We start from the raw sequence: 55,885 nt of genomic DNA on the forward strand, positions 1-55,885 counted from the left end.
GTTGCAAAGTACCGGTCGTCAGGCGGTGAAAAGCCGAAGGCAATCCTGTGCGCCTCGTCAGAGCAGATGTACGGCCGCATCAATCGGGCCCAAAAGCCGCACTCTCACGAATAGGACGGGCTAGATCAGATGGAAGGTGTGCATGCCCATCGCGGCAAAGATCGCCGAAACGTCATGTTCCACCTCAGGGCCGCCATGCGCCGTTTGAGAGATATCGGACGCAAGCGCTTATTCCCACAACCGTTATTTCAGGGATGAGATGACCGGACCCGCAATCGGATCGGTTAGGCCAAGACCGTTGCCGAGGTCCTCGAGCGTGTCGCGAAAAGAATTCAGCGTGGAAATCATGGCTGGCCGCGCCTCGATGCACGCGTCCATATCTTGCCACTCGGCGATCATGCAGTAGGAACGGTCACCGGTTTTAATAATGTTGGCGTGCAATAAACCCGGCCAGGTTGCTCCAATTGTCTTGTGAGCGTCCAAGAACTCTTGATCGCGCCCCGGCTTCACTCGAAAACGCACAGCATTGAAAGCGGTCACCGTCTTCTCCCAAAGCACTGAGACGCTCCCGTACAGGAAGCGCGCTTACGTGGGTCGCGCAGCTTGAAGGCGCATGCATTCACTTCCGCTTCGTGGCGGTCACGGACCGATTGGCCCGCCTACTGGGTCTTTATCATCTTCGCCAATTCATGGCGCAATTCTGGACTATCGTGATGGCCATGCACCGCGACAGCGTGTTGTACCGCCGCTTCCAGAAGTTCCTTTTGAGTATCAGCTGAAATCGCGATCGTGCAGTTCATCTCACTTGGGTAATCTCGGCAATCCAAAAACATTCTACCCAAATCTGCCTCCGTCAATACGAGTATACTATTCGCCGTGCTGAACTACTCCCACTCACGATAATGCCCGCGTCTGCTTACTATGCCTGACTTTTTCAAACGATAGCTCGTAGTCGGCCAGGTTACGCGCCGTCGATAACGAGCGTGCCAATCGTCTTCGATCGTGGCCGCTTCGGCCACATTGGCGCAGCCATTATCGGAGCAGCCATTATTGAACATATCACACATCGAAGGGAGCGCCACGTCAGTTCCTGGCCCAAGGCCGACATGCATGTCGGCTTCTGCGCCGGTTTCCGAAGATCAGCAGGCGTGGCGAACCGAAGGGGGCCCGACCTATCCCCGCCCGCGATAAGTCGCGACGCCCTGATCGGGAACCCAGAGGCCCTTCGGCAGCCGGCCTGTCTGGAAAAACACGTCGATCGGGATGCCGCCGCGCGGGTACCAGTAGCCGCCGATGCGCAGCCATTTCGGCTTGACCTCGTCTGATATCCGCCGACCGATCATGACCGTGCAATCCTCGTGGAATGCGCCGTGATTGCGGAAGCTCGCGGCGAACAGCTTCAGCGATTTGGATTCCAAGAGCCAGCGGCCCGGCACGTAGTCGATCACCAGATGCGCGAAATCCGGTTGGCCCGTCACCGGGCAGATCGAGGTGAATTCCGGCACCGTGAAGCGTACCAGATAATCGGTGCCAGCCTGCGGATTGGGCACGCGGTCGAGCCGCGCCTTTTCCGGCGCGTCGGGCCATTCCACCGCACGGCCGAGTTGCAGGCCGGGGGAGGTCGTTGATTTGCTGGATTTCTTCACCATTCGGGGTCTCCGTGGGGGTCTCCTAGCCCATGATCGGGCGTCCGTCACCCGGCCTTTTCCCCCTCGATGCATTGCGCTAGAAGCACCGCCATCCGACCCCCTCACTGCCACAAGAGGTACTCATGACTGACATCGTCGACATCATCGGCCGCGAAATCCTGGATAGCCGCGGCAACCCCACGGTCGAGGTCGATGTGGTGCTGGAGGATGGGTCAATCGGCCGTGCGGCGGTGCCGTCGGGCGCGTCCACCGGCGCCCATGAGGCGGTGGAACTGCGCGACGGCGACAAGTCGCGCTATCTCGGCAAGGGCGTGGAAAAGGCGGTTGCCGCCGTCAACGGCGAGATCTTCGAGGCGCTCAGCGACCAGGCCGTCGAGGAGCAGGTCGCGATCGACCAGATCATGATCGAGCTCGACGGCACACCGAACAAGAGCCGGCTTGGCGCCAACGCCATCCTCGGCGTGTCGCTGGCCTGCGCCAAGGCCGCCGCCGAATCCTTCGACATGCCGCTGTATCGGTATGTCGGGGGCACCTCGGCGCGGACGCTGCCGGTGCCGATGATGAACATCATCAATGGCGGCGTGCATGCCGACAACCCGATCGACTTCCAGGAATTCATGATCCTGCCGGTCGGCGCCACGTCGTTTGCCGAAGCGCTGCGTTGCGGTTCGGAAATCTTCCACACGCTGCGCGGCGAGTTGAAGAAGGCCGGCCACAACACCAATGTCGGCGACGAGGGCGGCTTCGCACCGAACCTGCCGTCGGCCGACGCCGCGCTCGAGTTCGTCATGAACGCAATCGGCAAGGCCGGCTACAAGGCGGGCGACGACGTCGTGCTCGGCCTCGACTGCGCCTCCACCGAATTCTTCAAGGAAGGCGCCTACGTCTATGGCGGCGAGAACAAGACCCGCTCGCGTTCGGAGCAGGTGAATTATCTCGCCGATCTGGTCGCCCGCTATCCGATCGTCACCATCGAGGACGGCATGTCGGAAGACGACATGGACGGCTGGAAGGAATTGACGGATGCGATCGGCAAGAAGTGCCAGCTGGTCGGCGACGATTTGTTCGTCACCAACGTCACGCGGCTTGCCGACGGCATCAAGAACGGCCGCGGCAATTCGATCCTGGTCAAGGTCAACCAGATCGGCACGCTGACCGAGACGCTTGCCGCGATCGAGATGGCCTACAAGGCCGGCTACACCGCCGTGATGTCGCATCGCTCCGGCGAGACCGAGGACGCCACGATCGCCGACCTCGCGGTCGCCACCAATTGCGGGCAGATCAAGACCGGCTCGCTGGCGCGCTCCGACCGCACCGCCAAGTACAACCAGTTGCTACGCATCGAGCAGCAGCTCGGCACCCAGGCGAAATACGCGGGCAGGGCGGCCTTGAAGGCGCTCGCCTAGCGCCCCAACTGATCGGGACTGAACAAGACGCAAAAAAGGGAGGTCGGGATGAGTGACGGCAAGAGCGGTCTGCAACTGCGTTCGCTGCTCAAGAAGGACGGCGAGCTGGAACTGTCGCTGGTCAATGTCCCGACCCCCGAGCCCGGTCCCGACGAGGTCGTGGTCCGGGTCGAGGCGACCCCGATCAACCCGTCCGACCTCGGGCTTCTGATCGGCCCGGCCAACATGGCGGCGGCAAAGGTCTCCGGCAGCAAGGAATTGCCTGTGGTGACCGCGCGCGTACCGGAAGCGGCGTTGCCTGGCCTCGCTGCACGGCTCGACGAGTCGATGCCGGTCGGCAATGAAGGTGCCGGTGTCGTGATCAGGACCGGCTCGTCGGACGCTGCGAAAGCGCTGATGGGCCGCACCGTCGCGATGATTGGCGGCGCGATGTATGCGCAATACCGCACGCTGCGCGTCAACGAATGCCTGCCGCTGCCCGACGGCACCACGCCGGCGGAAGGCGCGTCCTGCTTCGTCAATCCGCTGACCGCGCTCGGCATGACCGAGACGATGCGGCGCGAGGGACACAAGGCGCTGGTGCACACGGCGGCAGCGTCGAACCTCGGCCAGATGCTCAACAAGATCTGCCTCAAGGACGGCATCGGCCTCGTCAACATCGTGCGCAACAAGGAGCAGGCCGACATCCTGCACAAGATCGGCGCCAAACATGTCGTCGATTCCAGCGCGCCCGATTTCATGGACAAGGTCACCGGCGCGCTGGTCGAGACCGGCGCGACCATTGCGTTCGATGCGATCGGCGGCGGCAAGCTCGCGGGCCAGATCCTGGTCGCGATGGAGACCGCGATCAACAAGACCGCCAAGGTCTACAGCCGCTACGGCTCGAACGTGCACAAGCAGGTCTACGTCTATGGCGGCCTCGATACCCGCGACATCGAGCTGCCGCGCGGCTTCGGCATGGCCTGGGGCATCGGCGGCTGGCTGCTGTTCCCGTTCCTGATGAAGATCGGTCCGGAGGCCGGCAACAAGCTGCGCCAGCGCGTGGTGGCCGAGCTGAAGACGACTTTCGCCAGCCACTACACCAAGGTGGTGTCGCTGCAGGAGGCCCTGCAGCTCGACAACATCGCGGTCTACGGCAAGCGCGCCACCGGCGAGAAATTCCTGATCAACCCGAACAAGGGCGCGTAACGAACCGCGTCTGGAGCATTCGGTTCTGATTGAATCAGAACCGAAGCTCCTGCTTCTTGCATTGACGCGCTTTCTTCACGCGAACCGGCACCCACTTCGCTCGAAAACGCTCTAGTCGCGCTCGAATACCAGCTTCCTGGAGCGTTTGTGACGCTCCAGGGCGTGGCTAATCAGGACATCCATCAGCTCGGATTGCGGCAGGCCACTGGCCTCCCACAGCCGCGGATACATGCTGATGTTGGTGAAGCCCGGCAGGGTGTTCGCCTCGTTCACGAATGCCTGCTCGCCGTGGAGGAAGAAGTCGATCCGCGCCATGCCTTCGCAGCTGAGCACGCGGAATGTCTTGATGGCGAGCTCCCTGATGGTTTCGGCGACGGCAGCCGGCACATTGGCCGGCACCTGCAGCAGCGCGCCGTCCGCATCGAGATACTTCGCGTCGTAGGAGTAGAAGCCGTGCTTGTCGGACGGAACGATCTCGCCGAGCTGGGAGGCGCGGACGCGGCCCTCGGCATCCTCGAGCACGGAGCATTCGACCTCGCGGATCGGCGCGACACCGCGCTCGATCAGGATCTTGGTGTCGAAGCGGAACGCCAGTCTGCAGCCGGCCTCGAACTCCTCCGCGGTGCGCGCCCTCGACACACCGACCGATGATCCCATGTTGGCGGGCTTGACGAAGACCTCCTGCGACCCGACGGCGCTGACCGCGTCGTCATAGCTGATGGGGGTCACGGTCGACATCGCGACAAAGGGGACGATCGGCAAGCCCGCCTCGCGCATCAGGCGTTTGGCGACGTCCTTGTCCATGCCGGCCGCCGAGCCCATCACGCGCGAGCCGACATAGGCGACATCCGACAATTCCAGCGCGCCCTGCACCGTGCCATCCTCGCCGTTCGGTCCATGCAGGACCGGGAAGACGACGTCGAACGCCGGCAATTCCGTTGGTCCCGCCGCCGGTCCCTGCAGCACCACGACGCGGCCCTGTCCGCCCGGCAGCAAGGCGAGTTGCGGTCCCTGGTCCGGAATGGTCAGCGCGCCGCTCCCGGTGCGGGCGCCGTTTCCCGCGTCGGTGACGATCCAGCGGCCATCGCGGGTGATGCCGATCGCCGTGGCGTCATAGCGATCCGGGTCGAGCGAGCGAAGCACGTTTGCTGCCGACGCCCGCGAAACGTCGTGCTCGGCGGAACGGCCACCGAACAGGATTGCAACCCGGATCTTGCGCTCTCGCATTGTATTGTCTCTCGGCCTCGGCGGAGGAAGCGGGAATCCGCGGCAGTATGCTCGGACGAAGATGTCGGCAATTTGTTACACAGGTCTATGTCGGTGTTGCGGGGGCCGGCCGGACGGCCGAGGGCCCGCGTCCAGCCCAATTTTGAAAACGCTGCGTTTCCGGGATTAGACAATCCATGCACTTGCATCTTTCTTGGCGTGCCGGTAGGTGAAGTGCACCTGTCTTACGCGCAACCCGAGGGGAATTTTGTAATGGCCTATAACATCGTCACTATCGTCGGCAGCATCCGCAAGCAGAGCTTCTCGCTCAAGATCGCCAATGCGCTGGCCAAACTCGCGCCGGCCTCGCTGAAGCTCGATGTGACGACCCTCGAGGGCATTTCCTTCTTCAACCAGGACCTCGAGGCGGCGCCGCCGGCCGACTGGTTGGCCTTTCGCGAGAAGCTGCAGAAGTCGAACGGCGTGCTGTTCGTGACCCCCGAATACAACCGCTCGATCCCGGGAGTTTTGAAGAACGCGATCGACGTCGCCTCGCGGCCCTACGGCAAGAGTTCATTCATCGGCAAGCCGGTCGGAATCGTCTCCAACTCGCCGGGCCCGCTCGGCGGCGTCAGCGCGGCGAAGCACCTGCAGAACATCCTGCCGGGCATTTCCGGCCCGATCCTCGGTCAGCCGGAGACCTATCTGAACGGCGTCGGCGACGCCTTCGACGACAAGGGCGAACTGACCAAGGAAGCGCTCAAGGCGGTGTTGCAGCAGTACCTCGACGCCTTCGCTGCGTTCGTCGCGAAGCAGAACGGCTGACCCGGCGCCCCGTTCCGATTGAATCGGAGCGGGACTCCAGGCTTGTTGTTTTGACGGGTTTTCTGCGCGCGAACCGCTATCCATCCCGGATCAAGTCCGGGACAGGCTTCGCTCGAAAACGCTCTGGTTTAGCACTCCGTTAACCGCATGGCCGCATCTTCGCGGCCATGGTTTCCCGCACACGCCTCAAATCGATTCTGACCGGGCTCGCCCTCTACACGTTGGCGGCGCTGATGGTCGGCTATTTCGGCGTCAACGCCTATACTGGCAAATACGGCCTGAACGCGCGGCAGGAGCTCGACCAGGAAATCATCGCGCTGACCTCGGAGCTGGCGCGCTTGAAGAAGGAAAGGGCCGAGGGCGAGCAGCGGGTGTCGCTGCTGCGGTCGGACCGGGTCGATCCCGACATGCTGGACGAGCGTGCGCGCTTCCAGCTCGACTACGCCAATCCGCGCGATCTGGTTCGGATCAACAAGGCGAACTGACACCGGCAGTGATTTTTGGACAGCGCTTGTCCGAAATTAACTCGCGCCCGTTCTTCAAATTTCAAAATTGATCAATCAACATCACAAAAATGTCGCGCCGCGTTGCAGTGCGGCATAGCAAAATTCCATCCGGCGAATGCAATCCTTCCAAGGCGATTTGAGTTGGGTTAGAGAGGGTTCTTCGACTTCTCTCACCCGGAATTGCCATGGCCACACCCAAGAAAACCGTCGCAAAGGAATCAGGGCAGGAGAAGGCCGGCTCTCCGCCCGAATTCTCCCGGGAGCAGGAGCTGAAGGCTCTGCGGGACATGCTCCTGATCCGGCGCTTCGAGGAGAAGGCCGGACAGCTCTACGGCATGGGTGCGATCGGCGGCTTCTGCCATCTCTATATCGGCCAGGAAGCGGTCGTGGTCGGCATGCAGATGGCGCTGAAGCCGGGCGACGAGGTCATAACGGGCTACCGCGACCACGGCCACATGCTGGCTTGCGACATGGAAGCCAAGGGCGTGATGGCGGAATTGACCGGACGCCGCGGCGGCTATTCCCGCGGCAAGGGCGGCTCCATGCACATGTTCAGCAAGGAGAAGCATTTCTACGGCGGTCACGGAATCGTGGGCGCGCAGGTGTCTCTGGGCACCGGCCTTGCATTCGCCAACCTCTATCGCGGCAACGATAACGTCAGCGTGACCTATTTCGGCGACGGCGCGGCCAACCAGGGCCAAGTCTACGAAAGCTTCAACATGGCGGAGTTGTGGAAGCTGCCGGTGATCTACGTCATCGAGAACAATCGCTACGCGATGGGCACCGCGGTTTCGCGCGCCTCGGCGCAGCAGGACTTCTCCAAGCGCGGCGTCTCCTTCAACATTCCGGGCAGGCAGGTCGACGGCATGGACGTGCGCGCCGTGAAGGCCGCCGCCGATGAGGCCACGGCATGGTGCCGCGGCGGCAACGGTCCGATCATTCTCGAGATGCAGACCTACCGTTACCGCGGCCATTCGATGTCCGATCCGGCGAAGTACCGCACCCGTGAGGAGGTCGAGAAGGTTCGCCACGACCAGGACCCGATCGAGCAGGTGCGCAACCGCTTGCTGGCGGCAGGCGTGAGCGAGCAGGATTTGAAGGCGATCGACGCCGAGGTGCGCGAGATCGTCAACGCAGCCGCTGACTTCGCGCAGCACGATCCGGAGCCCGATCCGTCCGAGCTCTACACCGACATCTACCGCTGACCCCACCCGCGCAGAAGAATCTCAAGACCGATTTCGGGAGCTGATATGCCCATTCAAGTGCTGATGCCTGCGCTGTCGCCCACCATGGAGAAGGGCAACCTCGCCAAATGGCTGAAAAAGGAAGGCGAGACAATCAAGTCTGGTGACGTCATCGCCGAGATCGAGACCGACAAGGCGACGATGGAGGTCGAGGCGACCGACGAGGGCACGCTCGGCAAGATCCTGATTCCGGAAGGTACCGCCGACGTTGCGGTGAACACACCGATCGCTACCATCCTGGCCGACGGCGAAAGCGCCGCCGACCTCGCCAAGGCACCTGCCGCACCAGCGCCGCAGCCGAAGGCCGCCGAGGCTCCTGCCGCAGAAGCCAAGGCGGAAGCGCCGCAGCCCGCGCCGAAGGTGCCGGCCGCGCCGGTCAGCGAGGCATTGCCCGACCCGGAAATTCCGGCGGGGACCGAGATGGTCACCCAGACCATTCGCGAGGCGCTGCGCGATGCGATGGCCGAGGAGATGCGGCGCGACGGCGACGTCTTCATCATGGGTGAGGAGGTCGCCGAGTATCAGGGCGCCTACAAGGTGACGCAGGGCCTGTTGCAGGAGTTCGGCGCCCGGCGCGTGATCGACACGCCGATCACCGAACACGGCTTTGCCGGCGTCGGCGTCGGCGCTGCGATGGCCGGGCTAAAGCCGATCGTCGAGTTCATGACCTGGAATTTCGCGATGCAGGCGATCGACCAGATCATCAACTCCGCCGCCAAGACGCTGTATATGTCCGGCGGCCAGATGGGCTGCTCGATCGTGTTCCGCGGCCCGAACGGCGCCGCCGCGCGCGTTGCCGCCCAGCACAGCCAGGACTACGCCGCCTGGTACTCGCAGATCCCGGGCCTCAAGGTGATCGCGCCGTACTCGGCCGCCGACTACAAGGGCCTGCTCAAGGCCGCGATCCGCGATCCCAATCCGGTGGTCTTCCTCGAGAACGAGATGCTGTACGGCCACACCGGCGAGGTGCCGAAGCTGCCCGATTTCGTTGTGCCGATCGGCAAGGCGCGGATCGCGCGCGCCGGCAAGGACGTCACCATCGTCTCCTGGGCGATGGGCATGTCCCATGCGCTGAAGGCCGCCGATGAACTTGCCAAGGAAGGCATCGAGGCCGAGGTGATCGATCTCCGCACCATCCGTCCGATGGACACCGAGACGATCATCAATTCGGTGAAGAAGACCGGCCGTGCGGTGACGGTGGAGGAGGGCTGGCAGCAGAGCGGCGTCGGCTCCGAGGTCGCCTCGCGCATCATGGAGCATGCCTTCGACTATCTCGATGCGCCGGTCGCGCGCGTCTCCGGCAAGGACGTCCCGATGCCCTATGCCGCGAACCTCGAAAAGCTCGCTCTGCCCTCCGTCGCCGAGGTGGTCGCGGCCGCCAAGGCCGTGTCGTACCGGTAACGCCGATGGCCGGTCCCAAGGAGCAGCCGCTGCCGCCCGACGTGATGGGCCGCGACGACGCCGTGGAGGTGCTGCGCGCCTTCGTCGTCGACGGCGGTCTGTCGATCGCGTTTCAGCGCGCCTTCGAGGAGCCGGACATGTGGGGGCTGATGCTCGTCGACATCGCCCGCCACGCTGCACGCGCCTATTCGCGCGAGAGCGAATACACCGAAGACGAGGCGCTCGCGCGCATCGTCGAGATGTTCGAAGCCGAAATCGCCCGGCCGACCGACATGGGCCAAACCAAACCGCGGTCGCAACAAGGTCACTGACAATGCCGATCAATATTCTCATGCCCGCGCTGTCGCCGACGATGGAAAAGGGCAACCTCGCCAAGTGGCTCAAGAAAGAGGGCGACAAGGTCAAGTCCGGCGACGTGATCGCGGAAATCGAGACCGACAAGGCGACGATGGAAGTCGAGGCGGTCGACGAAGGCACGATCGCCAAGATCCTGGTGCCTGAGGGCACCCAGGACGTGCCGGTCAACGACGTCATCGCCGTGATGGCGGGTGACGGCGAGGACGTGAAGGCGGCTGCCAGCGCCGGAGCGGGCGCTGCACCGGCCGCCAAACCCGCCGAGGCCCCGAAGCCCGCCGCTCAGGCTGCACCTGCCGCGGCGCCTGCGCCGGCGTCGCAGCCGGCCGCAGCGCCCGCCGCTGCGCCGCAGGCTGCTGCACCGGCCGCGCAGGCCAATGGCCACGCTCGCGTGTTCTCCTCGCCGCTGGCGCGCCGGCTTGCGAAGGAAGCCGGCATCGATCTCGGCCGCATCACCGGCACCGGTCCGCACGGCCGCGTCATCGCGCGCGACGTCGACGACGCCAAGTCCGGCAAGGGCCTGAAGGCGCCGGCGGCTGCGCCGGCCGCCACGGGTCCCAGCATCGCGCCGTCAATGTCCGACAAGCAGATCCTGGCGCTGTTCGAGCCGGGCTCCTACGAGGTTGTGCCGCATGACGGCATGCGCCGCACCATCGCGCAGCGCCTCACCGCCTCGGTGCAGAACGTCCCGCACTTCTACCTCACCATCGACTGCGACATCGGCAAGCTGCTCGCCGCGCGCGAGGAGATCAACGCGGCTGCGCCGAAGGACAAGGAGAAGAAGCCGCTCTACAAGATCTCGGTCAACGACTTCGTCATCAAGGCGATGGCGGTCGCGCTGCAGAAGATCCCGAACTGCAACGTCAGCTGGACCGAGGGCGGCATGCTCAAGCACAAGCATTCCGACGTCGGCGTCGCGGTGGCGATGCCGGGCGGCCTGATCACGCCGATCATCCGCAAGGCCGAGACCAAGACGCTGTCGACCATCTCCAACGAGATGAAGGATTTTGCCGCGCGCGCCCGCGCCCGCAAGCTGAAACCGGAAGAATACCAGGGCGGCACCACCGCGGTGTCGAACCTCGGCATGTACGGCATCAACCACTTCACCGCCGTGATCAACCCGCCGCATGCCTCGATCCTTGCGGTCGGCACTTCGGAGGAACGTCCGGCGGTGCGTGGCGGCAAGATCGAGATCGCGCACATGATGAGCGTGACCCTCTCGTGCGATCACCGCGCGATCGACGGTGCGCTCGGCGCCGAGCTGATCGGCGCCTTCAAGCAGCTGATCGAGAGTCCCGTGATGATGATGGTGTGACGGGCATCCGCCATGTACGCGATCTACGGTCCGTACGTCCTGCTCGCCGCCATCGCCGTCGCGTTGCTCTTCGCTGTCAACCGCGACCTGATATCGACGATCCAGTTCAGGATCATGATGATCGGCGCCGCTGTGCTGGCGCTGGCGTGGACCGTGTTCCTCGGTGCGGTATGGCAGGAGTACGGATAAATGGCCGGCACGGCTCGCACGCGCTGGCCCTGGATCTCGCTATTGCTGTCGGCCGCACTGGTGCTCAATCCGGTCGGACTGGATTTTCTGCACTCCGCGTTCTTCGCCGGCGAACAGCTGGCGCGGAACATCGCCCAGCCGATCGTGCTGACCGCCCTGGCTATCATGGCAGTGGTGATCGGGCTCGAATGGCTGGTCAGGTCGTTGATCGCAAGAAGCCGCGCCCGCGGCGCCACAGATTGAGTTGAACGGGAGCCGCCATGGCCGATACATCCTTTGACGTCATCATCATCGGCTCCGGCCCCGGCGGCTACGTGACCGCGATCCGGGCCGCTCAGCTCGGCTTCAAGACCGCAATCGTGGAGAAATCCTATCTCGGCGGCATCTGCCTGAACTGGGGCTGCATCCCGACGAAGGCGCTGCTGCGTTCCGCCGAGATCTACCACTACATGCAGCACGCCAAGGATTACGGGCTGTCGGCCGACAACGTCTCGTTCGACCCGAAGGCGGTGGTGCAGCGCTCGCGCGGGGTCTCGAAGCGCCTCAACGACGGCGTCGGCTTCCTGATGAAGAAGAACAAGGTCACGGTGATCTGGGGCGATGCCACGATCGACGCGCCCGGCAAGATCACGGTGAAGAAGTCGGCGGTCGAGGCGCCGAAAGGTGCCAGCGGCGAGGGTACCTACCAGGCCAAGCACATCATCGTCGCAACCGGCGCGCGGCCGCGCGTGCTGCCCGGGCTCGAGCCCGACAAGAAGCTGATCTGGACCTATTTCGAGGCGATGGTGCCGGAGCGGATGCCGAAGTCGCTGCTGGTGGTCGGCTCCGGCGCGATCGGCATCGAGTTCGCCTCGTTCTTCCACACCATGGGTGCCGATGTCACCGTGGTCGAGGTGCTGCCGCAGATCCTGCCCGTCGAGGACGCCGAGATCGCGGGGCTGGCGCGCAAGCGGTTCGAGAAGATGGGCATCAAGATCATGTCCTCGACCAAGGTGACAAAGCTGGAGAAGAAGGCCGACAGCGTGGTCGCGACCATCGACGACGGCAAGGGCCAGCCCCAGACCAAGGAATTCGAGCGCGTGATCTCGGCGATCGGCGTGGTCGGCAATATCGAGAATCTCGGGCTGGAGAAGCTCGGCGTCAAAACCGACCGCGGCTGCATCGTGATCGACGGTCTCGGCAAGACCAACGTCCCCGGCATCTACGCGATCGGCGACGTCGCGGGACCGCCGATGCTCGCGCACAAGGCCGAGCATGAGGGTGTGATCTGCATCGAGGCGATCAAGGGCCTGCATCCGCATCCGATGGACAAGCTGCTGATCCCGGGCTGCACCTACTGCAACCCGCAGGTCGCCTCCGTCGGCCTCACCGAAGCTAAGGCCAAGGAAGGCGGCCGTGAGGTCCGCGTCGGCCGCTTCCCGTTCGTCGGTAACGGCAAGGCGATCGCGCTCGGCGAGGACCAGGGCCTCGTCAAGGTGGTGTTCGACAAGAAGACCGGCCAGCTGCTCGGCGCGCACATGATCGGCGCCGAGGTCACCGAGCTGATCCAGGGCTATGTGGTGGCGATGAATCTGGAGACCACGGAGGAGGAATTGATGCACACTGTGTTCCCGCATCCGACTTTGTCGGAAATGATGAAGGAAGCGGTGCTCGACGCCTACGGGCGCGTGCTGAATATCTAGTCTCGGCTCCGTCATCCCCGCGCAACGGCTTTGCCGTTGTCGCTGGTGGCGCTCGCGCAGCGAGCCTCGAAGGATGCACGGCCCGGATCGAGCAGCAGGGCTCGTCGCCCTTCGAGACGCGCTTCGCGCTCCTCAAGGGTGACAGGTCTGGCAAAACGAACTCGCAAAGAACAAGAAAGAGCGCATCTCGTGAAAGACAACGACAACCTCACCATCGAACGCCCGACTTTCGTGACCCATCTCGAATGCGCGATGGAGGGCGATCATTATGCGGCCGATCAGGTGCACAACCTCTCGAAGGCCGGTAAGCCGCTCTTGGTGCACTACGATCTCGCCGGGGTGAAGAAGGCGCTGACCAAGGACGCGCTGGCCGAGCGCCCCGCCGACCTGTGGCGCTACCGCGAGCTGTTGCCGGTGCGCAAATGCAAGGACATCGTCAGTCTCGGCGAAGTCACGACGCCGCTGATCCGGCTGCCGAAGCTTTCCGCGCGGCTTGGCGGCGGCGAGATCATCGTCAAGGACGAGGGGCGGCTGCCGACCGGCTCGTTCAAGGCGCGCGGCCTCGTCATGGCGGTGTCGATGGGCAAGGCACTCGGCATCAAGCACATGGCGATGCCGACCAACGGCAATGCCGGCGCGGCGCTCGCGGCTTACGCGACCTCCTGCGGGATCAAGACCACGATCTTCTGTCCGGCGGATACGCCGGAGGTGAATGTCAGCGAGATCGAGCTGCAGGGCGCCACTGTCTATCGCGTCAACGGCTACATCGACGATTGCGGCAAGATCGTCGGCGAGGGAAAAGCAAAAGTCGGCTGGTTCGATACCTCAACCCTGAAGGAGCCCTACCGGATCGAGGGCAAGAAGACGATGGGCCTCGAGCTCGCCGAGCAGCTCGGCTGGGACGTGCCCGACGTGATCTTCTATCCGACCGGCGGCGGCACCGGCTTGATCGGCATGTGGAAGGCGTTCGACGAGCTCGAGAAGATCGGTTTCATCGGTTCGAAGCGCCCGCGAATGGTCGCGGTGCAGGCCTCCGGCTGTGCGCCGATGGTGCGCGCCTATGAGGCCGGCACCGAACATGCGGCGCGCTGGGAGGACGCTCACACCATCGCCTCGGGCATCCGCGTGCCGCAGGCGATCGGCGACTTTCTCATCCTGCGGGCGGTGCGCGAGAGCAAGGGATTTGCGATCGCGGTCGACGACGACAAGATCACCGCCGCCCTCAACGAGGTCGCGCGCGAGGAGGGACTGCTGCTGTGCCCCGAGGGGGCTGCGACCTATGCCGCCTACAAGCAGAGCCTTGCCGACGGCCGCGTCACCAAGGCCGACCGCGTGATGCTGTTCAATTGCGCCAGCGGCCTGAAATACCCGCTGCCGCCGGTGACCCGCGCGCTCGACAGGCACAAGCCGATCGACTTCTCGCAGTTCTGACGCCTCGTCCGAAGGGCCATCTTGTCGAAAGGTGGCCCTTCGAAAATGATACGACAAGGAAGATTGAGGGGAGCGCGTGATGCGGAAGCTCGTTCTGGCCGTGCTGGCGATGTTGGCGTTCTCCGGGAGCGCTTCGGCGGAATCCTGGCCCGCGCACCCGATCACCATCGTCGTGCCGTTCGCCGCCGGCGGTCCGTCGGATGCGATGGCCCGCATCCTCGCCGAGCGCATGAAGCAGTCGCTCGGCGAAGTGGTTCTGATCGAGAACGTGACCGGAGCGGGCGGCTCGCTCGGCGTCGGCCGTGCGGTGCGCGCAGCGCCGGACGGCTACACCGTCTCGTTCGGCCATCTCGGCACCCATGTCGCGAACGGCGCGATCTACAAGCTCGGCTACGACCTCGTCGATGATCTCGAGCCGGTGGTGCTGCTGCCGAGCAATCCGATGATCATCGTCAGCAAGAATGCCGTACCGGCAAAGTCGCTGAAGGAGCTGTTGGAGTGGCTGAAGTCGCGACCGGCGCCGCCGACCGCGGGCACCGCCGGCGCCGGCAGCGGCAGCCACATCGCCGGGCTCTATTTCGAGAACGTCTCCGGCATCAAGCTGCAATACGTGCCGTATCGCGGCACCGGGCCGGCGCTGAACGACCTCGTCGCCGGCCAGATCGATATCATCGTCGACCAGACGTCGAACTCGATCAACCAGGTCCGCGCTGGCAACATCCGCGCCTATGCGGTCACCGATTCCAAGCGGGTCGCGAACGCGCCTGAGGTCCCGACGGTCGACGAGGCCGGCCTGCCGGGCTTCCACATGACGCTGTGGTCCGGCCTCTGGGTGCCGAAGGGCACGCCGAAGGAGATCGTGGACAAGCTCAACGTCGCGGTGATCCAGGCGCTGAACGATCCCGCGGTGAAGAAGCAGCTTGAAAATCTCGGCTTGCAGATGCCGCCAAAGGACCAGTTGAAACCGGAAGCACTCGGCGCCTGGCAGAAGGCGGAGATTGCAAAATGGTGGCCGATGATCAAGGCCGCCAATGTGAAGGTGGATTGAGGTTACAAGGGTGCCGTTGGATGGCTTGGCAGATGTTGCGCAACTACTTCCGAAGCGCTGTCCGGGCGGCCAATCTGATTGCCTACGGTCTCTCGATTCTTATTTTTCATAGTCTTCAGCCCGTCGCCGCAAAGGCCTACAACGACCTTTGCGCGAGCCAGGGAATGATGTTTGGCGAGGGACAATCCGTCAGAACGCTCGTCCTTGCAGTGATCGTCATTGCAATGCCGGTTCTTCTCGCCCGCAGCAAAACTCTTATCGTATCGAACTTGATTATGGGACTGATTACCGTCGCGGGGGCCTCCGGATTGCTCTCAACCGCGGGAGACACACCATACGAATGCTTCACGACGAGCGGCACCTATGAGGATCATACGTCCGGGTTAGACGGATTCGGCTTGTGGTTCATATTTGTCCTCGCCGTGTCGTACGTTCTCTTGCTTGTCGATTGGGGGATTTGGGCGTCGAGGATGGCTATCGCCAAGTGGTGGCCGATGATCAAGGAAGCCAATGTGAAGGTGGATTGAGGGTGGTCCCTCCGCGTCGTCCCGGCCTAGCTAGTGCGCAATTGCGCACGGAGGCCGAGATCCAAACGCCGCGGCCGACGTAAGGGGCAATTGGCTCAACAATTTGCGAACAACTTACAAGGGTGGTTATGCGCCCCGGCCTTCGCCGGGACGACGCTGCATTATTGCGACGGCATTGCCTCAGCCGGCGCCGCGTTGCTCTCCTGCGTCACGCGGTCGCCGCTCTTTGCCGCCAACGCCGTGCCTGCGTCCTCAAACCGCGCCTGATAGACCGCGAAATTCTCCATCACGCGCTGCACGTAGTTGCGCGTCTCCGAGATCGGAATCCGCTCCACCCAGTCGACCGGATCGACCTTGGGATCACGCGGGTCGCCATAGGCCTTGATCCAGTCGCGGACACGGCCGCGGCCGGCGTTGTAGCCGGCAAAGGTCATGATGTGGCAGCCGCGATATTCCGCCAGCAGCGCGCTCAATTCTGCGGCCCCCATCTGGGTGTTGTAGACCGGATCGGAAACCATCCTGCTCCAGTCGTAGCTGACGCCGAAACGCTTGGCGGTGTCGCGGCCGGCTTCGGGTGTCACCTGCATCAGGCCGACGGCGTTGGCCGCCGACTTGTCGCGCTGATCGAACGCGCTTTCGGTGCGCGCGATCGAGTAGGTCATGCTGCGCCCGATATCGGGGGCGATCGGGGTGTGCTTGGGAATGCCGATGACCGGGAAGGCGTAATGGTCGAAGGCAAAGCCTCGCGCCAGCGCAATCTTGCCGATCTGCAGCATGGCGCGGGCATCGTTGCGGCGGCCGGTGAGCTCGCCGAGCGCCTCGAGCATCCCGACATCTGCGCTCTCCTCGGCGAGGTCGGCAGCGAAATAGAGCACGATATCGGGCTCGCCGATCGCGTAGAGCATGTCGGCGGCACGCACGCGCTCGTCGGCTGCGATGCTGCCGGCGCTGGCCGCGGGCGAGGGCGCGCGCAGCTCGATGCCGTCACGGCCGAGCTTGGCCAGCGCGAGCTGACCGTAATAGGCGGTCGGGTAGCGCGCCGCGGCCTGGTAGTCGGCCCGCATCGCCACGCTGTTGCCGAGCGCCTCGGCGGCGCGACCGCGCCAATAGGCGGCGCGCGCCAGCACGGTCGGGTTGGTCTGGCCTTCGTCGATCCGTGCGAAATGCGCCGCCGCGGTCCTGGCATCGTCGAGATAGCGCAGCGCGATCCAGCCGCGCATGAAGTGCATGTCGGAGCGGTAATAGGGATTGTCCGGCGGCGCCGCGGCGCGGATGACGTCATAGGCCGCCTGGTACTCACCCTGGTCGAGCAGCTTGCGGGAGAGGATGCGGCGCTCGCGCCACCACTGGTCGGTGTCCTGCTGCGCCATCGTCTCGGGCGCCGCCGCAATCGTCACGCGCGCCGCATCGTCGATCCGGTTCTTCGCGAGCAGCCACTGGATGCGGCACAGCGTGTAGCCGAGGTCGCTGCGGGCGTCCGCCGGCACATCGTTGAGGGCGTCCTCTGCCTTGCTGGATTGCCCGCGGACCGCGCCGCAAGCCTTCACGATGGCCAGCTCGTCGCTGCCGAGGTGCTGTGCTGCGCGCCGCGCGCCGGCAAGATCCTTGGCGCCGATCCGCTTGTCCATGCGCGCGCGATGATCATCGCGCGTCAGCAGGTCCTTGAATGCGTCGTAGGCGTCGCTCTCGGTACGGTCCAACAATTCTTCCGAGCGCCAGGCCTCGCGCACCAGCCGCGCGGCGCCGTCGCGATCGCCTTCGGCGAGCAGCGTGCGGGCGAGCGCGAACTTGCCCTTGGCGCTGATCGGCTGATCGAGCGTGAAGCCGTGCACCGTGGCCGGATCGCTGCGCTCCTGCCACATCCGCGCTTCAGCCCGTTTGCGCAACAGCGTGACGCTTGGCCAGTCCGGGTTGGCCGTGACGAATGCCGCATAGCGGCTGAACAGCGCATTCGACTCCGAGTGGCGCAGCAGATACCACTCGACGAGCTTCCGCCCGACGGGATCGGTGATCTTTGCCTGGATATCGGTCGCGTCGCTGGTCTTGCCGCGGCGCGCCGCGACGATCGCGTCCCTGACCGCGGCGAGATCGCCCAACAATTGCGGCCCGTCGGGTCTTTCCGGCTCGGGCGCCTTGGTGGTCTCAGCCGATTTGGACGCGGATTTGGCCTTCGCTGATTTACGCTTGTCGGCGCCATGCCTGGCATGGCGCCGCTTGCCGGCAGCGCTCTCGCGCGTCGCCTTGGCGCCGTGCGCCTTCTTGTCCCCATGGCCGCTCTTGGCCTGGTGCTGATGATGCGGTTTGGCGCCTGCCTCAAGCGGAAGCAGCGCGAGCGCGGCCACCGTGGCGAGGCACGCCAGCGGACGTAGGCAACGGTTCATTCCCTGGCCCCCCTGAAACGATCAGGCACAAACGGAACGCGTCGTACGCGGCACATCCGCCGCAGATTACTACCACCCTCGATTCTCGAGTATTAACGCTGCCGCAACTCAACAGGGAAAACGCGGCAAAATATGGCATACAGCGTGTGGAACCCTGCGGGAACCGGGGTTTTGCGGGTCTTTTTAAGGGGCCGAGACGCCAGTTTGACCGGTCCCAGCAGGGATATATTCTCGCCAAACGTGCGGCGGGGCGCTTTCTCATGTCAGATCTGTTCTTTCAGGCCGGTGCGTCATGACGGCTCGGCTCAGAACCATCCTGGATGGCGGGCGCTATTTCGAAGGCCCGCGCTGGCATCGCGGGCGGCTCTGGTTCGTCGACTGCATGGCGCGGATGCTGCTCAGCATCAGCCCGTCAGGCGAACGCCAGGAGCATGCGGCGGTGACCGATGACACGCCGTGCGGTCTTGGCGTGCTGCCTGATGGCGACATCGTCGTGCTGACGATGTTCAGGAAGCGGCTGCTGCGGTTTTCCGGCGGCGCGCTGTCGCTGTATGCCGATCTTTCCGGGATCGCGACCGGTACGATCGATGACATGATCGTCGACGGGCAGGGCCGTGCCTATGTCGGCGATCTCGGCTTCAATCTACCGCCGCCGGAGGGCCGCGGCGCCGTCGGCCGCATCATCCTGGTGATGCCCGACGGCGGCGCCCGCGTCGTCGCCGACGGATTGCGTTTTCCGAACGGCATCGCCGTGTCTTCGGATCACCGACGGCTCGTCGTCGCGGAAATGGATGGCGCATGCCTTGCCGGCTACGACATCGCGCCGGACGGCGGCCTGAGCCTTCGCGGGCGGTTCGGTCGCGTCAATGATCCCGACGGCATCTGCCTCGACGGCGACGGAGCAGTCTGGGTCGCGTCCTTCACCGAAGACGCGTTTGTCCGGATCGATCGCAATGGTGTCGAGCGTGCGCGCATCGCGGTCCCCGGCCGCCGCGCGCTCGCCTGTGCATTCGGCGGCACGGATCGCAGGTCGCTGTTCTGCCTGAGCGCGGAGACGTCCTACGAGGAGCTGCGGAAGGGCAAATCGGTGTCGCGGATCGACGTGATCGAGGTCGATACACCGGGCGACGGCTATCCCTAGCCGGGGCGGGACTGTTTCTTCTTTTGCTTCTCTTTCTTCTTCAGGATCTCGGCCTGGCTCCTGAAGGCGCGGGCCAGGGAGCGCATCTGATCGGCGACGATTGCGTCCGCGGTCGCCGATGCGACCCGCTCCGCGGTCTGCGCTTGCTTGCGAATTGCCTTGGCCATTTTCATGAAGGAACCAATCGCGCTGCGTCGTCCTGGTTCCCGCGCCAGCGACGGCCTGTTGCGGCCTTGAGTTTTGTTCTTGTTTCGTTCATAGTAAGGCACTCCGGGAGAATGCCATGGACGCCGAGCGAGACCGCGAAATCATCAGGCTGTGGAATGAACTCCGCCGGCTGCAGCGCGAGGGACGTCCGACGGCGTTGCTGGTCCGCCGGATCGAGCAGGCTCTTGCGGCACGCGAGCAGGAGGCGGCCTGAAGCTCCCGTTTGACGCGATTGCTTCAGGCGACCGGTCTAGCGCCCGCCGTCCGGCCCCATCACCAGATTCGGCAGCCAGGTCGATATCTCCGGGAAGAAGCATAGCATCAGCACGGCGAACATCATCAGCAGCACGAAGGGCAGCGTGCCCCAGATCACCTCGCTCAGCGGGATGTCGGGCGCGACGTTGCGGATGACGAAGATGTTGAGGCCGACCGGCGGGTGGATCAGGCCCATCTCCATCACGATGGTCATGACAACACCGAACCAGATGATGTCGAACTCGGCGGCGCGGAGCGGCGGCAGGATGATCGGCGCGGTCATCAGGATGATCGAGACCGGCGGCAGGAAGAAGCCGAGCACGATCACCATCACGAGGATCGCAAACAAGAGCTCCCAGCGCGGCAGGTGCATCGCGACGATCGCCTCGGCTGCCGATTGCGAGATGTGCAAATAGCTCATCACATAGGAATAAAGCAGCGACATGCCGATGATCAGCATCAGCATGGTCGACTCGCGGATCGTCGATTTCAGGATCGGCGACAGGTCGCTCGGTTTCCACACGCTGTAGATCACGGCGATGAGCCCGAGCGCCAGAAGGCCGCCGAGGCCGGCGGTTTCCGACGGCGTCGCGTAGCCGCCATACAGCGCGATCATCACGCCGGTTAGCAGCAGCACAAACGGGATCACGCGCGGCAGCGCGCTGAAGCGCTCGGCCATGGTGAACTCGTCGCGTTGCAGGATCGCGGCATCCGTGCCGGTCGCGTCATAGACGGCGCGGGCCATGGCGTATTCCTTGCGGAAGCGGAACACGGCGTAGAGGCCGAACAACGACACCAGCAGCAGTCCGGGGCCGATGCCGGCGAGGAACAGCCGTCCCAGCGATTTCTCGGCCGCGACGGCGAACAGGATCATCGTGATCGAGGGCGGCAGCAGGATGCCGAGCGTGCCGCCGGCGGCGATGATCCCCGCTGCAAAGCCGCCGGAATAGCCGCGCTTGCGCATCTCGGGGATGCCGGCCGAACCGATCGCCGAGCAGGTCGCGGGCGAGGAACCGGCCATCGCCGCGAACAGGGCGCAGGCGAACACGTTGGCGACGCCGAGCCCGCCGGGCACGCGGTGCAGCCAGGCATGCAGCGCCGAGTAGAGATCCTGGCCGGCGCGGGATTTGCCGATCGCCGCGCCCTTTAGGATGAACAGCGGGATCGACAGCAGCGTGATCGAGGCCATCTCCTCGTAGACGTTCTGCGTCACCGTATCGAGCGAGGCCGCCGGCATGTAGATCGCCATGAACACGACGGCGACCGCACCGAGCGCGAACGCGATCGGCATGCCGGAGAACATCGCAAACAGGGTGGCAAGCCCGTAGGAGATGCCAATACCAAACACGGTCATCGGCGTGCGCCACCGGTCAGCGGAATGAGGATTTGCAGAAGGAGCTGCACGCAGAGCAGCGTCATGCCGAGCGCCATCAGCCCGTAGGGGATGGCGAGCGGCGGCGACCACATCGAGTTGGACACCTGGCCGTCCACATAGGCCTCGTGCGCCAGGGTCCAGGACTTCCAGGCGAAGAAGGTGCAGAACGCGAAGCTCGCGACGTCGACCAGCCACAGCCTGATGCTGTTGGCGCGCGCCGAGAGCAGGCCGACGAACGCCTCGATGCCGACATGACCGCGCTGGCTCTGCACATAGGCCGAGGACATGAAGGTGGCGCCGACCAGCAGGAACACGGCGGCCTCGTCCTGCCAGTAGTTCGGGCTGTGGAACAGGGCGCGGCCGAGCACGCTGTAGCTCAGGATCACGCAGGCCGCGATCAGGGCGAGCGCGGCGAACACCACGATGATGTTGTTGCAGACGGACAGCGCACGCCCGAGCAGCGCCACGGGTGTATGGCCCGTGGCGATGCTTGGGGTTTCGGCTTGATCCGCGGCCGGACCATGCATCATGCGGCGACGTCGCTTGCGAGCTTCAGCAGGTTGGCTGATGTCGCCGTCTTGGCACCGTAGTCCTTCCAGGCGGTGTCGCGCGCGATGTCGCGCCACTTGCCGACGATGGCGGCGTCGAGTGCGCTGACCTTGGCGCCGGCCCTCTCATAGACCTTGGTGACTTCGGTATCGTCGTCCTGCGCCCCCTTGCGGCCGAACGCCTCGAGCTCGGCGCCGACGGCGAGGATGACGTCCTGCTGGTTCTTCGGCAGCTTGTCGAAGATCGCCTTCGACATCATCAACGGCTCCAGCATGAACCAATAGGAGGCGCCGGCGCCCGAGGTCAGCGACTTCGCGACCTCCTCGAGGCGGAACGAGATCAGGCTGGTGGAGGAGGTGATGCCAGCATCGCAGGCGCCGGTCTGCATCGCGGCGTAGATCTCGTTTGAGGGCACCGACAGCACGGCGGCGCCGGCGGTCTGCAGCACCATGTCCATCTCGCGCGAGCCGCCGCGCACCTTGAGGCCCTTGGCGTCTTCGGGCGCCACGATCGCCTTGGAGCGGCTCGCGACGCCGCCGGCCTGCCAGACCCAGGAGATTAGCAGAATGCCCTTGTCGGCGAGGAAGTCGCTCAGCGCCTTGCCGACCGGCTCCTTCTTCCAGCGCAGGCCCTGGTCGTAGGTCGTGACCAGGCCCGGCATCAGGCCGATATTGGTCTCCGGCAATTCGCCGCCGGCATAGGGCATCGGATAGAGGCTGAGATCGAGCGCGCCCTTGCGCATCGCCGAGAACTGCGCGTTGGTCTTGATGAGCGAGGAGTTCGGATAGACCTCGGCGGTGAGGTCGCCGCCCGAGCGCTTGGCGACCTCGGCCGCGAACATCCGGCACAGCCTGTCGCGGAAATCGCCCTTGTCGATGGTGCCGCCGGGGAACTGGTGCGAGATCTTCAGCGTGGTCGCGGCATGCGCGGTCCCGACACCCATCCGCAGGACGGCGGGTGCGGCGAGCGCGGAAGCGAGGACGTGGCGGCGTGTGAGCATGGTTCTTCCCCTGAAGAGCTTCTTGAGTGGCTGTTAGGCCGGCGCGGAGCTTTAGCCTAGCCGGTCTTGGCGTGAAACCTCTCTAGTCTGATAGTTCGAGGCGCCCTGATAGTGCGGGCCGACAGGCGGTCGCAAGTCGTCAGGTCGCAAGTCTTGCCGTTGCTGCGGCGCACACTGCGCCGCCGCCCGATCCTCGTGCGATGAGCGATGGGCGTACGCGCCGGGATGCTTCAAGAATTTGTTATTGAAGGTAACAACCGGCGGCGCAAGTGCGTCGAGGAGAGAGCGGCAAGTCGTCGCGCTCACATTCGACCACACAAGGGATCATTACCATGACCACCAAGACCCGCCTCGGCCTTTCCGCCGCGCTGCTCTCGTTCAGCCTCGCGCTTGCGCCCGCCGCCTTCGCTCAGGACAAGATGGGCAAGGACGATGCGATGAAGAAGGAAGGCACGATGTCCAAGGATGCCATGAAGAAGGACGATGGCATGATGAAGAAGGACGACGCCATGAAGAAGGATGGCGGCGCGATGATGAAGAAAGACGACGGCATGAAGAAGAACTGACCGTCGCCACCGCTCATCCATCACAGGCCCGCCGTCGTGGCGGGCCTGGTTACGCCTCAGCGCTTCTTCTTGCCGCGCTCCTTGCGCGCAGCGTAGCGCGCGTCGCGCTTGGCCTTCTGTTCAGCCTCGAGCGCAGCCAGTCGTGCGGTTTCCTCTTCCTTCTCCCGCGCAATGCGGATGGCCTCGGCAGCGGCGGCCTCTTCCTCGCGGCGCTTCCGTTCGGCCTTCTCGATTTCACGGGCTTCCCTGGCCTTGGCGCGGCGTTCGGCGATAGCCGCACGCTCCTCGGCCCGTGCCTTCACGGTCGGATCGTCAGCGCCCGGCTGGGTGCGAAACTTGTTGAGGAGGTTTTGCCGCGCCTGCAGGGCCGCTTTCTGGCGGTCGGCAAAACCCGGTTCCTTGAAGCCACTCATAGAGGAAGCCTGCTGCTTTCTGTTCGTTGATGGATGGGGTTCGGTTCGGCGTTCAATAAGTGAATGGCAGCGAAAAGGCCAGTGGTGAACGAGGGGCTGTGGAGCAAAGGAGATATGAGCGGACAGCAAATGGCGGACGGTGGTGTTTGCGCCCGGCTGGCGGCCGGCGTGGTGAGTGGTTGGTCACCGAACCTGCCGACAGGCCTAGCCGCGCTGAAACTGCTCGCGCCGACCGTTGCCGAGGACCTTGGCGACTGTCTCGGCGGTCATCGCGCTCCGGTCCGAGGCGCGCTGCGCTTCCAGCCTGTCGCGCGCCTTTTCGGTGATCAGGAGGCTGATCAGCCGAAGTCTGCTGGTCTCGTCGACAGCTTCCGAAAGCAGCTGCCTGTAACGCTGATAATCGTAACTCGCTTCTTGTTCGCTCACCGGCACGCCCCGCACACGCGCTCCACTCGGCGAGCAGTTTTTCGCGAGTCGCGCCAGCCCGCAATGGAATTGCAGGGCCGATCGCTGCCGGCGCGCATTTCGTTGTGCGACTGTTGCAGAATTGATCGCACGCAACCGTGCAAACGGGCATGATGCAGGCGATGGCAAAAGGGAACCGAAGCGGCCATGAGCGAATCCGAAGACGGAGGCAACCGCCGCGGGGCGCTGATCGGACTGCTGGTCGCGGTGGTCATGCTCGCGGTCGGTCTCTGGCTTGCGCATGACCTGACGGCGGCGAGCAAGCTGCAGGACTGCCTGATGTCGGGCCGGACCAACTGTAATGTGATCGAGCCGGCGCGCTGACCCTGCCTTGTGGCAGTGCAATATCGCTCCCACATCAAGCCCAAAGATTCGGGCTGAACTGTTTGGTCCCGGCTGTGACTGCGGTCACACGCGGACAGGCGGGCTGCCTCGACTCCCAGAGATCGGCGGGAACCAAGGCCATGATGTCCAAGCTGTGGTCCGGAACGGGCGCGGCACTGGCTGCCGCAGGCGCGGCGGGTGCCGTTTTGGTAGCGTATCTATCCCTGACGCTGGCGTCGCCAGAACCGGTGTCGAGCGCGGCGCTCGGGCCGGCGTGGCAATGCAGCCGCGTGGCTTTCGTGCTGACCACCTGCACGCGGGCGGGCGAGGATGAACAAGAGGCCAGGGCTGAGCGCGAGGTGAAGGCTGAGCGTGAGGTCAAGACCGAGGGCGAGGTCAAGGCGATCCCGGTGCGGGCCAAGGACGATTGTCCGCCGGAACCCTAGATCTTTGTTTCTGACGCGCCGTCTTTAAGCGGATCGGTGCCCACTTCGCTCAAACGCGCTCTGGCCGGCCGGGTTGCGGCCGCGGCCGCATTTCAAACTATTTCTTGGTGGCGCCACGCGGCTTGATGGAGAGGCCAAGGCGCATCGCCATCTTCTTGATGCGCTCCGGCGAACGGCCGGTCGCCTTCACGACCTCCTCCAGGGACTTGGAGGAGCGCGCCAATTCCATCAGTCGTCGGTCCTCCTTGAACGACCACCGCGGCTTTCGGGCCATCTTGTTGGTATCCTTGTGCATTGCTGGGCAACAAAGCCGCCAGGCGGGGTCGCCTGACGGCCTTGCCGGTGTGGGCCCGGACCTTGGGGAAATGTCCGGTGGATAAGCAATACTGCTTCCGGATCAGGTCGCAATTGAAACCGAAATTTAACCTAACCTATCAAGGTTACTTGCAAGGATACTTGGATAGAGCGTGGCAGGAGGCCTTATGCGCAAGGTCGCCATTTTGAGTGCCGCAGCATTTTTACTGTCCGGTTGCTGGTCCGACCCGGAGGTCACGGGATCGACCAACAGCTGCGCGGCCAATCTTTATAGTCAGTACAATCCCAAGGTCATGGATCAGTGCGTCAACGCCTGCATCAAGTGTGACCATGGCAACGTCACGACCTGCACGACCTCCTGTACGCTGAAGGGCGCGCGGTAACCGATCCGCGCACGCGCCGACGCGAACAGGGCCCGGCGGTCGCATGCGCGCGTTCGCGTGATCGCGTGGCTGCGCGATATTGGCGCGCCTTGCGCGGCGGCTTGAACGCCGTTATCGCGTCTGTTCGGCGGCGCCATCGCCGAGCCGGAAACCAAGAACGTGGAACAGAGCGCGATGAGCGGGCCTTCCTATGTCGCGGTCGATTGGGGCACCAGCAGCTTCCGGCTCTGGCTGATGAGCGCCGGCGGCGAGCTGTTCGGCGAACGGCGCAGCGACGATGGCATGACGGCGGCCGCCAGGGCCGGCTTTCCGTCGGTGCTGCAATCGCATCTCGACGCGCTGGGCGCGGCAGCCAATCTGCCTGTCGTGATCTGCGGCATGGCCGGCGCGCGGCAGGGCTGGGTCGAGGCCGGCTATGTCGACACACCGGCGCATCTGTCCGAAATCCTCAAAGGCGCCGTCGTGGTCAGGGGGCAGCCGCGCGATATCCGCATCCTGCCCGGGGTTGCGCAGCGCGATGCCGCGGCACCCGATGTGATGCGTGGCGAGGAAACCCAGTTGCTCGGCGCGCTCGGTCTGGATGCGCCGGGCGAGGCCCTCGTTTGCATGCCGGGAACCCATTCCAAATGGGTGCGCCTGCGCGGTGGAACGGTCGAGCGCTTTGCGACCTTCATGACCGGCGAGTTGTTCAGCGTGGTTGCGCGCGATACCATTCTGTCGCATGCCGTCGCCGGTGCGGAAGAGGCCGTTGATGCCGATGCGTTCCGCTCGGCCGTCGTCGAGGCGTTCGCAACGCCGGCGCGATCGGCCAATTTGCTGTTTCGGGTGCGATCCCGGCAGTTGCTGTTCGGCGGCAGCGCGCAGGCGGCCCGTGAAACGATCTCCGGCACGTTGATCGGTGCCGAGCTGGCGGCCGGCCTTGCCGAGCGGGAGCCAGCAACGCCGGTTACGCTGATTGCATCGGGCCGGCTGCAACGGCTCTATCGGATCGCGCTCGAAAGCCTTTCGATTCCGCTCAACGTGATGGATGCGGAGGAGGCGGTTCGCCGTGGCCTCGCCGGCGCCGCGGCGGCGATCTGGACCAATTGAGGGATCAACGCATGAGCATTCCGTTTCCTCCGATGAAGCGTCCGCTGGTCGCGATCCTGCGCGGCGTCAAGCCGGACGAGGCATTGGGCATCGTGAGCGCGCTGCTCGAGGCTGATATGACCGCGATCGAGATTCCGCTGAACTCCCCCGAGCCGTTCCGTTCGATCGAGATCGCGGCGAAGCGGGCGCCCGCTGATGTCCTGATCGGCGCCGGCACGGTGCTGACCGCGGGAGACGTCGATCGTCTCCATGACGCCGGCGGGCGCCTCATGGTGTCGCCGAACGTCGATGTCGACGTGCTTGCGCGCGCCCGGCACCACGCGATGATCACGATGCCCGGTGTGTTCTCGCCGACGGAAGCGCTGCTCGCCGTGCGCGCGGGCGCCTCGACCCTGAAGTTCTTTCCGGCAAGCGTGCTCGGCGCTTCCGGCATCTCGGCGATTCGCGCCGTGCTGCCGCCGGATGTGATGCTCGCCGCCGTCGGCGGCGTCTCGGACCAGAATTTCGCGGAGTATGCGAAGGCGGGTATTCGCGCCTTCGGTCTCGGCAGCAGCCTCTACAAGCCGGGCATGACGGCCGCGGATGTTGCGGTCCGCGCAAAGGTGACAATCGAGGCGTATGACAGGGCTATGCAGGGCGCGAGCTAGGCCCGGTCCGTAGTTCTTGACTGCGGGCTAATCGTCGCGCTTGCCGCCGTCGATCACCCTGAACAGCGGGGCTGCCTCGCGAGGATTCTCGAGCAGCTCTTCGACCATGGCGATCGCGGACGCGACGTATTTCCCGGTCGCGGCGTCCAGCGGCCGTTCGGCTTCGTCTGCCAGCGCGAGCTTGGCGCCTTCGAGCAGTTTGCGGGTGCGGATGGCGGACTCGTCGCCGGAGGTCAGGGCGGCGCGCGCGATCGATCGCAGCACGAACAGCTCGCCCTCCAGCCGCAGCAGGCGGTCGTTCAGCTTGCTCAGCACAGTATTCAGGTTCCGCATGTCGTCCTCTCCGGGCGTTGGACCCGTCTTCCATACACGGTCATTCTTGACGAAATTCTTGTGCCGGCCACACACCATTTGGTTTGTTGAACGGCGTCGCCGGCCACCCCGTGTTCCCGGCGGCCCTGGCAGGCGCTGTCGTCCGGCGGAGTGGTTTGTGGATCACGGCGAATAGCCCTAGTAGTGACCGCGGTCAGGCGCCCCGTGCGCGCACCCGGTTAGGAACGACGAAGGAACGCACATGAAGATTGCCGTCGAAACGACCGTTGCCGCGCCGATCGCAGATGTCTGGCGCGCCTACACCACGCCCGACGACATCAAACAGTGGAATGCGGCCTCCGACGATTGGCACACCACTGCTGCGACCGTGGACCTGCGCGCCGGTGGCGCATTCTCGTCGCGGATGGAAGCCAAGGACGGCAGCATGGGGTTCGATTTCGCCGGCACTTACACCAAGGTCGAGGCGCCCCGGCTGCTGGAATATGCGTTCGGCGACCGCACCGCGCAGGTTGCGTTCACGCCTGAGGCGGGCGGCGTCAAGCTGCAGGTCAGCTTCGACGGCGAGGATACCCATTCGGTCGAGCAGCAGCGCGGCGGCTGGCAGGCGATCCTGGACAATTTCAAGCGCTACGTCGAGGCAAAGCAGCGGTCCTGATCCGGCCACTGGAGGCGACGTGATCGATGCAGCAAGGGTCTGGCAGCTTGCGCTGCCAGCGAGACTGCAACAAAGCGCAAGCGGATCGACCAGATGCTGGAAGAATTGAAAGCCGGCGGGGTCTAAATGGGAATGGCGTATCGGCCGAGCAACCGGGCGAGGTGATCGTTCTCTCGGCGCTGTCGCGGTGGTCGTCAGGAGCAAATGCGATGCGTTGTATCTTGGCACTTGGCCTACTGGTCATCCTTTGCGTGTCGGCGAGCGCCGCAACACGGCGTCACTCCCACACACGCCAATCCGCAACCGTTCGTTCGCCCGCGGCTGCAACGCCGGCGGCACGCTTCGCCGTTCCCGGCTGGAGTGACGAGTCGACACGCCAGTGGCTCGACCGTGCCTCGGAAAATGTCGGCCGAGGCGGATAGTGCGGTAGCCCTTGGCGCCAAACTCAATCGGCACCGTCGTCTTCGGTTCCCCGAGAGTTCGATGCCAAGCGGCCGCCGTACTGCCGGGGAACGCCCGCGGCCCTTCTCGCGCTCACGCCCTCGCTCTCACGCAGTTCCTTCCGCGCGCGCCGTGCGGTTCGCATCGCTCGCTTGATATTTGAATCGTGCGAGTCCTCGTCGAAGAAGAGGACGATCTCGCAGCTAGGGCACTGACGCGAGTAACCATTCTGCAGCCGCTTGGCGCGATCACGAAAGACGTTTTTGCAGCGTGTGCAACGGATCTGGACGGAGTCTTCCATATCGATCCCAAAATATCGACGAACAATGAGAGCGCTGGCAATCTCTTCGAGGAAGCAGCTCCAGATTAAGAAATCACGAAACACGCCGCCTAGGATCGCTGCAAGAATCGGAACAGGCAACGTGACGCACAGAATACGTTCGGCATCTCAAGCGCCGTCGGAACTTTGTTCACGCACGGAGAACCACGGAATCGTTTCGTGCGCTGAATGATAAAGAGCAAGACGCGATTTCAGAGCAGACCGTGAACATCAAAAAGAATGACCTCAGCGCGTGGGCCACGCTGAGGCCAAGTTGACACTTTGGTCGTGAGGCACCGTCACCAGTGCCTCGGTGCTTAGCCTACCTTCGTTTCTCTGCAGCCAAATAGCCCATATGGGCCATGATCGTTGGCACAGAACGTGCGCTCTTGGAGCTGTCAGGATTTTGCATCACCTTCCTGGGGCTAGGAGCAGCGCCGTCCGCGTCTATTTCAAGCGGGCGGCGTTGTGCATTTAGGCAGCTGGCACGCGGCTTCAATCAAAATCAGCGATCCACCGGTCGAATTTCCAGGCTCTCGATTTCGACCAGCGGACTAGAGAAAGCACCCTCGTTCAACGGATGCAGAGTGACGGGAGTATTCGTGCCGCCGGTGAGGACATTATCACGCGCGCCGCTTTCGTGCGTGTAACTGCCGGCGAGTTGGTCGAGCCCGAGCCACGGCACCGGCGCCATCACCTTCCAGGCCAGTGCGACTTCCTGGTCGCCGATGAAAACGCCGAGGTTGGGAATGGCTGCGACGTAACGGCTGTCCGGTGCGCTATCGGCCTGCAGCACGCAATCAAGATTGGTCACCGCGCCCAGGACGAAACCGGTATCGGGGCCGCCACGACACGTGAGCGTTCCGGCCTGCACCTGTTGTGCCTTGGCGGTTGCGATGGGCGTGGCGAGAACGGCCGCGCCCCACACCGCAACGATGACCCAATGACCCGTTGTACGCATGGCGCTGTACAACGCGAACGGACGCGCAATCGGTCCACGCTCTCGCGCGCGGCCTTCGCTGGTGGTTAAGAGAACCTTAGAATTGGGCCCCCAACGAAACTACGCCGCCGGGCTCGAAATGAATTGTCCCGGCGGCGGTCTGTTTCAACCTGGGCCCGCAATCCCAGTGATGGTCTGTCTGCAAGACTGGCGCCAAGGTTCGAGCAACCCGTATTCATACGGGCGTTAGCGTCTCGCGACAGTCTGGGGTTGGCTGCTGACTTTCTTGTGCCCCGGCGGAGGTCCGATTGTCACCCAGACCACCGCGGCAATCACCACCGCCGTCAGGATGGCGCCGGCCAAGGGCTGATCGCTGTCCATGCGCCGCGCCTGTTCAGATATGATGCTCCAGCTTCCGCATCTCCTGCAGGCGGGCCAGGCAGAAATCCCGATACAATTCGTTGATGAAATCCCACATGACCGAATCCCCTTTTTGGTGCAATGACGCGACGCTACCCCGGGTTTGTTTCCGGCCCGCTTCGCGGCTTCCGCAAAATGGCTTCATCGAAGGGGAGAGGCGTGGCGATCCCGGCAGGATTCGAACCTGCAACCCGCGGAGTAGAAATCCGCTACTCTATCCAGTTGAGCTACGGGACCGTGGCCGCCTTGTAGCATCCGCAATATGAAAAATCCGCCTTTCCGCCAAGTCCGTCCGAACCGATTTTTGTGGTCAGACGACAAAGGCGAGCAGGGGTCCTGTCCTGTGTTGGCCAGACCCGCCCGCCGAGCCGGCATGACGCTGCCGCCGGGGCTGGTCGAAGGAATGTCGGCAATGCAATCTGCGACGTTTTCGTCCGTTCATGTCGGCGCCTTCACTCCGTCACCTTTTCGCGCATTTTTTAGCCCCAACGCGGCGTTCGACCGCGGGGCGTTCAGGAGCTCCATCATGATCGGATTGGTTCGTGCGGCCGCACTTTGCGCCACGCTGGCGCTCGGCCTGGTGAGCGCCCAGGCTGCGGACAAGGCCTTCAGGCGCGACGATCTCGCGGATTCCGCGATCAAGCTGGAGGCCCAGATCAAGAGCGAGGCGGGCTCGGTCAACAAGTCGGCCGCTACCTTGCGCACCGACGCGGACGCAGCCTTCAAGCGCAATGATTTCCGCGGCGGGCTCACGATCCTCGGCCAGATCGCGGCAACCGCGCCCGAGGACGGCGCCAACTGGCTGCGGCTTGCCAGGACCGTGTTCCAGATCCGCTCCGCCAGCTCCAGCGAACAGACCTTCCTGATGGAGCGCGCCTCCACGGCCGCTTACATCGCCTATCAGCGCGCCGGCAATGCGGGCGAGGAGGCCGATTCGCTGGCCGTGCTCGGCAAGGCGCTCGCGGAGCGCAAGCTGTGGCGTCCGGCGCTCGACGCGCTGCGGCTGTCGCTCGACCTGCGCGAGGTCGCCGATGTCCGGGGCCAGTATGAGAAGATGCGCGACGAGCACGGCTTCCGGCTGCTCGATTATACCGTCGATTCCGACGCGGCCTCGCCGCGGGCCTGCTTCCAGTTCTCCGAGGAATTGGCCAAGCGCGTCGACTTCGCGCCGTATCTCGCACTAGCCGGCACCGACAAGCCGGCTTTGTCGGCAGAGGGCCAGCAGCTCTGCGTCGACGGGCTGAAGCACGGCGAGCGCTACAACATCAATCTGCGCGCCGGCCTGCCGTCAACCGTCAAGGAGACCCTGCCGAAATCCGCTGAGTTCAACATCTATGTCCGCGACCGCAAGCCGTTCGTGCGGTTCACCGGGCGGGCCTACGTGCTGCCGCGGACCGGCCAGCGCGGTATCCCGGTGGTCAGCGTCAACACGCCGGCGGTCACGGTCAACGTATTCCGGATCGGCGACCGCAACCTGATCAACACCGTGATTGATAGCGACTTCCAGAGCACGCTGAACCGCTATCAGCTCTCCGATCTCGGCGACCAGCGCGGCGTCAAGGTGTGGTCCGGCGAGCTCGCCACCGCCACCACGTTGAACCAGGACGTCGTCACCGCATTTCCGGTCGATCAGGCGCTCGGCGACCTGCAGCCGGGTGTCTATGTCATGACCGCCGCGGCCAAGGGGCCGGGCAGCGATGACGATGGCACGCTGGCGACGCAATGGTTCATCGTCTCCGACATGGGCCTGTCGGCCTTCTCCGGCAATGACGGTATCCACGTCTTCGTCAATTCGCTGGCCTCGACCGAACCGGTCGCCAATGCCGAGGTGAAGCTGGTCGCCCGCAACAACGAGATCCTGGCCACCCGCAAGACGGATGCAGGAGGCCATGTGCTGTTCGAGCAGGGGCTGGCGCGCGGCGAGGGCGGATTGTCGCCGGCACTGCTGACGGTGACGGGCGAGAAAGCCGACTACGCCTTCCTGAGCCTGAAGACCAACGCTTTCGACCTCACCGACCGCGGCGTCGCAGGGCGGGCGATCCCGGCAGGCGCCGACGCCTTCGTCTACGCCGAGCGCGGCGTCTACCGCTCCAACGAGACCGTCTATCTGACCGCGCTGCTGCGCGATGGACAGGGCAATGCCTTGACCGGGACGCCGCTGACCATGGTGATCGAGCGGCCCGACGGCGTCGAATTCCGCCGCACCGTGCTGCCCGACCAGGGCGCCGGCGGCCGCATGCTGGCGGTGGCGCTGAACTCCGCGGTGCCGACGGGGACCTGGCGGGCGCGTGTCTTTACCGATCCCAAGGGCTCGTCGGTCGGCGAGACCACCTTCATGGTCGAGGATTACATCCCTGAGCGGATCGAATTCGACCTGACCAGCAAGGAGAAGGTGATCAAAGCTGAAGTTCCAGTGGAACTTCAGGTTTCCGGCCACTTCCTCTATGGCGCGCCGGCCTCGGGTCTGCAGCTCGAGGGCGACATGCTGGTCGCGCCCGCGGCGGCCGGCCGGCCCGGCTACGCCGGCTACCAGTTCGGCGTCGACGACGAGCAGACCGCGAGCAACGAGCGGACCCCGATCGAGGACCTGCCGGAGGCCGATGCCAACGGCGCGGCGAGCTTCCCGGTCAAGCTCGAGAAGGTCCCGGCCTCGACCCGGCCGCAGGAGGCCCAGATCTTCATCCGCATGGCGGAGACTGGCGGCCGTTCGGTCGAGCGCAAGATCGTGCTGCCGGTTGCCCCAGTAGCCTCGCTGATCGGCGTCAAGCCGCTGTTCGGCGACAAGAGCGTGGCCGAGGGCGACAAGGCCGAGTTCGACGTCGTGTTCGTCGCGCCCGACGGCAAGCAGCTGTCGCGCAACGGACTGCGCTACGAGCTGTTGAAGCTGGAGTCGCGTTACCAATGGTACCGACAGAATTCGTCCTGGCAGTATGAGCCGGTCAAATCGACCCGCCGCGTCGCCGACGGTGACGTCAATCTCGCGGCCGACAAGCCGATGCGCCTGACCTTCCAGCCGCAGCCCGGCCGCTACCGGCTCGATGTGAAATCGACCGATGCCGATGGTCCGGTGACCTCGGTGCAGTTCGATGTCGGCTGGTATTCCGACGGCAGCGCTGACACGCCCGATCTGCTCGAAACCTCGATCGACAGGCCGGAATATCAGTCCGGCGACACCATGACGGTGTCGGTCAACGCGCGCACCGCCGGGAAGCTCACGGTCTACGTGCTTGGCGACCGCCTGCTGACGACCCAAAGCGTCGACGTCAAGGAGGGCACCCAACAGGTCAAGCTCCCGGTCGGCAAGGACTGGGGCACCGGCGCTTACATCATGACGACGCTGCGCCGTCCGCTCGACGCCGCTGCCGGGCGCATGCCGGGCCGCGCGATCGGGCTGAAATGGTTCGGCATCGACAAGAAGACACGCACGCTGGCCGTCGAGCTCTCGCCGCCCGCATTGGTGCGGCCGGGCACGACGCTGAAGATTCCGGTCAAGCTCGGCGGGCTCAATCCCGGCGAGGACGCCAAGGTGGTGCTGGCCGCGGTCGATGTCGGCATTCTCAACCTGACGAATTACAAGCCGCCGGCGCCGGATGACTATTATCTCGGCCAGCGCCGCCTGACCGCCGAGATCCGCGACCTCTATGGCCAGCTGATCGACGGCATGCAGGGCACCCAGGGTCAGATCCGCAGCGGCGGCGACGCCGCCGGCGCCGAGCTGCAGGGCTCGCCGCCGACGCAGAAGCCGCTCGCGCTCTATTCCGGTATCGTCACGGTCGGTCCCGACGGCACTGCCGAGGTGAGCTTCGATATCCCCGAATTCGCCGGCACCGCGCGGGTGATGGCGGTGGCGTGGAGTGCCACCAAACTCGGCCGCGCGAATGTTGATGTCATCGTGCGTGATCCCGTGGTGGTGACCGCGACATTACCGCGTTTCCTGCTGACCGGTGACAAGGGCACCATCAGCATGGATATCGACAATGTCGAAGGCGCCGCCGGCGATTACGCCGTCAGCGTCAAGGCGAGCGGCCCGGTCAAGGCTTCGGGTAATCCGACCACGACCGTGAAGCTTGCCGCCAAGCAGCGCACGTCGCTGTCGCTGGGCCTCGAGGCCGGCGGCGCGGGGCGCGCCGATTTCGACGTCGACATTTCAGGGCCGAACGGGATGACGTTGGCGCGGCACTATGCGCTCGACGTCAAGCCGGCGACCCAGGTGCTGGCGCGCCGCTCGATCCGCACGCTGGCGAAGGGCGAGAGCCTTACGCTGACGTCCGATATGTTCTCCGATCTCGTGCCGGGCACCGGCAGCGTCTCGATCTCGGCGAGCCTGTCGACCGCGCTCGATGCGGCGAGCATCCTGAAGGCGCTCGATCGCTACCCCTATGGCTGCTCCGAGCAGATCACGAGCCGCGCATTGCCTCTGCTCTATGTCAACGATCTCGCCGCCGGCGCCCATCTTGCGATGGACACCGCGGTCGACCAGCGCATCCGCGATGCGATCGAGCGGCTGCTGGCGCGACAAGGATCAAATGGCTCGTTCGGCCTGTGGTCAGCAGGCGGCGACGACGCCTGGCTCGACGCCTACGTCACCGACTTCCTGACCCGGGCCCGCGAAAAGGGCTTTGCGGTGCCGGACGTGCTGTTCAAGAACGCCCTCGACCGCGTCAGGAATTCGGTGGTCAATGCCAACGAGCCGGAGAAGGACGGCGGCCGCGATCTGGCCTACGGCCTCTACGTGCTCGCGCGCAACGGCGCCGCGCCGATCGGCGACCTGCGCTATCTCGCCGACACCAAGCTGAACAATCTGGCGACGCCGATCTCCAAGGCGCAGCTTGCTGCGGCGCTGGCGCTGGTCGGCGACAAGGCGCGGGCCGAGCGGGTCTATGGCTCCGCGCTCGATGCGCTGAACCCCAAACCGGTGATCGAGTTCGGCCGCGTCGATTACGGCTCGGCGCTGCGCGATGCGGCCGCGCTGGTTTCGCTCGCAGGCGAGGGCAATGCGCCGCGCACGACGCTGACGCAGGCGGTGCTGCGGGTCGAAGCGGCGCGGGGGCTGTCGCCCTACACCTCGACGCAGGAGAATGCGTGGATGGTGCTGGCGGCGCGCGCGCTCGCCAGGGAGACGATGGCGCTCGACATCAACGGCCAGCCGGTCAAGACCGCGGTCTATCGCAGCTACAAGGCCGAGGAGATGACGGGCCAGCCGCTCAAGATCACCAATACCGGCGATGCGCCGGTACAGGCGGTGATCTCGGTGTCGGGCTCGCCGGTGACGCCGGAACCCGCGGCCTCCAATGGCTTCAAGATCGAGCGCAGCCTTTTCACGCTCGACGGCAAGCCGGCCGACGTCAGCAAGGCGAAACAGAATGACCGCTTCGCGGTTGTGCTGAAGGTGACGGAAGCGAAACCGGAATTCGGTCACATCATGGTGGCCGATTATCTGCCGGCCGGGCTCGAGATCGACAACCCGAACCTGGTGTCGTCAGGCGATTCCGGCACGCTCGAGTGGATCGAGGACGGCGTCGAGCCGAAGAACACCGAGTTCCGCGATGACCGCTTCACCGCGGCGATCGACCGGGGCGCCAGCGACAAGTCGGTGTTCACGGTTGCTTACGTAGTGCGCGCGGTGTCGCCCGGAAAATACGTGCTGCCGCAGGCCTATGTCGAGGACATGTACAACCCCTCGCGCTACGGCCGCAGCGGCACCGGTGCGGTCGAGGTGAAGCCGGCGAAATGAGTGATCGTGGAATGAGCAAGGACGCGCGTCCAAAACTCTTCTCGTCATGGCCGCGCTTGACCCGGCCTTCCAGGGACACGTCTGCTGGCAAGAATGACGTGGATGCCCGGGTCAAGCCCGGGCATGACAAGCGCGGTGGGCGGCTGGCGCTTCGCGTCGTTGCCGTAATGGCCGTCGTGCTCGTCGCGATCGCCGGCGCCTTCGCCGCCTGGGTCGCCTCGCTCGGTCCGCTGCCGCTTGCGCAGGCGCAGCAGGTCTCGACCACGGTCGTCGACCGAAATGGAAAGCTGTTGCGCGCCTATGCGATGGCGGATGGACGCTGGCGGCTGCCGGTCGACGCCAAGGCATCGGTCGATCCCACCTATCTGAAGCTGTTGTTCGCCTATGAGGACAAGCGCTTCTACGCGCACCACGGCATCGATCCGCTGGCGCTGTCGCGCGCCGGATTCCAGCTGATCACAAGCGGCCATATCGTCTCGGGCGGTTCGACGATTACGATGCAACTGGCGCGGCTGATCGAGCCGCGGCACCAGCGCTCGGTCTATGCCAAGCTGCGGCAGATGGTGCGGGCGGTTGAACTGGAGCGGCAGCTTTCGAAAGACCAGATCCTCGATCTCTATCTCGCGCTGGCGCCGTTCGGCGGCAATCTCGAGGGCGTGCGCGCCGCCTCGATCGCCTATTTCGGCAAGGAGCCGAAGCGGCTGTCGCTTGCGGAGGCCGCGCTGCTCGTGGCGTTGCCGCAATCGCCGGAGCGGCGGCGGCTCGACCGCTATCCGGAAGCCGCCCACGCCGCGCGCGACCGCGTGCTTGACCGCATGGTCGAGGACGGCGTGGTGTCGAAGGACGACGCCGCGCAGGCCAGGGCAACGCCAGTGCCGAAGCTGCGCAAGCAGATCCCGATATTGGCGCCGCATTCGTCCGATCAGGCGATCGCGACGATGAAGGATGCGCCCGTCATCAAGCTGACGTTGGACGCCACGCTGCAACGGAACCTGGAGGCGCTGGCGCGCGACCGCGCCATCGCGCAAGGACCTGACGTCTCGGTTGCGATCGTCGTCGTCGACAACGAGACCGGCGACGTGCTCGCGCGCGTGGGCTCCGCGGATTATTTCGACGAGCGGCGTGCCGGGCAGGTCGACATGACGCGTGCGGTGCGCTCGCCGGGCTCGACGCTGAAGCCGTTCATCTATGGCCTCGCCTTCGAAGACGGCTTTGTCCATCCCGACAGTCTGATCGAGGACCGGCCGATCCGCTTCGGTACCTATGCGCCGGAAAATTTCGACATGACGTTCCAGGGCACGGTGCCGATCCGCAAGGCGCTGCAATTGTCGCTGAACGTGCCGGCGATCGCGCTGCTCGACCGCGTCGGCGCCAGCCGGCTGTCGTCGCGGCTGAAGCAGGCCGGCGCCAACCTCGTGCTGCCGGAGGACGAAGCGCCGGGCCTTGCGATGGGGCTCGGCGGCGTCGGCATCACGCTGCAGGATCTCGCCCAGCTCTATTCCGGCTTGGCGCGGCTCGGTGCGACAAAGCCGCTGCGCGAGATCATACAGGCAAATGACAGTCGCGACACGATGCGGCTGATGGATCAGGCGGCGGCCTGGCAGGTCGGCAACGTCCTGCTCGGCACGCCGCCGCCGGAGAACGGCGTGCACAACCGGATCGCGTTCAAGACCGGCACCAGCTACGGCTATCGCGACGCCTGGTCGGTCGGCTTCGACGGCCGCATCACGATCGGCGTCTGGGTCGGCCGTCCGGATGGCGCGCCGGTGCCGGGCCTGGTTGGGCGCACGGCGGCGGCGCCGATCCTGTTCGACGCCTTTGCACGCACCGGCAAGATCCCGGCGGCGTTGCCGAAGCCGCCGCGGGGCGTGCTGGTCGCCTCCAACGCGAAACTGCCGCCGCCGCTGCGCCGGTTCCGGCCGCTCGGCGAACTGGTTCGCAGCGGCAACGACCAGGCGCCACATATCCAGTTTCCGCTGAACGGCTCACGCATCGACGTCGATCAATCCGAGGGCGGCAGTCATGCGGCGATGCCGGTCAAGGTCGCCGGCGGGGTGCTGCCGCTGACGGTACTCGTGAACGGTGTCTCAGCCGGGGACATCGACAGCCGGCGGCAGCGCCTGATCGACCCGCCCGGGCCGGGCTTCGCGCGGCTGACCGTCATCGACGCCACGGGGGCAGCGGATACCGTTGTGATCCGCGTGCAATGATCGCGCGGGAAAGCGGAACAGCACGGTTGTTTGCGCTGCGGTTTCATCGTATGCGAAACCCATGGTGGATAGCCTCCAACCCCGGCGCTTCGGAGCAGGGCAACAGTCTGTAAAACCTGCGCATTCAAGCCGCAGGCTGTTCATGGCGTTCGAGTTCGCGACGGCCAGCCAATGGCGTTCGATCCTGTTCCTGACGCTGACCTGCCTGGTGCTGTTCCTGCCGGGCTTCTTCACCATCCCGCCGATCGACCGTGATGAGGTTCGCTTTGCCCAGGCGACCAAGCAGATGGTCGAGAGCGGCGACTTCGTCGATATCCGCTTCCAGGACGACGTCCGCTACAAGAAACCGGTCGGCATCTACTGGATGCAGGCGGCGGCGCTGAAAACGATCTCCGCGCTCGGGGTGCCGCGCGCCCAGGTCCGCATCTGGGTGTACCGCCTGCCGTCCCTGATCGGCGCCATTGGCGCCGTTTTGCTGACCTATTGGACGGCACTTGCGTTCGTGACGCGACAGGGCGCGGTGCTGGCTGCCTTGATGATGGCAAGTTGCGTGCTACTCGGGGTCGAAGCGCGGCTCGCCAAGACCGACGCCATGCTGCTGCTGACGGTCACCGCGGCGATGGGCGCGATGGCGCGGGTCTATCTGTCCTGGCAACGCGGCGAGGATCCGGCGCATCCATCATGGGCGCCACCTGCGATCTTCTGGACGGCGCTGGCGGTCGGCATCCTGCTCAAGGGCCCGCTGATCCTGATGTTCGTCGGCCTCGCCATGGCCGGGCTTGCGATCCTCGATCGATCGGCGGCCTGGTTCTGGCGCATGCGCCCGGTCTGGGGCCTGATGTGGACCCTGGTGCTGGTGCTGCCGTGGTTCGTGCTGATCTTCCTGCGCGCCGGCGAAACCTTCTTTGCCGACTCCGTCGGCGGCGACATGCTGAGCAAGCTCGGCGCACAAGAATCCCATGGCGCGCCGCCCGGGCTCTACCTGCTGCTGTTCTGGATCACGTTCTGGCCCGGCGCGCCGCTCGCCGGCCTGGCGGCGCCGGCTGTCTGGCGCGCGCGGCGCGAGCCGGGTGCCCAGTTCCTGCTGGCCTGGTTGATCCCGTCCTGGATCGTGTTCGAGGCGGTGCTGACCAAGCTGCCGCACTACGTGCTGCCGCTCTATCCGGCGATCGCAATCCTGACCGTCGGCGCGCTGGAGCGACGTGTGCTGTCGCGCTCCCCTTGGCTGTTGCGTGGCGCTGCGTGGTGGTTCGCCATCCCCGCGTTCGGCGCCGTGCTGGTGATCGTCGGCGCCATCAAGGCGATCCATCAGCCGGTGTTTCCGGCCTGGCCGTTGTTCGCGGTGGCGATGGTGTTCGGCCTGATCGCCTGGTGGATGTTCGAGGATAGCCGCGCCGAGCGCTCGCTACTCAATGCGGTGATCGCCGCGGCACTGATGGCGGGCGCCACCTATGGCGTGGTGTTGCCGCGGCTCACCACCGTGTTTCCGAGCCAGGAGGTCGCGCGCGCGCTGCGCAACGTGACCTGCGTCGGCCCGAAGGCGGCGGCTGCCGGCTTCCACGAGCCGAGCCTCGTGTTCATGACCGATACCTCGACGCTGCTCACCGACGGATCGGGCGCCGCGGATTTCCTGGGGCAAGGCTCCTGCCGCTTCGCGCTGGTCGAACAGCGCTCCGAGCGCGCCTTCGTGCAGCGCGCCGAGGCGATCGGCCTGCGCTACAACGCGCCGGTGCGGATCGACGGCTACAACATCTCGCAGGGCAAGGCCGTTTCGATCGCGATCTTCCGTTCCGAAGGGACGGAGTGACATGGCGGCGCCGCCAGCCACCGCGGAATCCGCCAATTATTTCGGACGATTGCTGACGCTGGTCTGGCTATCCTTTGCCCAGCTCGTGCGTGCCCCGTCGCATTCGCGCCGGGCCGAGGCGGCGCGACGCTCCGCGCGCCACGTACTCCTGCTCGTCGTTGGCGTTGGCGCCGTGATCATCACGCTGATGTATGCGGTCGATGTCGTCGAGATCAGTCTGATGCCGCCACGCGGCACGCCGGGGCTCTGGTGGGTGAAGATACTCACCGATTTCGGCAAGGACGAATATGTGCTGTGCGCGCTTGGCTTGCTGCTGATTGCGGTCGCATTGGCGGCACCTGCGCTGCGCGGGGTGCCGCGCGCGACACTGCTCGGCCTCGGAACGAGGCTGCAATACCTGTTCCTGTCGGTCATGTTGTCGGTGGCGGTCGGTGAGCTGATCAAGTGGATCGTCGGCCGCGGGCGGCCTTTTGTTGGCGGCAAGGCCAACGCGTTCAACTTCCAGCATTTCGCCGGCACCGAGGCCTATTCGAGCTTTCCGTCGGGACATTCGATCACCGCGTTTGCGCTGGCTTTCGCCGTGTCGGCGGTATGGCCACGCGCACGGGTCGCGATGCTGGTCTATGCGCTGATCATCGTCGCGACGCGGCTCGTGCTGCTGGCCCATCATCCGAGCGACGTGATGGCCGGCGCGCTGGTTGGCGTAATCGGCGCAATGGCCGTGCGCTACTGGTTCGCCGCCCGCCGCCTTGGTTTCGCCATTGATCGGGATGGCACCGTGTTGGCGCTGTCAGGACCGTCGGAAGGGCGCCTCAAAAGGGTTGCGAGGAACGCCTTCGCCCCATAAAAGCGGTCGCCCGATGGCCGGATCGGGCCGGTTCCATCCGCTGCCAACACCAACCACGAGTGCCGATTTGCCTGCTTCCGACCAGACGCCGGTCGCCGTTTCCATCGTCGTGCCCGTGCGCAACGAGGCGGACAATATCGCGCCGTTGATCGCCGAGATCGCGGCGGCGCTCGACGGACGCTGGGCCTACGAGATCGTCTACGTCAATGACGGCTCGACCGACGCCACCGGCGAACGGCTGAGCGCGATCATGGTGCAGCGGTCCAATCTCCGGCAGCTCCGCCACGCCGTCTCGTCGGGCCAGTCGGCCGCCGTGCGCAGCGGCGTGCGCGCCGCGCGCGGGGCGATCGTGGCGACGCTTGACGGCGACGGCCAGAACGATCCGGCCTTCCTGCCCAACCTGATCGCGGCGATCGAGAGCGGCAATGGCCGGGTTGGCCTCGCTGCGGGCCAGCGCGTCGGACGCAAGGACACCGGCTTCAAGAAGCTGCAATCGCGGATCGCCAACGCCGTGCGCGGCATCATCCTGCGCGACGGTACCCGCGACACCGGATGCGGCCTGAAGGCGTTTCCGCGCGAGGTGTTTCTGGCGATGCCCTATTTCGACGGGCTGCATCGTTTCCTTCCGGCGCTGGTCCGCCGCGAGGGGCTGGCAATCGCCTATGTCGATGTCGTCGACCGCCCGCGCCATTCCGGCGTGTCGAATTATGGATTCTTCGACCGGCTCTGGATCGGGATCATGGATCTCGGTGGCGTGTGGTGGCTGATCCGCCGCAAGAAGCCGACGCCGGTCGTCACTGAAGTGACAGGCACTGAAGTGCCCGATGTGACCGAGGTGAAGTGATGCTGATTCAGTTCGGCCAGGCGCTCAGCGCCTATTTCTACGAAGTGTTCGTCGCCAAGTTCGACTTCTGGCTGGCGTTCGGCTTGATCGCGCAATTGTTCTTCACCGCGCGCTTCCTGGTGCAGTGGATTTCCAGCGAACGTGCCGGCCAGAGCGTGGTGCCGATGGCGTTCTGGTTCTTCTCGATGGGCGGCGGCTTGATGACGCTGATCTACGGGTTCGCCAAACGCGAGCCTGTCATCATCATCGGGCAGGGCCTCGCGACGCTGATCTACATCCGTAACATCATGCTGATCGTGAAGAACCGCGGCAAGGCCTCGAAGACGCTCGACAGCTGATCGTCGTGGTCGTCAGTGCGGCGAGCGGTATGCTGGGCCTCCTCGATTATCCCGATGGAGTCCGGCACCGGGCTCCGCTCGACATTGTGATCGAAACAAAACGACGGTCAAACAATCGCCCCAAGGCGTATGGCATCTACGCTTTGTTGTGGGCGTGGCTGCATCCCGAGCCCATGCGCCAAGGGATGAGGTGCGTTGATGACCGGCCGTGGCGAACCGACCAGAGCGCGTGGTTATCCATCGAGCGTCCGTGATGTCCCGATGCTTGACGAGCCGCCGCTGACCGGCGAGCGCGGCCTGCCGGACCGGCGTGCAGTCAGTATGCGCTGGATGGCCGGTACGATCCTGATCGGGACCGCGGCCGTCGCGCTCCTTGGTGGCGCGCTGCGCGGTGCATTCGGCTATCGCACGCGATTCGCAGCATCGCCGGTCGTTTCACTTCCGCGCTTCACCGGGCAAGCGGTTGACGAGGCGCGGCGCGGCGATCGTCTGGATCGGAGACCAGGCTCGCAAGGCAGTCCCTCGGCGCTCAAGATCGAGCAGTTGAGCGATGCCGGCTCGGTCCGTCGATTTACCCGTGTGTCAGCGCGGCTCGCGGAGATCGATCCCGAACCACAACAGGACCATCGTCGCGAAGCACCGGCAGACGGTAAGGACGAGCAGCGAGCGAACCCGCAATTGCTGTCGGAGTTACCAGCCATCATACGGGCGGGTCCATCACGCCGCGGGCTGCCGGGCCGCATCAGCTCCTATGCCGACGGTGAAGATGTCCCGCAGCCGCATTCTCCGATCGGGGAGGCTGTCAACGTAACCAACCTTCCGAAGTCGCCTTCCTCGTCGCGTCACCATCGACATGTCGTTATCGCGAGGAGCGGTGACACGCTGTCCGCCATCCTGCGGGCGTTGGCCGCCGCTGCCGAGGACGCACCGGCGATCCTTGCCGCTTTCCCGTCGCCTGGCAGTCAAGAGACGCTGTCTGGTGGCGAGAAGATCACGATCATCGAACAAGACGGAGACACCGGGTCGCCGCGCGGCCATGTCGCGAAAGTGTCGATCGAACGACCAGACTCAGGAGTGTCCGCCGTCGGTCGCACCGATAGCGGACAGTACCAGGCGATCGTGCCGGAACAGCCGGATGTCGTCATGTCGAACGGGAAATTGTTGCGTCAGTCGATCGACACCCACTCCGTCCCCGGCGAGACGCTCCGTGACGGGCTTAACGCGCTTGCACGCTCCAATCACGTCGACGAGGGGATCGTTGCCGAACTTTTGCGGCTTTGCGGCCGCGATTTCGATCTCGACGAGCCTCTCGGCGACGCCGACGTCGCCAACATCATCTATGCTCCCAACGAAATTGGCCAGCCGGAACTGGTCTTCATCGACTTAACGGCCGGCGGGCAGGCTCGCCGCTACTATCGGTTCACGGCCCCGGATGACGGCAGCTCCGACTTCTACGATGAGGATGGTCAGTCCATCACCAAATTCCTGTTGCGCAAGCCGGTGGTCAGCGGGCGCCTTGGCGACGGTTTTGGCTGGCGCATCCATCCGATCCTTGGCGATCGCCGCTTTCATGAGGGTGTCGATTTTGCCGCGCCCTATGGTTCGCCGATTGCGGCCGCCGGCGCCGGCGTCGTCGAGACCGAAGGCTACGAGCACGGCTACGGGAAGTATATCCGGGTACGGCACGATCGCGGCTATGAGACCACCTACGCCCACGTCGCGAGCTTCCCGCCCGGGCTGAAGATCGGAGACCGCGTTCGTCAGGGCGAGACGATTGCCTATGTCGGATCGACCGGGCTCTCGACCGGGCCGCATCTCTACTATGAGGTGCGGATCAATGGCCATAACGTCGATCCGCTGCGGATGAAACTGTCAGGCGGCCGGCTGCTGCAAGGCGACCTGCTTGGGGCTTTCGATCGCCAGCGGGACAGCATCAACCAGCTCGCGGCGGCCTCCGCGTTTCCGCAGCGGCCGCCCGGCTCCGAACACCGGCCGCCTACGTAGTCTTGGAAGCAAGTTTGATCACGGCCGCCCGGGCGCCGGAAGTTCGGCCGCCTCGACCGCATTCTCGCGATCGGCGGCAGTCTCGCCGGCGGCGTCGAGCACGGGATAGGCGACCGAGCAGATGTGCGAATGGATGCGGCGAAGGTCGCGCAACACGTCGAGATGCAGCGAGGTGGTCTCGATGGTCTCGGGCCGGCCTTCGCGCAGGCGCTCCAGATGGCGCTCGACGGCGGCAAGCTCGGCCGCGCGCAGGGCCGCCTTCTCGGTGAGCAGCTTGCGTGCCTCGGCGGCGTCGCCCGACATGAACACGCCGAACGCGAGCCGCAGCGAGTCGATCGTGCGCTTGTGGAACGCCGACAATTCCTCGGCGCCTTCGGCCGAGAATTGCAGGCGATGCTTGATCTTCTTGGTCGCAAGCTCGCTCAGATTCTTGTCGATGATGTCGCCGATATGCTCGAGATTGATCGCGAACGCGACGATCTCCATGGCGCGCTGACCCTCGCGCTCGTCCAGGCTGCCGCGGGTGAGCTTCGTGACGTAAAGCTTGATCGCCTCATTCAGCCGGTCGACGGTGTTGTCCATCTTCGACACATGGTCGACCATTGCGCGATCGTTGGTCAGCATCGCCGCCATCACCTTGCGCAACATGGCCTCGGTGTGGTCGCCCATATGCAGCACCTCGCGCGCGGCATCGGCCAGCGCGAGTGACGGCGTCTCCAGCGCGCTCTCGTCGAGATAGCGTGGCCGTGACGGATCGGTCTCCTGCGACCGCTTGGGCAACAGGCGCTCGAGCAGGCGCGCCAAGTGGTCGAGTACGCCGATGAACAGCAGCGCGGTCGCAACGTTGAAGGCAATGTGGAACAGCGCGGTCGCCTTGGCGAGGTCCGGCTGCCAGGCGTAGATGTGCTCGGTGATCGGGCGCAGGAACGGCGCCACCAGCAGGATGCCGATGACGCGGTTGACGAGGTTGCCGACCGGCAGCCGGTAGCTCGCCGGATTGTCGCGCCGCGCGCCCTCCATCAACGGATTGACGGCGCTGCCGAGGTTGGCGCCGAGCACGAGCGCGAACGCGGCATAGGGCGAGATGAACTGCGAATAGGCCAGCGACATCACCAGCAGCACGCTGGCGACGCTGGAATGGATCAGCCAGGTCACGACCGCGCCGATCAGGATGCAGAGCACGGGATCGCCGGTGATCGCGTTCAGGAACACGCGCACGCCCGGGGCATTCTCGGCCGGCGCCATCGTATCGAGCAGGATATGCAGCGCGAGCAGCATCAGGCCGAGGCCGATCGAGACGCGGCCGAGATCCTTGATCCGGGAGCGCGGCCCGCTGCGGAATGCGACGAGGCCGGTGATGAACAGCACCGGCGCCACGGCGGCGACGTTGAACGACAGCACCTGCACGATCAGCGTGGTGCCGATATTGGCGCCGAGCATGATCGCAAGCGCCGGCACCAGGCTGACGATCTCCTCGGCGGCGAAGGAACTGGTGATGAGGGCGGTTGCGGTCGAGCTCTGGAGCAGGGCAGTCAGGCCGAGGCCGGCGCCAAGGGCGGTGAAGCGGTTGTTCAGCGCCCGGGCCAGCAACAGCCGCAAATCGGGCCCGAAGGCCCGCAGAATCCCGCTGTGGACCATATGCAGGCCCCACAGCAGGAGCGCGACGCCCCCCATCAGATCGAGCAGAACAAGACTTCCCATACTTCCTGGATATCCCGGCAAATTCGAGTCGAAGGGCTCACGCTATCGTCAAATGACCTGGGATCAACCCCTTTTTGTTCCCGCTGTCGGCAGGGCCTGTAACGAGCGCGGCCGCCAATTGAGGCACTGAGGTCACTGGAGCCGGCCTCACGGTTCAACGGTGAGGCCCGGTAAACGAATCTCGAACATGACCGCTCAATTGCGATTGGTTCCGCTAGGCAGTTTCCAATCTTTCCCCGTTATGACGGTGGGAACGAGAAGCTGTCCAGCCGAGAAGCTATCCAGAAAAGGGCTTGGGGATCAGGATGTTTGTCAATCGCCGCAAGAGCGAACGCCGTGAGTGCCGGAGCGTCGCCAAAATTCAGTTGGGCACAGGGTCGCTGCCTCGCGACTGCATGATCACCGATATCTCGGCTGGCGGCGTCAAGGTGATCGCAGAATATCTGGAGATTCCGCCGGAATTCACCATCATCCTGTCGAGCGGCAGTCCGCGTCAGTGCCGCCTGGCCTGGCGGATCGGGCACGAATTCGGCGCCCAGTTCGTCGACTGATCCAGCCGGCAGGCTGGCGGTTCGCGCCGCGTCCGGCACCGCTTCTGGGCCGGATGACGGCGAGATGATGGCATCCTTAACCGGAACTTAGGGTTAAGCTGTGAGCATCCCGGAACCTTCGCTGTTCCGAGTCTCATTGATGTCTGACAAACTACCCCGACCTTCAGGCCGCATGCACCGTCTCGCCGGTTCGGTATCGGCTGGGATTCTGCTGATCGGGCTGTCCGCCTGTCAGACCTCGGGTCCGTCCGACATCACTGGGTCATTGGGCGATACGGCGGAATCCACGCCGGCCCCAGCCGACCCGCGGCGCGACATCGCGACCTATCACGAGCGCGTCCGCGCCAACCCCAAGGACACCGACTCCGCGCTGAAATACGCCCGGGCGCTGCGCGCCACCGGCCAGCGGGCGCAGGCGGTCGCGGTCATGGAGCAAGCGGTGCTGGCGCAGCCCAGCAACAAGGCGCTGCTCGCCGGCTACGGACGGGCGCTCGCCGACAACGGCAATTTCCAGCAGGCATTCGACGTGCTCGGGCGCGCCCACACCCCGGAAGACCCTGACTGGCGCATCCTGTCGGCGCAGGGCGCCGTGCTCGATCAGCTCGAGCGCCACGACGAAGCCCGCCAGTATTACGCGAGCGCCTTGAAGATCGTGCCTGACGATCCATCGGTGCTCTCCAATCTCGGCCTGTCCTATCTGCTGTCGAAAGACCTGCCGAAGGCCGAGGAAACGCTGCGCCGGGCCCGGGATCGCGCATCCGACGACATGCGGGTGCGCACCAATCTCGCCGTCGTGGTCGGTCTGCAGGGCCGCCAGGCCGAGGCTGAGACCATCATGAAGGCCGATCTGCCGCCCGATCAGGGATCGGCCAATGTCGCCGCGCTGAAGCGGCTGTTGACGCGCAGGGATGCGAGCCGCAGCGATGCGGACAAGATCCCGGTCGCGGCCAGTCGCCGCGACTAGAGCGCTCTCACGCGAAAGTCTGGAAGGCTAGCCGGCGGCGCGGCGTCCATTGCTTCGACGCGACTGCAGCTTCCTGAGGATCGGCGACAGGAACGATTCGCGCGTCTCGGCGAGGTCGGGGCGGCCGGTCAGGCGTTGCGCGATCTGCAGGAAGGTCTTGGTGGTGCGGTGACGCGCGGAGACTTCCGCGATCATCTGACCGTTGTTGGCGGCTTCACCGAACAACCTGCAATCGAACGGGATGGTCGCGATCGGCTGGCTCTCGATCGTCTTGGCGAAGTCCTTGACCTCGATCTCGGGGCGCTTCGACATGCCGACCTGGTTCAGGCAGTAGAGCGGCGGGCGGTCGTTCGGACGTGCGGTCCGCAACAGGTTCATCATGTTCTTGGTGTTGCGCATGTTGGCGAGGTCCGGCTCGGCGACGATCAGGATGTCGTCGGCGCCGACCAGCACGCGTTTGGTCCAGGCGGTCCATTGATGGGGAACGTCGAGCACGATGCAGGACGTGGTCATGCGCATGGTATCGAAGATCGCATCGAATGCTTCGGCGCCGAAATCGTAGACCTTGTCAAGCGTGGCCGGAGCCGCCAGCAGGCTCAGGTGATCGCCACATTTTGCCAGCAGGCGCTCCATGAAGGCACTGTCCGGGCGCTCGGGCGAGAACACGGCGTTGGCGATACCCTGCGTCGGATCCTGGTTGTAGTCGAGGCCGGCGGTGCCGAAGGCGAGGTCGAGATCGACCACGACCGAATCCAGCCCGAGGTCGCGCGCGATGGTCCAGGCGACATTGTGAGCGATGGTCGAGGCGCCGACGCCGCCCTTGGCGCCCGCGACCGCGATCAGGCGGCCCACAGAGACTGCTTCCGAGGACGAGAACAGGCCGCAGATCGAGCGCACGATGTCGAGCACCTTGACCGGCCCGATGACGTAGTCGTTGACCCCGCGCCGGACCAATTCGCGATACGGTGCAGTCTCGCCGGGCATGCCGAGCACGACGACGCGGGTGCCGGGATCGCAGACCGTGGCGAGTTCGTCGAGACCGGCGAGCAAATCGATGTCCGGCTCGGTCTCCAGCATGATGACGTTGGGCGTCGGCGCCTTGTGATAGGCGTCGATGGCGGCGGCGATGCCGCCCATATGGACCGAGAGGTGAGCCTTGGCGAGCCGGCGGTCTTCGGCGGCGGCGCGCGCCGTCGTGGCGGTCGCGACGCTGGCGCAGAAGGCCTGCACGGAAATCCGTGGCGCCGGCGCGATGTGGTCGTTGGCGTGCTGTGGCTCGTCTTGTTGTTCGGTCATTTCCCGGCGTCGCTCAGCTTGGCTCTATCGGCTTCGGGGTAGGTGGTCGCGGTGGACTCACCCTTGCCGTATTTCTGGAACGCGACCGACCGGCGCGGCGTGTAGGATGCGGTTTCGGTCCGCGGCTGCACGAGGTCGGACGGATTGGCGACCATCGCAGCCAAATTGTGCTGCGTGGCGCAGCCGAAATTGTCCCACTGCTTGTTCTCGTTGTAGCTGGGATTGTAGATCGAGGGACCCAGGTCGCTCGGCCACAAGCCGCAGGGTCCGGCGACCGCGGCCATCTTCGAATAGCTGAGCCGAATGGTCGGCAGCGCGCGCGGATCGTCGACGCGATAGGAGCGCCTGACGATGGCATGGGCGGGCACGCCCATCGACGCCAGCACGCCGCGGATCTCCTGATACACCGCTTGCGCCGAGCGCGCATTCGAGGTGTCGGCCGGTACGTCGATCGCGATCGCGCCGGTGCCGTCGCGGCGCCAGGTGCGGGCCATTCCCATGACGTCGTCGCGTTGCGTTTCGGTGAGATTGCCGCGGGCGCGGCCCACGAACACGACGATCGACTGCTCGCCCTCGGTGATGGCGATCGGATGCCGCTGCCGGTAGTCGTCGGGCACCGTGCCGGTTGCAATATTGTCGCCGGTCAGATTGCAGCCGCCGAGTGCGATCGCGGTGGCGACGAGGGCGCCGGACAGCGACAGCGTCCTCGCATGGCCGGCTCGTGTTTTGCGTGTCATCATGGCATCCCCCATCCCTTCAGCGCGTCAGTCGATGATGAAGCCGAAATTGACCGGCGTGGCGCCGATCGGCTCGGCACGGGCGGCAACGCCGTAGATGCGATTGACGCGCGCCAGCAGCGCCGACTGCGCGTCGGAGGCCGGGGCGAACCCGTCATCGGGACGGGACAATTCCTTCTGTGCAACCGCGCGCACCACATAGGGCGTTACGATGACCATGAGCTCGGTCTCGTTGTTGACGAAGTCCTGGCTCCTGAACAGCTGTCCGAGCACCGGGATCTGATCGACACCGGGCATTCCGTTGATGGCCTGCTTGGTCTGCTCCTGGATCAATCCGGCCATCGCGATCGAGCCGCCGGAGGGCACCTCCAGCGTGGTGTCGGCGCGGCGGGTCTTGATCGAGGGAATGGTCGTGCCGCCCTGGCCGCCGGTCAACGCGTTGTCCATCGAGACTTCAGAAACCTCGGTCATCACCTTCAGGCTGATGCGCCCCTCGGACAGCACCACCGGGGTGAAGTTGAGCGAGATGCCGAACTTCTTGAAGCTGACGGTCTGGACGCAATTCCCGATCGTGCCTGTCGACGAGGTCTGGCAGGTGACGCCGGTCGGAATGGGAAACTCGCCGCCTGACACGAAGGTCGCGGACTCGCCGGAGATCGCCGTGAGGTTGGGCTCGGCCAGCGTCTTCACCACGCCCGCGCTCTCCATCGCGCGCAGCGTCGCGGTGACGGTCGGCACGCCGAGCTTGTTCAGGGCCGCGCCGGTCAGCATGTTGTTGGCGAGCGGTCCGTTGTTGGCGGTGAAGGCGTTGGTGTTGTTGAAGACGACCGCAGCGGTACCGTAGTTCATGTTGGCACTGAGATCGACGCCGAGCTGCTTGACGACGTCGCGGCGCACTTCGGCGACGGTGACCTTCAGCATCACCTGGTCGCGGCCGCGCACCACAATCGAGTTGACGACCTTGTCGGGGCCGCCGACGAGCTTGGCGGCGATGTCGCCGGCCTGCTGGGCCTCGACCGGGCTCGCCACCGTGCCGGTCAGCACCACGCTTTCGCCGACGCCCTCGATCTGGACGCCCGGCAGCATCTGCTTCAGCGCGGCACGCATGCCGTTGAGATCACGCTTGATCGCGATGTCGTAGGAGGCGACCTGGTTGCCGTCGGCGTCGAAGAACACCACATTGGTCTGGCCGACCGCCGCGCCAATGATATAGGCGCGCTGGGCCGAGCGGATCACGGCGTTGGCGATCTTGGGATCGGCGACCAGGACGTCCTTGGCTTCGCGGGGCAGGTCGACCACCACCGACTTGCCGACGCCGAGCGAGACGAAGCGCGTCTTGGCGGCGATGCTGCTCGTCACCGCGACGTCCGCATTTTTGTCGGGATCGGTCGCGCTGGCGAGGGCAGGGATCAGCATCAGGGCGGCGACCGCCGAGACTGACAGCGAGCGGACCAGCGTGGTCCGCCTCGCCAGTTGTTTTGCAGCAATTGTCATATCGAAGCCCCCATCACTTCTGTGTCGTCTGAGAGCTCGGGATGCCGAAACGCACCACCCGAATGCTCTCGCCCCGCTTCGGGGCCTGATCTCTGGTCTCGTCGGTCTTCTCGTTGACGTCGGCGATGCTGCGCAGCGCCAGCGCCAGCGTGCCGCTCTGCCGTGCCCGCGCGAGCGTCTCGGCCTGTTCGGGCTTGAGCTCGAGCGTCACGGTCTTGCCGATGAGGGAGTTGTTGCCGTCCTTCTCTTTCGGTGCCTGGTCGATCGCCAGCACACGGACGTTGGACAGCAGGATTTCGGTAGTGATGATGTCGCGGCTGCCCTGTTGCTGGTCGGGATTCTTGTCGCGTCGCGACAGGATCACGTCGACGCGGTCGTTCGGCAGGATGAAGCCGCCGGCGCCGGTCTCCGGCGAGATTTCCGTGGAGATCGCGCGCATGCCGGTGGGCAGGATCGCGGCCATGAAGCCGCTGCCATTGGCCTTGACCAGTTTCTGCTCGCGGATCGGCTCGCCGATGATGAAGGGAGCGCGTGCGATCGAGCCGATGACGTCGTTCATGGCGTCGGCATTGGTGTCGTGGCGGATGAACGCGCTGCTTGCGGTTTCGGCCGGCCAGCGCTGCCATTGCACGTCTTCGGGCTTGACCGACTGACCGAGCCCGATGTCGGCCTTCGCCACCAGCACCTCGACGGTCGGCAGTTGTGCCACTGGCGGCGCGACCGGCGCCGGTTTGCGATCGCCAACGCTCGCGAGATACATGGCCGCGAGGCCTGCGACGCCGGCGATGCCGAGGACCACGATGCGTGCCGTCTTCATGCGATTGTCTGAATGCCCTTGACGCAGGGCAGTCACGTCCTCGCGGCACTGACAGCCCTTCCCGGGAGCATCAGTACGGCCGCAAAAGTATAAGGGAACTTGATGGAAGGTCCGGACAATTAAGGGATTGGTGGGGATGGTGAACGGCGAGTTATCGGCGGCGTCGCATCTCCGCAGAATCCCGGAGATCGTGCGTGCGCAACGCGTGCGACGTTAGTCGCAACGCGGCGGCGGCAGCGTCTTGGCCGGTCGGTCGTGGTTAATGTCGTCTAACGCAGCCGGCGTGGAAAGTCAGAGCGCGGCCTTCAACGCGGCAAAACCGCGATCGAGATCGGCCTTGAGGTCGTCGAGATTCTCGAGCCCGATATGCAGCCGCAGCGTCGGGCCGCCCGGCGACCATTTGGTCGCGCTGCGATAGTCGCTGCAGTCGAACGGGATGGCGAGGCTTTCGAAGCCGCCCCAGGAAAAGCCCATGCCGAACAGCGTGAGTGCGTTGAGCATCGCGTCGACCGCGGTCTGCGGCACAGGCTTCAGCACGATGCTGAACAGGCCGGAGGCGCCGGTGAAGTCGCGCTTCCAGATCGCATGCCCCGGGTCGGTCTCCAAGGCAGGGTGCAGCACCCGATCGACCTCGGGCCGCGCGCCAAGCCAGCGCGCGATCTCGAGCCCGGAGCGGTGGTGCTGGGCCAGCCGCACCGACAGCGTCCGGACCCCGCGCAGCGCGAGATAGACGTCGTCGGGGCCGGCGCAGACGCCGAGCAGGCGGATCGCCTCCTGCACCAGCGGCCAGGCCCTTGCATTGGCCGAGATGGTGCCGAACATGATGTCGGAGTGGCCGCCGATATACTTGGTGCCGGCCTGCATGCTGATGTCGACGCCCTGTTCGAGCGAGCGGTGATAGAGCGCCGTCGCCCAGGTGTTGTCGTCGATCATCAGCGCGCCGCGGGCATGCGCCACGGCCGAGATCGCGCGGACGTCGGGCATCTCGAAGGATTGCGAACCGGGCGCCTCGACCAGCACCGCGCGGGTATTCGGCTTGAACAGCGTCTCGATGCCGGCGCCGATCAGCGGATCGAAATAGCTGGTCTCGATGCCGTAGCGCTTCAGCATGTTGTCGCAGAAATTGCGGGTCGGCCGATAGGCGTTGTCGCACACCAGCAGGTGATCGCCGGCCTTCAGCACGGCGAGCAGCGTGGTGCTGATCGCGGCGAGGCCCGACGGGGCGAGGCCGACGCCGGCGCATTGCGGGCCCTCCAGTGCCATCAGCACGTCCTGCAGCGCCCGCGTGGTCGGGCTGCCGTGGCGGCCATAGGTAAATTCGGCGCGATGGGCGTGGAGGTCTTCCGCGGTCGGATAGAGCACGGTCGAGCCGTGAAAGACCGGCGGATTGACGAAGCCCTTCTGGGCCTTGGTGTCGCGGCCGGCCGTGACCAGGCGGGTCGCGGCGTCGTGCGGGCGGGAGGGCGTGGAGCCGTCGGAGGAGGTCATGGTTTGCTGCCGTTGGACTTTAGACTTTTTGCCGCAGCCGTACCGCGTCGGGAAGACAGGGCCACGCCGGGAGGTGTTACTAACAAGACGTAGAAGACGTGCGTCAACCCCTTGACCCGGCTCGTCAGTCGCTATGTGATGCGCCGCAACTACCAGTCGCCGCACGTTGAGGGGCCTGCCGCGACCTACGATCCGTTGCCTGGCCGGTTTGCACGTCAAACTGACTGTCAGATCAGCATCTTTTGCTGCAAGGGATCATTGGGATGGCCCGTGAACGCGAGGCGATCACAAAGCAAACGTCCAACGGACGACCCTGAAAGGCCTACCCATGAAACGCGTATCCCTGGCTGTCCTCCTTGCCGCTGCCGCTGCCTTGTCGGTCCAGTCCGCCTCGGCGCAAACCCTCAAGACGGTCAAGGACCGGGGCCAGCTGTCCTGCGGCGTCAGCCAGGGCCTGCCTGGCTTTTCATCACCGGACGACAAGGGGAACTGGACCGGGATCGACGTCGACGTGTGCCGGGCCATTGCCGCCGTGGTGCTCGACGACCCGACCAAGGTCAAGTTCGTGCCGCTGTCGGCCAAGGATCGCTTCACCGCGCTGCAATCCGGCGAGATCGACGTGCTGTCGCGCAACACCACCTGGACGGTGTCGCGTGATACCTCGCTCGGCGCCAATTTCACCGGCGTGACCTATTATGACGGGCAGGGCTTCATGGTGAAGAAGTCGCTCAAGGTCAATTCGGCGCTCGAACTGAACAGCGCGTCGGTCTGCGTGCAGACCGGCACCACGACGGAGCAGAACCTCGCCGACTTCTTCAAGGGCAACAACATGAAGTACGAGGTGATCGCATTCGGCAGCATCGACGAAGCCGTCAAGGCCTATGAATCCGGACGCTGCGACGTCTTCACCGACGACGCCTCCGGGCTCTATGCCAGCCGTCTGAAGCTCGCGAACCCCGCCGATCACATCGTGCTCCCGGAAATCATTTCCAAGGAGCCGCTGGGGCCGATGGTGCGCCACGGCGACGACCAGTGGTTCGACATCGTGAAGTGGACGCTGTTTGCGATGATCAATGCCGAGGAGCTCGGCATCACCCAGAAGAATGTCGACACGATGCTCAAATCGGACAAGCCGGAGATGAAGCGGGTGCTCGGCACCGACGGCAATCTGGGTGAGCAGCTCGGCCTGACCAAGGACTGGGTGGTGCGCATCGTCAAGGCAGTCGGCAATTACGGCGAGACCTTCGAGCGCAATGTCGGCGCCGGCTCGCCGCTCGGCATCGCCCGTGGCGTCAACAATCTCTGGAACAAGGGCGGGATCCAGTACGCGCCGCCGATCCGCTGATCGGTCCGGCCAACGGCTGCCGCGATGAGCATCGCGCCCCGCAAACCGCCGCTGCAATTTGCCCTCAGGCTGAAGCGTGCGCTTGGCGGCAAGACCGGCTGGAACGGATTAGCCGCCCAGATTGCCTTCGCCGCGGTCTTGGCCTGGATCGCCTACGAGATCGTGGCGAATGCGCGGACGAACCTGGAGACCCAGCACATTGCGTCGGGCTTCGGCTTCCTCAATTACAATGCGGGCTTTGACGTCAATCAGAGCCTGATCGCCTACAACAATTCCGACACCTACTGGCGGGTGTTCTTCGTCGGCTTGTTGAACACGATCCTGGTCTCGGTGATCGGCATTGTCTTCGCCACCGTGATCGGCTTCGTCGTGGCGCTGTGCCGGTTGTCGCCGAACTGGCTGCTGTCGCGGATCGGCGGCATCTATGTCGAGATCGTCAGGAACTTGCCGGTCTTGTTCCAGATCCTGTTCTGGTACCTCGCTGTGCTCGCGGCGCTGCCGGCGCCGCGGCAGAGCGTCTCGATCCTCGGTACGTTCTTCCTCAACAATCGCGGCCTGATCGTGCCGCTGCCGGTCAGTGAGCCCGGCCTCTATCCGTTCCTCGCCGCGCTCGCGGTCGGCATCGTCGTGGCGCTGGGCTTGCGGCACCACGCCCGGCGCGCCCTGTTCCAGCGCGGGCAGATGATCCGGATCTGGCCCTATGTGCTGGGTTGCCTGATAGGTCTGCCGCTGGTCTCGATGCTGATCTTCGGTTGGCCGTTGAAGTTCGAGCTGCCGCAGCTGAAAGGCTTCAACTTCGCCGGCGGCGCGCGGGTCATTCCCGAATTCGTTGCGCTGACGGTCGCGTTGTCGACCTACACGGCAGCCTTCATCGCCGAGATCGTCCGCGCCGGCGTCATGTCGGTGCACAAGGGACAGATGGAGGCGGGCGCTTCGCTCGGCCTCAGCCGCGCCGCGACGCTGCGGCTGATCGTGGTGCCGCAGGCGATGCGGGTCATCGTGCCGCCGCTGACCAGCCAGTACCTCAATCTCACCAAGAATTCGTCGCTGGCAGTGGCGATCGGCTATCCGGA

54 protein-coding genes and 1 tRNA gene (1 of these 55 cut by a window edge) are annotated in these 55,885 nt (G+C 64.9%); 34 read left to right on the plus strand and 21 right to left on the minus strand.

Features of this window, described 5'->3' with window-relative positions:
- Window positions 1–243: 243 nt before the first annotated feature.
- The 3 genes from AC066Y_RS33875 to queF form a co-directional block, all read right to left on the minus strand.
- Window positions 244–540: an antibiotic biosynthesis monooxygenase gene (locus AC066Y_RS33875; RefSeq protein ID WP_478277669.1), complete on the minus strand. Its 297-nt coding sequence runs from the start codon at window positions 538–540 to the stop codon at window positions 244–246.
- Window positions 541–659: 119 nt separating this feature from the next.
- Window positions 660–833 (minus strand): DUF1059 domain-containing protein, encoded by a 174-nt coding sequence (locus AC066Y_RS33880; RefSeq protein ID WP_456763291.1) that lies wholly within the window; start codon window positions 831–833, stop codon window positions 660–662.
- A gap of 339 nt (window positions 834–1,172) precedes the next feature.
- Window positions 1,173–1,649 carry a preQ(1) synthase gene (gene queF, locus AC066Y_RS33885; RefSeq protein WP_478277670.1) on the minus strand — a complete coding sequence of 159 codons (477 nt, stop codon included), beginning with the start codon at window positions 1,647–1,649 and terminating at the stop codon, window positions 1,173–1,175.
- A 122-nt stretch (window positions 1,650–1,771) separates the two neighbouring features.
- Here queF and eno point away from each other — a divergent pair, with 122 nt between their 5' ends.
- A complete protein-coding gene (gene eno, locus AC066Y_RS33890) occupies window positions 1,772–3,055 on the plus strand; it encodes a phosphopyruvate hydratase (RefSeq protein WP_478277671.1) in 1,284 nt (427 codons plus the stop codon).
- A gap of 48 nt (window positions 3,056–3,103) precedes the next feature.
- Window positions 3,104–4,243 carry a zinc-binding dehydrogenase gene (locus AC066Y_RS33895; protein ID WP_478277672.1) on the plus strand — a complete coding sequence of 380 codons (1,140 nt, stop codon included), beginning with the start codon at window positions 3,104–3,106 and terminating at the stop codon, window positions 4,241–4,243.
- A gap of 111 nt (window positions 4,244–4,354) precedes the next feature.
- Here the strand turns inward: AC066Y_RS33895 and AC066Y_RS33900 are convergent, their stop codons facing one another.
- Entirely contained in the window at window positions 4,355–5,470 is a 1,116-nt protein-coding gene (locus tag AC066Y_RS33900; protein WP_478277673.1) for a D-alanine--D-alanine ligase family protein, read from the minus strand.
- A gap of 252 nt (window positions 5,471–5,722) precedes the next feature.
- Here AC066Y_RS33900 and AC066Y_RS33905 point away from each other — a divergent pair, with 252 nt between their 5' ends.
- The 12 genes from AC066Y_RS33905 (at window position 5,723) to AC066Y_RS33960 (ending at window position 15,971) form a co-directional block, all read left to right on the plus strand.
- Complete coding sequence (locus tag AC066Y_RS33905) at window positions 5,723–6,274, plus strand: NADPH-dependent FMN reductase (protein WP_478277674.1); 552 nt, start codon at window positions 5,723–5,725, stop codon at window positions 6,272–6,274.
- Window positions 6,275–6,441: 167 nt separating this feature from the next.
- The gene (locus tag AC066Y_RS33910; RefSeq protein WP_092114550.1) at window positions 6,442–6,759 is read left to right on the plus strand and encodes an FtsB family cell division protein; all 318 of its coding nucleotides are present in this window, start codon (window positions 6,442–6,444) and stop codon (window positions 6,757–6,759) included.
- A gap of 206 nt (window positions 6,760–6,965) precedes the next feature.
- A complete protein-coding gene (gene pdhA / locus AC066Y_RS33915) occupies window positions 6,966–7,985 on the plus strand; it encodes a pyruvate dehydrogenase (acetyl-transferring) E1 component subunit alpha (RefSeq protein WP_478277675.1) in 1,020 nt (339 codons plus the stop codon).
- Between the two features lie 45 nt (window positions 7,986–8,030).
- The gene (locus AC066Y_RS33920; RefSeq protein WP_478277676.1) at window positions 8,031–9,425 is read left to right on the plus strand and encodes a pyruvate dehydrogenase complex E1 component subunit beta; all 1,395 of its coding nucleotides are present in this window, start codon (window positions 8,031–8,033) and stop codon (window positions 9,423–9,425) included.
- Between the two features lie 5 nt (window positions 9,426–9,430).
- Window positions 9,431–9,736 carry a DUF5076 domain-containing protein gene (locus AC066Y_RS33925; protein ID WP_021079261.1) on the plus strand — a complete coding sequence of 102 codons (306 nt, stop codon included), beginning with the start codon at window positions 9,431–9,433 and terminating at the stop codon, window positions 9,734–9,736.
- 2 nt (window positions 9,737–9,738) lie between these two features.
- A complete protein-coding gene (locus AC066Y_RS33930; protein ID WP_478277677.1) occupies window positions 9,739–11,094 on the plus strand; it encodes a pyruvate dehydrogenase complex dihydrolipoamide acetyltransferase in 1,356 nt (451 codons plus the stop codon).
- Between the two features lie 12 nt (window positions 11,095–11,106).
- Complete coding sequence (locus AC066Y_RS33935) at window positions 11,107–11,283, plus strand: hypothetical protein (protein ID WP_171947596.1); 177 nt, start codon at window positions 11,107–11,109, stop codon at window positions 11,281–11,283.
- A complete protein-coding gene (locus tag AC066Y_RS33940; protein WP_478277678.1) occupies window positions 11,284–11,526 on the plus strand; it encodes a hypothetical protein in 243 nt (80 codons plus the stop codon).
- A 17-nt stretch (window positions 11,527–11,543) separates the two neighbouring features.
- Window positions 11,544–12,965 carry a dihydrolipoyl dehydrogenase gene (gene lpdA, locus AC066Y_RS33945; protein WP_478277679.1) on the plus strand — a complete coding sequence of 474 codons (1,422 nt, stop codon included), beginning with the start codon at window positions 11,544–11,546 and terminating at the stop codon, window positions 12,963–12,965.
- A 189-nt stretch (window positions 12,966–13,154) separates the two neighbouring features.
- Entirely contained in the window at window positions 13,155–14,396 is a 1,242-nt protein-coding gene (locus AC066Y_RS33950; protein WP_478277680.1) for a threonine synthase, read from the plus strand.
- Between the two features lie 79 nt (window positions 14,397–14,475).
- Complete coding sequence (locus AC066Y_RS33955; RefSeq protein WP_478277681.1) at window positions 14,476–15,444, plus strand: tripartite tricarboxylate transporter substrate binding protein BugD; 969 nt, start codon at window positions 14,476–14,478, stop codon at window positions 15,442–15,444.
- 20 nt (window positions 15,445–15,464) lie between these two features.
- Window positions 15,465–15,971 (plus strand): hypothetical protein, encoded by a 507-nt coding sequence (locus AC066Y_RS33960; RefSeq protein WP_478277682.1) that lies wholly within the window; start codon window positions 15,465–15,467, stop codon window positions 15,969–15,971.
- Between the two features lie 161 nt (window positions 15,972–16,132).
- Here the strand turns inward: AC066Y_RS33960 and AC066Y_RS33965 are convergent, their stop codons facing one another.
- Window positions 16,133–18,352, minus strand: a complete 2,220-nt coding sequence (locus tag AC066Y_RS33965; protein ID WP_478277683.1) for a lytic transglycosylase domain-containing protein — start codon at window positions 18,350–18,352, stop codon at window positions 16,133–16,135.
- 292 nt (window positions 18,353–18,644) lie between these two features.
- Here AC066Y_RS33965 and AC066Y_RS33970 point away from each other — a divergent pair, with 292 nt between their 5' ends.
- Window positions 18,645–19,493: an SMP-30/gluconolactonase/LRE family protein gene (locus AC066Y_RS33970; protein ID WP_478277684.1), complete on the plus strand. Its 849-nt coding sequence runs from the start codon at window positions 18,645–18,647 to the stop codon at window positions 19,491–19,493.
- Here the strand turns inward: AC066Y_RS33970 and AC066Y_RS33975 are convergent.
- Window positions 19,490–19,762, minus strand: coding sequence for a hypothetical protein (locus AC066Y_RS33975; protein WP_478277685.1), 273 nt, complete (start codon window positions 19,760–19,762; stop codon window positions 19,490–19,492). The two genes, AC066Y_RS33970 and AC066Y_RS33975, sit on opposite strands and share 4 nt — an antisense overlap.
- Window positions 19,763–19,776: 14 nt before the next feature.
- On the opposite strand from AC066Y_RS33975, the gene AC066Y_RS33980 reads away from it, so the two are divergent.
- Window positions 19,777–19,914 carry a hypothetical protein gene (locus AC066Y_RS33980; RefSeq protein ID WP_158231348.1) on the plus strand — a complete coding sequence of 46 codons (138 nt, stop codon included), beginning with the start codon at window positions 19,777–19,779 and terminating at the stop codon, window positions 19,912–19,914.
- Window positions 19,915–19,950: 36 nt separating this feature from the next.
- Here the strand turns inward: AC066Y_RS33980 and AC066Y_RS33985 are convergent, their stop codons facing one another.
- Genes AC066Y_RS33985 through dctP form a run of 3 tightly spaced genes read right to left on the minus strand, consistent with a single transcriptional unit; the run spans window position 19,951 to window position 22,879 of the window.
- Complete coding sequence (locus tag AC066Y_RS33985; RefSeq protein ID WP_478277686.1) at window positions 19,951–21,309, minus strand: TRAP transporter large permease; 1,359 nt, start codon at window positions 21,307–21,309, stop codon at window positions 19,951–19,953.
- Complete coding sequence (locus AC066Y_RS33990) at window positions 21,306–21,860, minus strand: TRAP transporter small permease (RefSeq protein ID WP_478277687.1); 555 nt, start codon at window positions 21,858–21,860, stop codon at window positions 21,306–21,308. Before AC066Y_RS33990 ends, AC066Y_RS33985 begins: the two co-directional genes overlap by 4 nt.
- Window positions 21,857–22,879, minus strand: a complete 1,023-nt coding sequence (gene dctP / locus AC066Y_RS33995) for a TRAP transporter substrate-binding protein DctP (RefSeq protein WP_456722973.1) — start codon at window positions 22,877–22,879, stop codon at window positions 21,857–21,859. The genes AC066Y_RS33990 and dctP overlap by 4 nt, the downstream gene beginning before the upstream one ends.
- Window positions 22,880–23,211: 332 nt before the next feature.
- On the opposite strand from dctP, the gene AC066Y_RS34000 reads away from it, so the two are divergent.
- Window positions 23,212–23,445, plus strand: a complete 234-nt coding sequence (locus tag AC066Y_RS34000; RefSeq protein ID WP_092114537.1) for a pentapeptide MXKDX repeat protein — start codon at window positions 23,212–23,214, stop codon at window positions 23,443–23,445.
- Window positions 23,446–23,501: 56 nt separating this feature from the next.
- Here the strand turns inward: AC066Y_RS34000 and AC066Y_RS34005 are convergent, their stop codons facing one another.
- Both AC066Y_RS34005 and AC066Y_RS34010 read right to left on the minus strand, forming a co-directional pair.
- Window positions 23,502–23,858 (minus strand): DUF6481 family protein, encoded by a 357-nt coding sequence (locus AC066Y_RS34005; protein ID WP_212314696.1) that lies wholly within the window; start codon window positions 23,856–23,858, stop codon window positions 23,502–23,504.
- Between the two features lie 204 nt (window positions 23,859–24,062).
- Entirely contained in the window at window positions 24,063–24,284 is a 222-nt protein-coding gene (locus AC066Y_RS34010) for a hypothetical protein (RefSeq protein WP_212314694.1), read from the minus strand.
- A 186-nt stretch (window positions 24,285–24,470) separates the two neighbouring features.
- On the opposite strand from AC066Y_RS34010, the gene AC066Y_RS34015 reads away from it, so the two are divergent.
- Together AC066Y_RS34015 and AC066Y_RS34020 are read left to right on the plus strand one after the other, a co-directional pair.
- Window positions 24,471–24,647 carry a hypothetical protein gene (locus tag AC066Y_RS34015; protein WP_478277688.1) on the plus strand — a complete coding sequence of 59 codons (177 nt, stop codon included), beginning with the start codon at window positions 24,471–24,473 and terminating at the stop codon, window positions 24,645–24,647.
- Between the two features lie 140 nt (window positions 24,648–24,787).
- On the plus strand, window positions 24,788–25,093 hold the full coding sequence (locus tag AC066Y_RS34020) for a hypothetical protein (RefSeq protein ID WP_478277689.1): 306 nt from the start codon (window positions 24,788–24,790) through the stop codon (window positions 25,091–25,093).
- A gap of 97 nt (window positions 25,094–25,190) precedes the next feature.
- Here AC066Y_RS34020 and AC066Y_RS34025 read toward each other — a convergent pair whose 3' ends face one another.
- Window positions 25,191–25,367, minus strand: a complete 177-nt coding sequence (locus AC066Y_RS34025; protein ID WP_171947593.1) for a hypothetical protein — start codon at window positions 25,365–25,367, stop codon at window positions 25,191–25,193.
- 208 nt (window positions 25,368–25,575) lie between these two features.
- Between AC066Y_RS34025 and AC066Y_RS34030 the strand changes: the two genes are divergently transcribed.
- The 3 genes from AC066Y_RS34030 to AC066Y_RS34040 all read left to right on the plus strand — a co-directional run bounded on the left by AC066Y_RS34030 (window position 25,576) and on the right by AC066Y_RS34040 (window position 27,527).
- Complete coding sequence (locus tag AC066Y_RS34030) at window positions 25,576–25,791, plus strand: hypothetical protein (RefSeq protein ID WP_050402491.1); 216 nt, start codon at window positions 25,576–25,578, stop codon at window positions 25,789–25,791.
- A gap of 174 nt (window positions 25,792–25,965) precedes the next feature.
- Window positions 25,966–26,880, plus strand: a complete 915-nt coding sequence (locus tag AC066Y_RS34035) for a 2-dehydro-3-deoxygalactonokinase (RefSeq protein WP_478277690.1) — start codon at window positions 25,966–25,968, stop codon at window positions 26,878–26,880.
- Between the two features lie 11 nt (window positions 26,881–26,891).
- The gene (locus AC066Y_RS34040; RefSeq protein WP_478277691.1) at window positions 26,892–27,527 is read left to right on the plus strand and encodes a 2-dehydro-3-deoxy-6-phosphogalactonate aldolase; all 636 of its coding nucleotides are present in this window, start codon (window positions 26,892–26,894) and stop codon (window positions 27,525–27,527) included.
- Between the two features lie 27 nt (window positions 27,528–27,554).
- Here the strand turns inward: AC066Y_RS34040 and AC066Y_RS34045 are convergent, their stop codons facing one another.
- The gene (locus AC066Y_RS34045; RefSeq protein ID WP_478277692.1) at window positions 27,555–27,860 is read right to left on the minus strand and encodes a hypothetical protein; all 306 of its coding nucleotides are present in this window, start codon (window positions 27,858–27,860) and stop codon (window positions 27,555–27,557) included.
- Between the two features lie 241 nt (window positions 27,861–28,101).
- On the opposite strand from AC066Y_RS34045, the gene AC066Y_RS34050 reads away from it, so the two are divergent.
- Window positions 28,102–28,515 (plus strand): SRPBCC family protein, encoded by a 414-nt coding sequence (locus AC066Y_RS34050; RefSeq protein WP_092114531.1) that lies wholly within the window; start codon window positions 28,102–28,104, stop codon window positions 28,513–28,515.
- A gap of 1,265 nt (window positions 28,516–29,780) precedes the next feature.
- Here AC066Y_RS34050 and AC066Y_RS34055 read toward each other — a convergent pair.
- Window positions 29,781–30,236: a DUF992 domain-containing protein gene (locus tag AC066Y_RS34055; protein ID WP_478277693.1), complete on the minus strand. Its 456-nt coding sequence runs from the start codon at window positions 30,234–30,236 to the stop codon at window positions 29,781–29,783.
- Between the two features lie 559 nt (window positions 30,237–30,795).
- Window positions 30,796–30,872: transfer RNA gene (locus AC066Y_RS34060), tRNA-Arg, on the minus strand.
- A gap of 289 nt (window positions 30,873–31,161) precedes the next feature.
- On the opposite strand from AC066Y_RS34060, the gene AC066Y_RS34065 reads away from it, so the two are divergent.
- The 7 genes from AC066Y_RS34065 (at window position 31,162) to AC066Y_RS34095 (ending at window position 44,419) form a co-directional block, all read left to right on the plus strand.
- A complete protein-coding gene (locus tag AC066Y_RS34065) occupies window positions 31,162–36,369 on the plus strand; it encodes an alpha-2-macroglobulin family protein (RefSeq protein WP_478277694.1) in 5,208 nt (1,735 codons plus the stop codon).
- Window positions 36,370–36,536: 167 nt separating this feature from the next.
- Window positions 36,537–38,579, plus strand: a complete 2,043-nt coding sequence (gene pbpC, locus AC066Y_RS34070) for a penicillin-binding protein 1C (protein WP_478277730.1) — start codon at window positions 36,537–36,539, stop codon at window positions 38,577–38,579.
- Between the two features lie 61 nt (window positions 38,580–38,640).
- A complete protein-coding gene (locus tag AC066Y_RS34075) occupies window positions 38,641–40,386 on the plus strand; it encodes an ArnT family glycosyltransferase (RefSeq protein ID WP_171947592.1) in 1,746 nt (581 codons plus the stop codon).
- A gap of 1 nt (window position 40,387) precedes the next feature.
- On the plus strand, window positions 40,388–41,233 hold the full coding sequence (locus tag AC066Y_RS34080) for a phosphatase PAP2 family protein (protein ID WP_478277695.1): 846 nt from the start codon (window positions 40,388–40,390) through the stop codon (window positions 41,231–41,233).
- A 67-nt stretch (window positions 41,234–41,300) separates the two neighbouring features.
- Window positions 41,301–42,077 carry a glycosyltransferase family 2 protein gene (locus tag AC066Y_RS34085; protein ID WP_478277696.1) on the plus strand — a complete coding sequence of 259 codons (777 nt, stop codon included), beginning with the start codon at window positions 41,301–41,303 and terminating at the stop codon, window positions 42,075–42,077.
- The gene (locus tag AC066Y_RS34090) at window positions 42,077–42,415 is read left to right on the plus strand and encodes a lipid-A-disaccharide synthase N-terminal domain-containing protein (RefSeq protein ID WP_207840027.1); all 339 of its coding nucleotides are present in this window, start codon (window positions 42,077–42,079) and stop codon (window positions 42,413–42,415) included. Before AC066Y_RS34085 ends, AC066Y_RS34090 begins: the two co-directional genes overlap by 1 nt.
- Window positions 42,416–42,676: 261 nt before the next feature.
- Window positions 42,677–44,419 carry a peptidoglycan DD-metalloendopeptidase family protein gene (locus AC066Y_RS34095; RefSeq protein WP_478277697.1) on the plus strand — a complete coding sequence of 581 codons (1,743 nt, stop codon included), beginning with the start codon at window positions 42,677–42,679 and terminating at the stop codon, window positions 44,417–44,419.
- Between the two features lie 18 nt (window positions 44,420–44,437).
- Here the strand turns inward: AC066Y_RS34095 and AC066Y_RS34100 are convergent, their stop codons facing one another.
- A complete protein-coding gene (locus AC066Y_RS34100; protein ID WP_478277698.1) occupies window positions 44,438–46,120 on the minus strand; it encodes a Na/Pi cotransporter family protein in 1,683 nt (560 codons plus the stop codon).
- Between the two features lie 305 nt (window positions 46,121–46,425).
- Here AC066Y_RS34100 and AC066Y_RS34105 point away from each other — a divergent pair, with 305 nt between their 5' ends.
- A complete protein-coding gene (locus AC066Y_RS34105; protein ID WP_021079298.1) occupies window positions 46,426–46,671 on the plus strand; it encodes a PilZ domain-containing protein in 246 nt (81 codons plus the stop codon).
- A 139-nt stretch (window positions 46,672–46,810) separates the two neighbouring features.
- A complete protein-coding gene (locus tag AC066Y_RS34110) occupies window positions 46,811–47,635 on the plus strand; it encodes a tetratricopeptide repeat protein (protein WP_478277699.1) in 825 nt (274 codons plus the stop codon).
- A 27-nt stretch (window positions 47,636–47,662) separates the two neighbouring features.
- On the opposite strand, the gene AC066Y_RS34115 is transcribed toward AC066Y_RS34110, so the two are convergent.
- From AC066Y_RS34115 to metC, 5 genes are all read right to left on the minus strand, one after another.
- Window positions 47,663–48,931, minus strand: a complete 1,269-nt coding sequence (locus AC066Y_RS34115) for a CpaE/TadZ family protein (RefSeq protein WP_478277700.1) — start codon at window positions 48,929–48,931, stop codon at window positions 47,663–47,665.
- A complete protein-coding gene (locus AC066Y_RS34120; protein ID WP_478277701.1) occupies window positions 48,928–49,671 on the minus strand; it encodes a CpaD family pilus assembly protein in 744 nt (247 codons plus the stop codon). The genes AC066Y_RS34115 and AC066Y_RS34120 overlap by 4 nt, the downstream gene beginning before the upstream one ends.
- Before the next feature lie 24 nt (window positions 49,672–49,695).
- Window positions 49,696–51,162: a type II and III secretion system protein family protein gene (locus AC066Y_RS34125; protein WP_456762902.1), complete on the minus strand. Its 1,467-nt coding sequence runs from the start codon at window positions 51,160–51,162 to the stop codon at window positions 49,696–49,698.
- A gap of 13 nt (window positions 51,163–51,175) precedes the next feature.
- On the minus strand, window positions 51,176–51,979 hold the full coding sequence (gene cpaB / locus AC066Y_RS34130) for a Flp pilus assembly protein CpaB (protein WP_478277702.1): 804 nt from the start codon (window positions 51,977–51,979) through the stop codon (window positions 51,176–51,178).
- Window positions 51,980–52,270: 291 nt separating this feature from the next.
- Window positions 52,271–53,467, minus strand: coding sequence for a cystathionine beta-lyase (gene metC / locus AC066Y_RS34135; protein WP_478277703.1), 1,197 nt, complete (start codon window positions 53,465–53,467; stop codon window positions 52,271–52,273).
- A gap of 328 nt (window positions 53,468–53,795) precedes the next feature.
- Here metC and AC066Y_RS34140 point away from each other — a divergent pair, with 328 nt between their 5' ends.
- Window positions 53,796–54,812, plus strand: a complete 1,017-nt coding sequence (locus AC066Y_RS34140; RefSeq protein ID WP_173642910.1) for an amino acid ABC transporter substrate-binding protein — start codon at window positions 53,796–53,798, stop codon at window positions 54,810–54,812.
- Between the two features lie 24 nt (window positions 54,813–54,836).
- Window positions 54,837–55,885 carry the 5' portion of an amino acid ABC transporter permease gene (locus AC066Y_RS34145; protein ID WP_478277704.1) on the plus strand. 157 nt of this gene lie beyond the right edge of the window, so only the first 1,049 of its 1,206 coding nucleotides appear in the window; it begins with the start codon at window positions 54,837–54,839; its stop codon lies beyond the right edge, outside the window.

The sequence above is a fragment of the Bradyrhizobium sp. USDA3010 genome, from assembly GCF_056429065.1.

Coding starts and splice junctions, on each gene's coding strand:
- AC066Y_RS34050 (WP_092114531.1), top strand. CDS start 28,102: ATGAAGATTGCCGTCGAAACGACCGTTGCCGCGCCGATCGCAGATGTC.
- AC066Y_RS34110 (WP_478277699.1), top strand. CDS start 46,811: ATGTCTGACAAACTACCCCGACCTTCAGGCCGCATGCACCGTCTCGCC.
- AC066Y_RS34140 (WP_173642910.1), top strand. CDS start 53,796: ATGAAACGCGTATCCCTGGCTGTCCTCCTTGCCGCTGCCGCTGCCTTG.
- AC066Y_RS34090 (WP_207840027.1), top strand. CDS start 42,077: ATGCTGATTCAGTTCGGCCAGGCGCTCAGCGCCTATTTCTACGAAGTG.
- AC066Y_RS34005 (WP_212314696.1), bottom strand. CDS start 23,858: ATGAGTGGCTTCAAGGAACCGGGTTTTGCCGACCGCCAGAAAGCGGCC.
- AC066Y_RS34020 (WP_478277689.1), top strand. CDS start 24,788: ATGATGTCCAAGCTGTGGTCCGGAACGGGCGCGGCACTGGCTGCCGCA.
- AC066Y_RS34095 (WP_478277697.1), top strand. CDS start 42,677: ATGCTTGACGAGCCGCCGCTGACCGGCGAGCGCGGCCTGCCGGACCGG.
- AC066Y_RS33960 (WP_478277682.1), top strand. CDS start 15,465: ATGGCTTGGCAGATGTTGCGCAACTACTTCCGAAGCGCTGTCCGGGCG.
- AC066Y_RS34105 (WP_021079298.1), top strand. CDS start 46,426: ATGTTTGTCAATCGCCGCAAGAGCGAACGCCGTGAGTGCCGGAGCGTC.
- AC066Y_RS34035 (WP_478277690.1), top strand. CDS start 25,966: ATGAGCGGGCCTTCCTATGTCGCGGTCGATTGGGGCACCAGCAGCTTC.
- AC066Y_RS34025 (WP_171947593.1), bottom strand. CDS start 25,367: ATGGCCCGAAAGCCGCGGTGGTCGTTCAAGGAGGACCGACGACTGATG.
- AC066Y_RS33980 (WP_158231348.1), top strand. CDS start 19,777: ATGGACGCCGAGCGAGACCGCGAAATCATCAGGCTGTGGAATGAACTC.
- AC066Y_RS34075 (WP_171947592.1), top strand. CDS start 38,641: ATGGTGGATAGCCTCCAACCCCGGCGCTTCGGAGCAGGGCAACAGTCT.
- AC066Y_RS33990 (WP_478277687.1), bottom strand. CDS start 21,860: ATGATGCATGGTCCGGCCGCGGATCAAGCCGAAACCCCAAGCATCGCC.
- AC066Y_RS34015 (WP_478277688.1), top strand. CDS start 24,471: ATGAGCGAATCCGAAGACGGAGGCAACCGCCGCGGGGCGCTGATCGGA.
- metC (WP_478277703.1), bottom strand. CDS start 53,467: ATGACCTCCTCCGACGGCTCCACGCCCTCCCGCCCGCACGACGCCGCG.
- AC066Y_RS34080 (WP_478277695.1), top strand. CDS start 40,388: ATGGCGGCGCCGCCAGCCACCGCGGAATCCGCCAATTATTTCGGACGA.
- lpdA (WP_478277679.1), top strand. CDS start 11,544: ATGGCCGATACATCCTTTGACGTCATCATCATCGGCTCCGGCCCCGGC.
- AC066Y_RS33900 (WP_478277673.1), bottom strand. CDS start 5,470: ATGCGAGAGCGCAAGATCCGGGTTGCAATCCTGTTCGGTGGCCGTTCC.
- AC066Y_RS33965 (WP_478277683.1), bottom strand. CDS start 18,352: ATGAACCGTTGCCTACGTCCGCTGGCGTGCCTCGCCACGGTGGCCGCG.
- AC066Y_RS34065 (WP_478277694.1), top strand. CDS start 31,162: ATGATCGGATTGGTTCGTGCGGCCGCACTTTGCGCCACGCTGGCGCTC.
- pbpC (WP_478277730.1), top strand. CDS start 36,537: ATGGCCGTCGTGCTCGTCGCGATCGCCGGCGCCTTCGCCGCCTGGGTC.
- AC066Y_RS33935 (WP_171947596.1), top strand. CDS start 11,107: ATGTACGCGATCTACGGTCCGTACGTCCTGCTCGCCGCCATCGCCGTC.
- AC066Y_RS33985 (WP_478277686.1), bottom strand. CDS start 21,309: ATGACCGTGTTTGGTATTGGCATCTCCTACGGGCTTGCCACCCTGTTT.
- AC066Y_RS33940 (WP_478277678.1), top strand. CDS start 11,284: ATGGCCGGCACGGCTCGCACGCGCTGGCCCTGGATCTCGCTATTGCTG.
- AC066Y_RS34100 (WP_478277698.1), bottom strand. CDS start 46,120: ATGGGAAGTCTTGTTCTGCTCGATCTGATGGGGGGCGTCGCGCTCCTG.
- AC066Y_RS34040 (WP_478277691.1), top strand. CDS start 26,892: ATGAGCATTCCGTTTCCTCCGATGAAGCGTCCGCTGGTCGCGATCCTG.
- pdhA (WP_478277675.1), top strand. CDS start 6,966: ATGGCCACACCCAAGAAAACCGTCGCAAAGGAATCAGGGCAGGAGAAG.
- AC066Y_RS33910 (WP_092114550.1), top strand. CDS start 6,442: ATGGTTTCCCGCACACGCCTCAAATCGATTCTGACCGGGCTCGCCCTC.
- AC066Y_RS33930 (WP_478277677.1), top strand. CDS start 9,739: ATGCCGATCAATATTCTCATGCCCGCGCTGTCGCCGACGATGGAAAAG.
- AC066Y_RS33880 (WP_456763291.1), bottom strand. CDS start 833: ATGTTTTTGGATTGCCGAGATTACCCAAGTGAGATGAACTGCACGATC.
- AC066Y_RS34115 (WP_478277700.1), bottom strand. CDS start 48,931: ATGACCGAACAACAAGACGAGCCACAGCACGCCAACGACCACATCGCG.
- AC066Y_RS34055 (WP_478277693.1), bottom strand. CDS start 30,236: ATGCGTACAACGGGTCATTGGGTCATCGTTGCGGTGTGGGGCGCGGCC.
- AC066Y_RS34000 (WP_092114537.1), top strand. CDS start 23,212: ATGACCACCAAGACCCGCCTCGGCCTTTCCGCCGCGCTGCTCTCGTTC.
- dctP (WP_456722973.1), bottom strand. CDS start 22,879: ATGCTCACACGCCGCCACGTCCTCGCTTCCGCGCTCGCCGCACCCGCC.
- AC066Y_RS34120 (WP_478277701.1), bottom strand. CDS start 49,671: ATGATGACACGCAAAACACGAGCCGGCCATGCGAGGACGCTGTCGCTG.
- AC066Y_RS33895 (WP_478277672.1), top strand. CDS start 3,104: ATGAGTGACGGCAAGAGCGGTCTGCAACTGCGTTCGCTGCTCAAGAAG.
- AC066Y_RS34125 (WP_456762902.1), bottom strand. CDS start 51,162: ATGACAATTGCTGCAAAACAACTGGCGAGGCGGACCACGCTGGTCCGC.
- AC066Y_RS33905 (WP_478277674.1), top strand. CDS start 5,723: ATGGCCTATAACATCGTCACTATCGTCGGCAGCATCCGCAAGCAGAGC.
- AC066Y_RS34045 (WP_478277692.1), bottom strand. CDS start 27,860: ATGCGGAACCTGAATACTGTGCTGAGCAAGCTGAACGACCGCCTGCTG.
- eno (WP_478277671.1), top strand. CDS start 1,772: ATGACTGACATCGTCGACATCATCGGCCGCGAAATCCTGGATAGCCGC.
- queF (WP_478277670.1), bottom strand. CDS start 1,649: ATGGTGAAGAAATCCAGCAAATCAACGACCTCCCCCGGCCTGCAACTC.
- cpaB (WP_478277702.1), bottom strand. CDS start 51,979: ATGAAGACGGCACGCATCGTGGTCCTCGGCATCGCCGGCGTCGCAGGC.
- AC066Y_RS33925 (WP_021079261.1), top strand. CDS start 9,431: ATGGCCGGTCCCAAGGAGCAGCCGCTGCCGCCCGACGTGATGGGCCGC.
- AC066Y_RS33970 (WP_478277684.1), top strand. CDS start 18,645: ATGACGGCTCGGCTCAGAACCATCCTGGATGGCGGGCGCTATTTCGAA.
- AC066Y_RS33955 (WP_478277681.1), top strand. CDS start 14,476: ATGCGGAAGCTCGTTCTGGCCGTGCTGGCGATGTTGGCGTTCTCCGGG.
- AC066Y_RS33920 (WP_478277676.1), top strand. CDS start 8,031: ATGCCCATTCAAGTGCTGATGCCTGCGCTGTCGCCCACCATGGAGAAG.
- AC066Y_RS34030 (WP_050402491.1), top strand. CDS start 25,576: ATGCGCAAGGTCGCCATTTTGAGTGCCGCAGCATTTTTACTGTCCGGT.